The 57,671-nt window shown below is 65.3% G+C and carries 47 protein-coding genes (1 of these 47 running past the window's edge); 14 read left to right on the top strand and 33 right to left on the bottom strand.

Annotation, left to right across the window (positions count from 1 at the left end; all coding sequences use genetic code 11):
* Positions 1 to 426: the 5' portion of a methyl-accepting chemotaxis protein gene (locus Q1L50_RS19020; protein WP_300341813.1), read on the bottom strand. 1,239 nt of this gene lie to the left of the window's left edge; the window shows 426 of its 1,665 coding nt (coding positions 1–426); it begins with the start codon at positions 424 to 426; the stop codon falls past the left edge of the window.
* Positions 427 to 719: 293 nt separating this feature from the next.
* Entirely contained in the window at positions 720 to 1,148 is a 429-nt protein-coding gene (fliW, locus tag Q1L50_RS19015) for a flagellar assembly protein FliW (RefSeq protein ID WP_300341812.1), read from the bottom strand.
* A 245-nt stretch (positions 1,149 to 1,393) separates the two neighbouring features.
* On the opposite strand from fliW, the gene Q1L50_RS19010 reads away from it, so the two are divergent.
* From Q1L50_RS19010 to Q1L50_RS18985, 6 genes are all read left to right on the top strand, one after another.
* A complete protein-coding gene (locus Q1L50_RS19010) occupies positions 1,394 to 3,709 on the top strand; it encodes a Tex family protein (RefSeq protein ID WP_300341810.1) in 2,316 nt (771 codons plus the stop codon).
* 132 nt (positions 3,710 to 3,841) lie between these two features.
* Positions 3,842 to 4,477, top strand: coding sequence for an HAD hydrolase-like protein (locus Q1L50_RS19005; RefSeq protein WP_300341808.1), 636 nt, complete (start codon positions 3,842 to 3,844; stop codon positions 4,475 to 4,477).
* Between the two features lie 115 nt (positions 4,478 to 4,592).
* The gene (locus Q1L50_RS19000) at positions 4,593 to 7,136 is read left to right on the top strand and encodes a DEAD/DEAH box helicase (RefSeq protein WP_300341806.1); all 2,544 of its coding nucleotides are present in this window, start codon (positions 4,593 to 4,595) and stop codon (positions 7,134 to 7,136) included.
* Positions 7,137 to 7,285: 149 nt separating this feature from the next.
* The gene (locus Q1L50_RS18995) at positions 7,286 to 7,417 is read left to right on the top strand and encodes a hypothetical protein (RefSeq protein WP_300341805.1); all 132 of its coding nucleotides are present in this window, start codon (positions 7,286 to 7,288) and stop codon (positions 7,415 to 7,417) included.
* A 19-nt stretch (positions 7,418 to 7,436) separates the two neighbouring features.
* Positions 7,437 to 7,715, top strand: coding sequence for a DUF4351 domain-containing protein (locus Q1L50_RS18990; RefSeq protein ID WP_300341804.1), 279 nt, complete (start codon positions 7,437 to 7,439; stop codon positions 7,713 to 7,715).
* Positions 7,716 to 8,057: 342 nt separating this feature from the next.
* Positions 8,058 to 9,632, top strand: coding sequence for an NAD(P)/FAD-dependent oxidoreductase (locus tag Q1L50_RS18985; RefSeq protein WP_300341802.1), 1,575 nt, complete (start codon positions 8,058 to 8,060; stop codon positions 9,630 to 9,632).
* Between the two features lie 212 nt (positions 9,633 to 9,844).
* Here the strand turns inward: Q1L50_RS18985 and Q1L50_RS18980 are convergent, their stop codons facing one another.
* The 15 genes from Q1L50_RS18980 to Q1L50_RS18910 all read right to left on the bottom strand — a co-directional run bounded on the left by Q1L50_RS18980 (position 9,845) and on the right by Q1L50_RS18910 (position 26,436).
* Complete coding sequence (locus Q1L50_RS18980) at positions 9,845 to 10,765, bottom strand: phosphatase PAP2 family protein (RefSeq protein WP_300341800.1); 921 nt, start codon at positions 10,763 to 10,765, stop codon at positions 9,845 to 9,847.
* A gap of 5 nt (positions 10,766 to 10,770) precedes the next feature.
* Positions 10,771 to 11,172, bottom strand: coding sequence for a GtrA family protein (locus Q1L50_RS18975; protein ID WP_300341798.1), 402 nt, complete (start codon positions 11,170 to 11,172; stop codon positions 10,771 to 10,773).
* A 22-nt stretch (positions 11,173 to 11,194) separates the two neighbouring features.
* Positions 11,195 to 13,060 (bottom strand): hypothetical protein, encoded by a 1,866-nt coding sequence (locus Q1L50_RS18970; protein WP_300341796.1) that lies wholly within the window; start codon positions 13,058 to 13,060, stop codon positions 11,195 to 11,197.
* A gap of 309 nt (positions 13,061 to 13,369) precedes the next feature.
* Positions 13,370 to 14,281, bottom strand: a complete 912-nt coding sequence (locus tag Q1L50_RS18965) for an ABC transporter ATP-binding protein (protein WP_300341794.1) — start codon at positions 14,279 to 14,281, stop codon at positions 13,370 to 13,372.
* A complete protein-coding gene (locus tag Q1L50_RS18960) occupies positions 14,278 to 15,111 on the bottom strand; it encodes a tetratricopeptide repeat protein (RefSeq protein WP_300341792.1) in 834 nt (277 codons plus the stop codon). The genes Q1L50_RS18965 and Q1L50_RS18960 overlap by 4 nt, the downstream gene beginning before the upstream one ends.
* Before the next feature lie 8 nt (positions 15,112 to 15,119).
* Positions 15,120 to 15,869, bottom strand: coding sequence for an ABC transporter permease subunit (locus tag Q1L50_RS18955; RefSeq protein WP_300341790.1), 750 nt, complete (start codon positions 15,867 to 15,869; stop codon positions 15,120 to 15,122).
* A gap of 105 nt (positions 15,870 to 15,974) precedes the next feature.
* A complete protein-coding gene (locus Q1L50_RS18950; protein ID WP_300341789.1) occupies positions 15,975 to 16,349 on the bottom strand; it encodes a hypothetical protein in 375 nt (124 codons plus the stop codon).
* 27 nt (positions 16,350 to 16,376) lie between these two features.
* Entirely contained in the window at positions 16,377 to 16,559 is a 183-nt protein-coding gene (locus Q1L50_RS18945; protein ID WP_300341787.1) for a prepilin-type N-terminal cleavage/methylation domain-containing protein, read from the bottom strand.
* A gap of 210 nt (positions 16,560 to 16,769) precedes the next feature.
* Positions 16,770 to 20,789 carry a PAS domain S-box protein gene (locus tag Q1L50_RS18940; RefSeq protein WP_300341785.1) on the bottom strand — a complete coding sequence of 1,340 codons (4,020 nt, stop codon included), beginning with the start codon at positions 20,787 to 20,789 and terminating at the stop codon, positions 16,770 to 16,772.
* A 68-nt stretch (positions 20,790 to 20,857) separates the two neighbouring features.
* A complete protein-coding gene (gene ilvA / locus Q1L50_RS18935; protein ID WP_300341783.1) occupies positions 20,858 to 22,120 on the bottom strand; it encodes a threonine ammonia-lyase in 1,263 nt (420 codons plus the stop codon).
* The gene (locus Q1L50_RS18930) at positions 22,120 to 22,752 is read right to left on the bottom strand and encodes an NAAT family transporter (protein WP_300341782.1); all 633 of its coding nucleotides are present in this window, start codon (positions 22,750 to 22,752) and stop codon (positions 22,120 to 22,122) included. Before Q1L50_RS18930 ends, ilvA begins: the two co-directional genes overlap by 1 nt.
* 427 nt (positions 22,753 to 23,179) lie before the next feature.
* Positions 23,180 to 23,956 (bottom strand): amino acid ABC transporter ATP-binding protein, encoded by a 777-nt coding sequence (locus tag Q1L50_RS18925; RefSeq protein ID WP_300341780.1) that lies wholly within the window; start codon positions 23,954 to 23,956, stop codon positions 23,180 to 23,182.
* A complete protein-coding gene (locus Q1L50_RS18920) occupies positions 23,937 to 24,590 on the bottom strand; it encodes an amino acid ABC transporter permease (RefSeq protein WP_300341778.1) in 654 nt (217 codons plus the stop codon). The genes Q1L50_RS18925 and Q1L50_RS18920 overlap by 20 nt, the downstream gene beginning before the upstream one ends.
* 61 nt (positions 24,591 to 24,651) lie before the next feature.
* Positions 24,652 to 25,458, bottom strand: a complete 807-nt coding sequence (locus tag Q1L50_RS18915) for an amino acid ABC transporter substrate-binding protein (protein WP_300341776.1) — start codon at positions 25,456 to 25,458, stop codon at positions 24,652 to 24,654.
* 273 nt (positions 25,459 to 25,731) lie between these two features.
* Entirely contained in the window at positions 25,732 to 26,436 is a 705-nt protein-coding gene (locus tag Q1L50_RS18910) for a hypothetical protein (protein ID WP_300341774.1), read from the bottom strand.
* Positions 26,437 to 26,878: 442 nt separating this feature from the next.
* Between Q1L50_RS18910 and Q1L50_RS18905 the strand changes: the two genes are divergently transcribed.
* Positions 26,879 to 27,892: an NADP-dependent oxidoreductase gene (locus Q1L50_RS18905; RefSeq protein WP_300341773.1), complete on the top strand. Its 1,014-nt coding sequence runs from the start codon at positions 26,879 to 26,881 to the stop codon at positions 27,890 to 27,892.
* A 62-nt stretch (positions 27,893 to 27,954) separates the two neighbouring features.
* Here the strand turns inward: Q1L50_RS18905 and Q1L50_RS18900 are convergent, their stop codons facing one another.
* The 7 genes from Q1L50_RS18900 to Q1L50_RS18870 form a co-directional block, all read right to left on the bottom strand.
* Positions 27,955 to 31,899 (bottom strand): EAL domain-containing protein, encoded by a 3,945-nt coding sequence (locus Q1L50_RS18900; protein WP_300341772.1) that lies wholly within the window; start codon positions 31,897 to 31,899, stop codon positions 27,955 to 27,957.
* Complete coding sequence (locus tag Q1L50_RS18895) at positions 31,896 to 32,261, bottom strand: response regulator transcription factor (RefSeq protein ID WP_300341771.1); 366 nt, start codon at positions 32,259 to 32,261, stop codon at positions 31,896 to 31,898. The genes Q1L50_RS18900 and Q1L50_RS18895 overlap by 4 nt, the downstream gene beginning before the upstream one ends.
* Before the next feature lie 127 nt (positions 32,262 to 32,388).
* A complete protein-coding gene (locus tag Q1L50_RS18890) occupies positions 32,389 to 33,045 on the bottom strand; it encodes a response regulator transcription factor (protein WP_300341769.1) in 657 nt (218 codons plus the stop codon).
* Positions 33,042 to 35,081 carry a GAF domain-containing protein gene (locus Q1L50_RS18885; RefSeq protein ID WP_300341767.1) on the bottom strand — a complete coding sequence of 680 codons (2,040 nt, stop codon included), beginning with the start codon at positions 35,079 to 35,081 and terminating at the stop codon, positions 33,042 to 33,044. Before Q1L50_RS18885 ends, Q1L50_RS18890 begins: the two co-directional genes overlap by 4 nt.
* Entirely contained in the window at positions 35,078 to 36,760 is a 1,683-nt protein-coding gene (locus tag Q1L50_RS18880; protein ID WP_300341766.1) for a diguanylate cyclase, read from the bottom strand. The genes Q1L50_RS18885 and Q1L50_RS18880 overlap by 4 nt, the downstream gene beginning before the upstream one ends.
* Positions 36,753 to 37,145 (bottom strand): response regulator, encoded by a 393-nt coding sequence (locus Q1L50_RS18875; RefSeq protein WP_300341765.1) that lies wholly within the window; start codon positions 37,143 to 37,145, stop codon positions 36,753 to 36,755. The genes Q1L50_RS18880 and Q1L50_RS18875 overlap by 8 nt, the downstream gene beginning before the upstream one ends.
* The gene (locus Q1L50_RS18870) at positions 37,132 to 40,482 is read right to left on the bottom strand and encodes a CHASE domain-containing protein (RefSeq protein WP_300341763.1); all 3,351 of its coding nucleotides are present in this window, start codon (positions 40,480 to 40,482) and stop codon (positions 37,132 to 37,134) included. Before Q1L50_RS18870 ends, Q1L50_RS18875 begins: the two co-directional genes overlap by 14 nt.
* Before the next feature lie 264 nt (positions 40,483 to 40,746).
* On the opposite strand from Q1L50_RS18870, the gene Q1L50_RS18865 reads away from it, so the two are divergent.
* Positions 40,747 to 41,304 carry a YaeQ family protein gene (locus Q1L50_RS18865; protein ID WP_300341761.1) on the top strand — a complete coding sequence of 186 codons (558 nt, stop codon included), beginning with the start codon at positions 40,747 to 40,749 and terminating at the stop codon, positions 41,302 to 41,304.
* A 120-nt stretch (positions 41,305 to 41,424) separates the two neighbouring features.
* Here the strand turns inward: Q1L50_RS18865 and Q1L50_RS18860 are convergent, their stop codons facing one another.
* Both Q1L50_RS18860 and Q1L50_RS18855 read right to left on the bottom strand, forming a co-directional pair.
* A complete protein-coding gene (locus Q1L50_RS18860; RefSeq protein WP_300341759.1) occupies positions 41,425 to 42,462 on the bottom strand; it encodes a type IV toxin-antitoxin system AbiEi family antitoxin in 1,038 nt (345 codons plus the stop codon).
* A 165-nt stretch (positions 42,463 to 42,627) separates the two neighbouring features.
* Entirely contained in the window at positions 42,628 to 42,999 is a 372-nt protein-coding gene (locus Q1L50_RS18855; RefSeq protein WP_300341757.1) for a DUF2917 domain-containing protein, read from the bottom strand.
* 163 nt (positions 43,000 to 43,162) lie between these two features.
* On the opposite strand from Q1L50_RS18855, the gene Q1L50_RS18850 reads away from it, so the two are divergent.
* Complete coding sequence (locus Q1L50_RS18850) at positions 43,163 to 44,581, top strand: PLP-dependent aminotransferase family protein (RefSeq protein ID WP_300341755.1); 1,419 nt, start codon at positions 43,163 to 43,165, stop codon at positions 44,579 to 44,581.
* 33 nt (positions 44,582 to 44,614) lie between these two features.
* Here Q1L50_RS18850 and Q1L50_RS18845 read toward each other — a convergent pair whose 3' ends face one another.
* Positions 44,615 to 45,274, bottom strand: coding sequence for a glutathione S-transferase family protein (locus Q1L50_RS18845; RefSeq protein ID WP_300341754.1), 660 nt, complete (start codon positions 45,272 to 45,274; stop codon positions 44,615 to 44,617).
* Between the two features lie 55 nt (positions 45,275 to 45,329).
* Positions 45,330 to 45,656: a DUF2917 domain-containing protein gene (locus tag Q1L50_RS18840; RefSeq protein WP_300341752.1), complete on the bottom strand. Its 327-nt coding sequence runs from the start codon at positions 45,654 to 45,656 to the stop codon at positions 45,330 to 45,332.
* A 115-nt stretch (positions 45,657 to 45,771) separates the two neighbouring features.
* On the opposite strand from Q1L50_RS18840, the gene gcvA reads away from it, so the two are divergent.
* Positions 45,772 to 46,698, top strand: coding sequence for a transcriptional regulator GcvA (gene gcvA, locus Q1L50_RS18835; RefSeq protein WP_300341750.1), 927 nt, complete (start codon positions 45,772 to 45,774; stop codon positions 46,696 to 46,698).
* 84 nt (positions 46,699 to 46,782) lie between these two features.
* Here gcvA and Q1L50_RS18830 read toward each other — a convergent pair whose 3' ends face one another.
* A complete protein-coding gene (locus Q1L50_RS18830) occupies positions 46,783 to 47,691 on the bottom strand; it encodes a hypothetical protein (RefSeq protein ID WP_300341748.1) in 909 nt (302 codons plus the stop codon).
* Between the two features lie 325 nt (positions 47,692 to 48,016).
* On the opposite strand from Q1L50_RS18830, the gene Q1L50_RS18825 reads away from it, so the two are divergent.
* The gene (locus Q1L50_RS18825; protein ID WP_300341746.1) at positions 48,017 to 49,627 is read left to right on the top strand and encodes a Na+/H+ antiporter; all 1,611 of its coding nucleotides are present in this window, start codon (positions 48,017 to 48,019) and stop codon (positions 49,625 to 49,627) included.
* A 34-nt stretch (positions 49,628 to 49,661) separates the two neighbouring features.
* On the opposite strand, the gene Q1L50_RS18820 is transcribed toward Q1L50_RS18825, so the two are convergent.
* From Q1L50_RS18820 to Q1L50_RS18805, 4 genes are all read right to left on the bottom strand, one after another.
* Entirely contained in the window at positions 49,662 to 51,407 is a 1,746-nt protein-coding gene (locus Q1L50_RS18820; protein WP_300341745.1) for an ABC transporter transmembrane domain-containing protein, read from the bottom strand.
* 77 nt (positions 51,408 to 51,484) lie between these two features.
* Positions 51,485 to 51,880 (bottom strand): MAPEG family protein, encoded by a 396-nt coding sequence (locus Q1L50_RS18815; RefSeq protein WP_300341743.1) that lies wholly within the window; start codon positions 51,878 to 51,880, stop codon positions 51,485 to 51,487.
* Between the two features lie 85 nt (positions 51,881 to 51,965).
* Positions 51,966 to 52,733 (bottom strand): BPSS1780 family membrane protein, encoded by a 768-nt coding sequence (locus Q1L50_RS18810; protein ID WP_300341741.1) that lies wholly within the window; start codon positions 52,731 to 52,733, stop codon positions 51,966 to 51,968.
* A 2-nt stretch (positions 52,734 to 52,735) separates the two neighbouring features.
* Positions 52,736 to 53,104, bottom strand: coding sequence for a hypothetical protein (locus tag Q1L50_RS18805; RefSeq protein WP_300341739.1), 369 nt, complete (start codon positions 53,102 to 53,104; stop codon positions 52,736 to 52,738).
* Between the two features lie 427 nt (positions 53,105 to 53,531).
* Between Q1L50_RS18805 and Q1L50_RS18800 the strand changes: the two genes are divergently transcribed.
* The 3 genes from Q1L50_RS18800 to Q1L50_RS18790 all read left to right on the top strand — a co-directional run.
* Positions 53,532 to 53,990: a zinc-dependent metalloprotease family protein gene (locus Q1L50_RS18800; protein ID WP_300341737.1), complete on the top strand. Its 459-nt coding sequence runs from the start codon at positions 53,532 to 53,534 to the stop codon at positions 53,988 to 53,990.
* Between the two features lie 12 nt (positions 53,991 to 54,002).
* A complete protein-coding gene (locus Q1L50_RS18795) occupies positions 54,003 to 54,554 on the top strand; it encodes a hypothetical protein (RefSeq protein ID WP_300341736.1) in 552 nt (183 codons plus the stop codon).
* Between the two features lie 1,036 nt (positions 54,555 to 55,590).
* A partial coding sequence (locus tag Q1L50_RS18790; RefSeq protein ID WP_300341735.1) for a calcium-binding protein occupies positions 55,591 to 57,671 on the top strand: 2,081 nt, incomplete at its 3' end.

Raw genomic sequence — 57,671 nt, 5'->3', positions numbered from 1 at the left:
CTCGCCCATTGCGCTGGCAGTGGCCAGGGCAGCGTCGCGTTGCTGATTCGACCCGGACGACACCCGGTTGGCGTCGGCCATCAGCTGTTTGGAGGCATTCACCACCTCGACCGAGTTGAACAGAACTTTGCCAACGATCGTCGCGAAGCTGCCGATCAAGAGGTTGAAATCGGCGGCTACCGCCGCTATTTCGTCCTTGCCCTGCACCGGCGCTCGCCTGGTCAGGTCACCATCGCTGTACATTCCCGCCAGAACTTCGCGCAGCGCCCTCAACCGGCCGACGAGATTGCTCTCCAGGAGAAATCCGAGCGCCAGCGACAGCAGGACCAGGACACCCACCGCCACCAGCCAGGCGTTGATGCCGCCACCGAAAACGGCGGTCGCCAGCCAGGCCGCCAGGGCAGCCGCAGCGACCTGAAGCAACATTACGGCACGAATTTTCCAAGCGACTCCGCCCATCTTTGCTCCTCCCAGTTATCGCCGACCATCTCGCCATTACGGTGGTCTACGGCACAAGCCGCCCTTTCTTTAGTATGTACCACAAAATACTTCGGGGTTTGCCGTATAGATGGCGCACTTGGGCCGCCGCGGATCTCCCGCCAGGCGGCGCGCGCCGAGCCACCGCAGCGGGATCAAGTGGCGTCTGGCGTCAGAGGTGCCGCCGGCGCTTGCGCCTTCGGCGACGGACCCGGAGCCTCGTCGCCCTCCCGCAGGGCGCGTCAACGAGCGCGGTAGAGCAGCGTCGGATGCACTTCCTGCAACACCTTCTGCATCGCCCGCCGATTGCGCGGATTGAGGATGATCGGCGAGCGCGTGTTGGCGGCGATCTTGCCCCCCTCGGCCGGATCACGGTAAACGATCACCACCACCGCCGCGTCCTCGGCATGCTCCAACCCGAGCAGCTCGCAGTCGGCGTCGGAAAGTTCGATCTGGTATTCGAGGTCGAGTACCTCCGGCGGCACGATCGGGAACATCAAGCGCGGGTCGTCGAGCGACTGCAGCCAGAAGACCGTCGCCTTGCCTTCCTCGTGAAAGATCTTGAAGTTCCGGCATTCGGCAAAACCTGCGAGCCCCTCGGCGAAGGTAAAGATGGTGTCCGGATCGACCGGCACATCCGTGAGACCAAAACGTTCCAGATCGATTTTCATGGGGTCTCCCTGACCGATGCGGCACCCAGTTGCCAAGAGCAGCAATTTAACCCGATTCGCAGGGCAGCGGCAATTCGATCGGCGCGCCGCTCGCTCGCGGCCGATTCGGGACGGCCGCGACGACTGGCTGACCGCCAGTCAGTCTCCCGGAGAGTCGCGAAAGCTCGCCGGCCTTGAGTTTTGTCGCCTGATTCTGCATAGTTCGCGCTCTTTTCAGCCTGCCGCGCAGCGGCCCTCACGCATTGATGCCTTCTCAGACCGAACAACGTATCGCCCAGAAGATTGCCGAAGAAATTGGCTGCCGCCCGGCACAGGTTCAGGCCACCGCCGCACTGCTCGACGAAGGAGCGACCGTGCCGTTCATCGCCCGCTACCGCAAGGAGGTGACCGGCGGGCTCGACGACATCCAGTTGCGGCTGCTTGACGAACGCCTGGCCTACCTGCGCGAGCTCGAAGACCGCCGCAGCGCCGTCCTCGCGTCGATCGACGAACAGGGCAAGCTGACACCCGCACTGGCCGCCGCGATCGGCGCCGCCGAAACCAAGCAAGGCGTCGAAGACCTCTACCTGCCGTACAAGCCGAAGCGGCGCAGCAAGGCGCAGATCGCCCGCGAGGCAGGCCTGGCGCCACTTGCCGAAGCCTTGCTGGCCGACCCGACGCTCGACCCCGAAACCGAAGCGGCGCGCTACCTCAACGCCGAAGCCGGCTTTGCCGACCTCAAGAGCGTCCTTGACGGAGCCCGCCAGATCCTGATGGAGCAGTTCTCCGAAGACGCCGGACTGCTCGGCGAACTGCGCGGCCATCTCGAAGCGCACGGCAGCGTGCGCTCCGGCGTGGTCGCCGGCAAGGAGCACGAAGCGGCCAAGTTCCAAGACTATTTTGCCTACTCCGAAGCGATTCTGGCGATCCCTTCGCATCGCGCCCTGGCGCTGTTCCGTGGCCGCAACGAGGGGATGCTGCAACTGGCGCTGGTGCTCGACAGCGAGCTCGACGAAAGAGCCGGCGCGGCCAATCACTGCGAAACACGCATCGCGGTCCGCTTCGGAATCGTCGACCGCGGCCGACCGGCCGACAAGTGGCTCGCCGACACCGTGCGCTGGACCTGGCGGATCAAGGTCTCGCTGCACCTCGAACTGGATCTGATGAACGCTCTGCGCGAGCGCGCCGAAGCCGAAGCGATCCGCGTCTTCGGCGCCAATCTGCACGACCTGCTGCTCGCCGCACCCGCTGGCAAGCACGCCACCATGGGCCTCGACCCCGGTTTGCGAACCGGCGTCAAGGTCGCCGTCGTTGATGCCACCGGCAAGTTGCTGGCAACGGCCACGATCTACCCGCACGAGCCCCGCCGCGACTGGGACGGCGCGCTGCACCAGCTGGCCCTGCTGGCACGCAAACACCAGATCGGCCTGATCAGCATCGGCAACGGCACCGCTTCACGCGAAACCGACCGCCTGGTCGCCGAGCTGATCGAGCGGCAGCCCGATCTTCACCTGCGCAAGATCGTCGTTTCCGAGGCCGGCGCCTCGGTCTATTCGGCGTCGGAGTACGCGTCGCGCGAATTCCCGGACGTCGACGTCAGCCTGCGCGGCGCGGTGTCGATCGCCCGCCGCCTGCAGGATCCGCTGGCCGAACTGGTGAAGATCGATCCGAAGTCGATCGGCGTTGGCCAGTACCAGCATGACGTCAGCCAGACCCGTCTGGCCAAGGCGCTCAACGCCGTCGTCGAGGACTGCGTCAACGCCGTCGGCGTCGACGTCAATACCGCCTCGATCCCGCTGCTGACCCGGGTGTCCGGACTCAGCCCGACGCTGGCAGCGAACATCGTCGCCCACCGCGACGCGCACGGCGCCTTCGCCAACCGCAAGGCGCTGAAAGCGGTTCCCCGTCTCGGCGACAAGACCTTCGAGCTGGCAGCCGGCTTTCTGCGGGTCAACGACAGCGATAATCCGCTCGACAGTTCGGCGGTACACCCGGAAGCCTACCCGCTGGTCGAGCGCATTCTCGCCGACATCAGGAAAGGCATCGGCGAGTGCATCGGCGACACCCGGCTGCTCAGGGCGCTGGCCCCCGAGAAATACATCGACGACCGGTTCGGCCTGCCGACCGTGCGCGACATCCTCAGGGAACTCGAAAAGCCGGGCCGCGACCCGCGCCCGGAGTTCAAGACCGCCGCCTTCAGGGAAGGCGTCGAGGCGCTCAAGGATCTGCAGCCCGGAATGATCCTCGAAGGCGTCGTCACCAACGTCGCCAACTTCGGTGCCTTCGTGGACATCGGTGTCCATCAGGACGGGCTGGTACATATTTCCGCGATTGCCGACAGGTTCGTCAAGGACCCGCGCACGGTAGTCAAGGCCGGCGACGTGGTCAAGGTCAAGGTGATCGAGGTCGACCTGGCGCGCCAGCGCGTCGCGCTCAGCATGCGTCTGTCCGACGACCTCCCGAGCGTTCCGAAGATCGGCGGCGGCCCGGCCCCGGCGTCGGCAAGAGCCCGGCAACGCCAGCAGAACCAGCCGCAAGTGGGCGGCGCCATGGCCAGCGCCTTTGCCCGCCTGAAGCGCTGAATGAGGACCTGCCGCAGCGGCGCTGCAGCTGGCGTGAACCAAGCCAGCTTGGCGGCGTGCACGCCGCGACTGCGCAGCTCGAAGTGTTTGCCTACGCGGACCTGGCACCACGGACCCTGATCGGATCGCCCCATGTTTCAGTCAATCATTTTCGACCTCGACGGCACGCTGATCGACTCCCGCGCCGCCATCCTGGACGCCTTCGGCAAGGCACTGGCGGCACGAGCGATGCAGCCGCTGATCGCGCTGTCGGCGGTGCGCATCGGTCCGCCGCTTGCCGAGACACTGCGCGAACTGACCGGCAGCAGCGACCCGGCGCTGCTCGATTCGCTCGCCGAGCACTTCAAGGCCCACTACGACAGCACGGGCTACCAGGCCAGCGAAGTCTTCGCCGGCATCCCCGAACTGCTGGAAGCGCTGGCAGCCACTGGCGCGCGGTGTTTTCTGGCGACCAACAAGCGCTATCTGCCGACCTGCCTGATTCTGCAGCACCTGCGTTGGCAGAAGTACTTCGAGGCGGTGTACGCGCTGGATCGCGAAACGCCGCGATTGCCCGACAAGACGGCGATGCTCGCCCACCTCGTCGCCGAGCAGGCGCTGGACGCGCGAAACAGCATCTATGTCGGTGACACGCCCGAAGACGAGGCCGCCGCCGACGCCAACGGCCTGCCCTTCGCCGCCGTCGGCTGGGGTTACGGCAGCTTTCCGGCGACCGGCATGCGCTGCCTCGCGACGCCGCGCGAGCTGATCGCCTTCCTGACGCAATGACCGCGGCGGCCAGCGCCCTTGGCCGCCTGCAGCGCTGCGCGAAGGCTATATAATCGGCAGCGGCCGCGTACCAGCGGCGCGCTCCCGACCATCCCCCACCACTCCCGCCGATACCATGACCAAGACCTCCGGACCAGCCGCTGCCAAAGATCGCAAGACTGCTTCCCGCGCCGCTGCCGAACCTCGTCTGTCGCGCCAGCGCAAACCCGCGGACCTGCCGACGGATGACTGGCAACGAGCCTTGCGCCGGCAATTCGGCCGCGAGCAGCGCTTCGACTTCGAGAACCTCGACGACGATCCGGTGTTCTCCGATTTCGCCGTGCTCAACCCGGACAGCGGCCGCCGCTACCGGGTCGTCATCCGCGGCGCCAAGGCGGGCGACAACCGCTGCTCGTGCCCTGATTTCGCGACCAACGATCTCGGAACCTGCAAGCACATCGAATTCACCCTCGCGCAACTCACGGCGCAGCCGGCGGGCCAGGCGGCACTCGGACGCGGCTTTGCCGGATCGTTCAGCGAGCTGTTTCTCGACTACGCCGGGCAGCGGCGCGTCCGCCTGCGTCTCGGCAGCGACTTTCCCACCGAGCTGCGGCCGGCAGTAGACCGTCTGTTCGACCCCGCCAGCGGCTGGCAACTGTCGCCGGAACGCTTCGCCTATCTCCCGGAGTTCATCGAAAGCGTCCGCGCCGCCGCCCACGAACTGCGCTGCCAGGACGACGCGCTGGCCTTCGTCGCCGAAGTCCGCGACGGCGAGGCGCGCCGCAAGACGCTGGCCGCCCTCTATCCGATGGGTGCTGACAGCCCCGACCTGCAGACACTGCTCAAGGTGGCGCTGTATCCGTACCAGCGCGAGGGCGTGCTCTTTGCCGCGCGCGCGGGCCGGGCTTTGATCGGCGACGAAATGGGCCTCGGCAAGACCGTGCAGGCGATCGCCGCGATGGAAGTGTTCGCCCGGCATTTTGCCGCCGAGCGCGTGCTGATCGTCTGCCCGACCTCGCTCAAGCACCAATGGGAGCGCGAGATCGCGCGCTTCAGCGAGCGCCGCGCGACGGTGATCGGCGGCCTGCGCGCGGTCCGCCAGGCGCGCTATGCGCAGGACGACTTCTGCAAGATCACCAACTACGAAACGCTCGGCCGCGACCTCGACCTGATCCAGGCGTGGGCGCCGGACGTGGTGATCGTCGACGAAGCGCAGCGGATCAAGAACTGGAACACCATCGCCGCGCGCGCGCTGAAGCGCATCGACAGCACCTACGCGCTGGTGCTGACCGGCACGCCGCTGGAAAACCGGCTCGAGGAACTGATCTCGATCGTCCAGTTCGTCGACCAGCATCGCCTCGGGCCGACCTGGCGGCTGCTCGACGAACACCAGCAGCGCGACGAGCGCGGCCGCGTCATCGGCTACCACAATCTGCAACAGATCGGCCAGACGCTGGCGCCGATCATGCTGCGCCGGCGCAAGGCGGCGGTGCTCGAACAACTCCCCGAGCGCGTCGACAACACGCTGTTCGTACCGATGACGCCGCAGCAGGCGGATCACCACGAAGAAAACCGCCTGCAGGTGGCACGCATCGTCCAGCGCTGGCGCCACACCGGTTTTCTCTCCGAAAAGGACCAGCTGCGAATGCGCTGCGCGTTGCAGAACATGCGCATGTCGTGCAACAGCACCTTCCTGCTCGACCACCAGACCGACCATGGCTACAAGGCCGACGAACTGGCGGCGCTGCTCGACGACATCCTCGACGACCCGCAAGCGAAGGTCGTCGTCTTCAGCCAGTGGTTGCGCACCCACGAGCTGATCATCCGGCGCTTGAGCGAGCGCGGCTGGGAGCATGTGCTGTTCCACGGCGGCGTCGCTGGCGACAAGCGCGGCGCGCTGGTCGACCGCTTCAACCGGGACCCCGCCTGCCGGGTGTTCCTGAGCACCGATGCCGGCGGCGTCGGCCTCAACCTGCAGCACGCCGCGGCGGTCGTGGTGAATATGGACCTGCCGTGGAATCCGGCGGTACTCGAACAGCGCATCGGCCGCGTGCACCGGCTGGGCCAGACCCGCGGCGTGCAAGTGATCAACTTCGTCGCCCGCGGAACCATCGAAGAAGGGATGCTTTCGGTCCTGGCGTTCAAGCAGTCGCTATTCGCCGGCGTCCTCGACGGCGGCGAAAGCGAGGTCGCCCTGCAAGGCACCCGCCTGTCCAAGTTCATGGAGGCGGTCGAGCAGGCCACCGGTGGCGTCGAGGCCCCGGCTGCCAGCGAAGACGACAGGCAGGACACGCCGCCGCTGGCGGCCACCGGCGGCTCCGACCCGGACGAAGACGCAGCCGGCGATCCAGCGGGCCGCGCGGCGCCAGCGGCCGGAGGCGAAGCCGATGGACTGCCTGGCAACGAGCCCAGCCCTCCGTTGGAGCGGTCGGAGCAGACCGAGCAGCGCTCCAGCGAAGTGACTCCGCCGGGCGCCGCCAATCCGTGGGCACCGCTGCTCGCGGCCGGCGCACAGCTGCTCGGTGAACTGGCGGCCGCGTCGCAGGGCGAGCGTGAATCGACCCTGGTACAGACCGACCCAGCGACCGGCCAGCGCTATCTCAGGCTGCCGGTACCTGACGCGCAAACCGTTCAGAGCCTGGCCGAAGGGCTGTTGGGTCTATTCGGCCAGCGGAGATAGAGTCGCCGGCCAGCGCGGCCCGTGCAGCGTGAACGCGAAAACCCGGCAGGAGCACGCTTTGGGGGCGATCCTGCCGGCTCCCCGCGCGGTCCCGCCAGCACCCTTCCGTTGGCTTTGCTGGCCCTTGCCGAGGCGCTACAATCAAGGCCATGGTTCACCTTCACGACACGGGCTACAAGTACCTTTTCTCGCACGCCGATCTGGTGCGGGAGTTGCTGGAGGTCTTTGCCCCGCCCGGCGTGAGCGAACTGCTGGACTACGGCACGCTGCGCCCGGGATGACATGTTGAAGGGAACCGAAATGCTGGAAACGAATATTGATCAATGGACAGCCAAGGCGGTGGCCGAAGGCGTGCTGCTCGGCGAGCAAAGAGGCCTGCAAATGGGCAAGATCGAGGGCAAGATCGAAGGCGAGGCTCTCGCTCTGCAACGCCTGCTTTCCCAGCGGTTTGGTCCGATCCCTACGGCCATTGTCGAGCAGATAGCAGCGGCTAAGCTCGAACAGATCGAAGCCTGGTTCGACGCAGCAATCACCGCGCCGGATGTGGCCTCCGTATTTAGGCCGACACAGAATGGATAAGCCTTCGAGCGCCTCGTCCGCACGCAAACGCAGCGGCAGACCAATCGGCCAGAAGAGTTGCCAGCATGATTCTTGACCTTGACGACACGCGCCCGGATAGCCGGCGCCTCTGACGGCCCACGCCAAACCTCAACGCCAACCTACCGATGCCATGACCAAGCCCTCCAGACCAAGCACCACCAAAAATAAAGAGAAGTACGTTCGATGTGGTGTTGACAACACTATCGCTTGCCCGGCTTCGAGATTTCCCGGCAACCCGTGCCGCAACCACTGTCTGCCTAGACCTTTCCCCTCCAGTTGCTCACCCGAGCACCTTTCCCTTTTCGACAAGCGCATCAGTCAATGAAGCCTATCGTAGCAATCATCGGTGCCGGGCCCGCCGGCCTGACGGCCGCGCTGGAACTGATCCGAGACGGACGGATGACGCCGATCGTCTTCGAGGCAAGCGATCAGGTGGGCGGCATTTCGCGTACCGTCGAGTACAAGGGCAACCGCATGGATATCGGCGGTCATCGCTTCTTCTCCAAATCGGACTGGGTGATGAACTGGTGGCGAGAAATCCTGCCGATTGCCGCCGCAGACGACACCGTTGAAATTGCCTATCAGAGCCAGCGCAGAAAGATCGCGACCGACGGAGCGGCCGCCGGCGAGCGCGGTCTGAACATGCTCGTACGTCGGCGATTATCACGGATCTATTTCCTGCGCAAGTACTTCGATTATCCGATCAAACTCAACGGCACGACGCTGGCGAATCTCGGCCCGATACGCCTCCTCAGGATCGGCTTCAGCTATTCATGGGCCACGCTGTTCCCACGTCGCAACGTCCGCTCGCTGGAGGACTTCCTCGTCAATCGCTTCGGCGGCGAGTTGTATCGCACATTCTTCATGGACTACACCGAGAAGGTTTGGGGCGTGCCGTGCAGCCAGATCAGCGCCGAATGGGGCGCCCAGCGCATCAAGGGGCTATCGGTGATCGAGGCCATCAAGCACGCCTTGCGGAAGGGCAAGGCCGCCAACGACCGGACGACCAGTACCAGCCTGATCGAGAGCTTTCTTTACCCGCGCCTCGGACCGGGGCAGCTTTGGCAGGAGGTCGCACGCCGTGTAGTCGCCGGCGGTGGAGACATTCACTTCGCTCGCCAGGTCGTCGGCGTTCGCCACGTCGCCGGATCCGTGACCGCCGTACTGACCACCAATGCCCTTGGGCAAGAGCAAGAAATAGCTGCTGACTTCGTCATTTCCACGATGTCGGTGAAGGACCTCGTAGCCGGTCTGCTGCCGCCGGCGCCGCCGGCCATCGGCACGATTGCCGCCGCGCTACCGTATCGGGACTTCATCACCGTCGGCCTGCTGCTGTCGCGCATGCGTGCCAACCCGCAGGCGAAAAGCAGTCGTGCCAACCACATGCCGCCGGACAACTGGATCTACATCCAGGAACCCGATGTGCGCATCGGCCGTTTGCAGGTCTTCAACAACTGGAGCCCTGACCTGCTGGCGCGACCAGACCAGATCTGGCTCGGGCTGGAGTACTTCTGCCAGGAAGGCGACGACTTGTGGACCATGCCGGATGATCAGATGCTGCACTTCGCCGCCGAAGAACTCGAACGGATCGGCATGATCGACAGAGCCGACGTGCTCGACGGCACGGTGGTTCACGTTCCGAAGACATACCCGGCCTATTTTGGTGCCTACGTCGACTTCCCGGTGGTGCGCGACTGGCTGGATAGCCTTGGCAATCTCTACCTGGTGGGGCGCAACGGCATGCACCGCTACAACAATCAGGACCACTCGATGCTGACCGCCAAGCTGGCGGTCGAGGCGATTCTCGATGGGAGGGTGGACAAGGCGGCGATCTGGGCGGTCAACATCGACGACGATTACCACGAAGAGAGCCGCGAACGTTCGCCTGGCAAGTGACCCCGAATCGCTTCTGCGAGTACTATAGCCGCTTGGCGTTGATGCCGTGCCTGAACGAGGCACAAACGCTGCCAGTGTGGATTGCAAAATCTATCAGGCATTTGAAAACTCGGGGTTGCTGGCGAGATCATCGTGGCCGATAGTCGTCAAGATCGAGAATGTTTCCGAAAAATCATGTCCGTCGCGGCTTTTCCTAAGGGAGGAGTGAACAGTCACGGTGAATCTGCTTGTGGAAGAATGAGGCGGTTGGCCAGAAAAATCCCGACAAGAGCAATGATCAGCCCGGCAGGAAGATCAATTAAATAATGCCACCGCGCGGCAACAGCTTCAACAGCAATAAAGCTCACCGGCACCATGTAGATGACTCCAAGCCAACGTGCATGGCGCAACGCAAACCAAAGAAAAACCAATGCATGGGCCAAATGCAATGAAGGCATGGCCGCCAGTGCCGAAACGAAGTAGGTCGAATCGTAATCGGCACCACGGCTTTCTCGAAATCCCTGTTGAAATGACGCCATAACCGCCTGGATAGCTCCTGCCGCCGGACTGTCACCCGCTTCAAAGACGAACGGGCCGAAAGCCGGCGCGACAAAATAGGAGACACCCCCAAGGGCCAGGACTAGAGCGACAGCAAGCAATAGACGGTCAAATCCTAGCCGATCCGATTGCATACCGTGGACAAAAAATGAAAGCACGAACATGGAAATGAATATCTGGTGATACGCATGAGGAAAATAAATAAGACCGCTCCGATAGAAAACTGAAAGTGCAAATGCACAGTTCACAACCGATCGAAATTTCTCGTCAATTCCCATATACACGTCGTCAAAAAGCTTAGGGTTTATAAGTTGTGCCCACAGCTTGAAGTTGAAATGCAGATAGACAATCAAGGCAAACGCGCCAACCCCCCGTAACCGGAGCAGAAAGACAGCCTTAGCCCATGTGCGCGCGCGCACTTTAACAAACAGGACCGCCGGCAAGACAATGGCTGGGAGAAGCACCGGCCCAAGATAGTGGTGCAAGACAAACCATGCCGAATCAAGCGAAGGAAAATAGAATTGCAGCCGAAAAATAGAGGCCGTTCCAGCTGCGAAAAACAGACTCGCAAACGCCACCCTCTCAATCGTCAGCAAATGCCTCACAGTGAGTCCCACTGCGTTTTTTTTCTTTCGGAGAACAACAACAAGCGCCTGAGAAAAAAATTGAAAAACAGTATGAGCAGCGCAGCCCCCGCCTTCGACAACAGGTAATAAAAACCGAGAAACTCGGTAAAAGCGAAAATAAGCAGATTGTTGAGCAGCAGGCCCAGGATACCAATTAGAGAGAAAATTGCAAACTCCTGCACGCGGTTTTCCAGAGCACGATAATCAAATATCCAAGCGACACACAACAGGTAGTTGGTCGCCAGCCCCAGGAGAAAAGAGATTGACGCAGAAGCGAGGTAGTGGAGCCCGACTCTTTCGGTTAGCAAGAAAAGCGCCGTGATATCGACAACAAAAGCCAGGCCACCCACCACGACATATTGAGCAAACTGGCGCATAATTGGCTTTATCGGCATAACGTCAACTACCAGAGAAAGATGTATCAGGGAAGGCCCGCAGCGATTCGCAGGCATAAATATAGAACTCGCCGTATGAAGATGCCAGCCGCCCGGTCTTCATCGGGCTCACTCCCGCCACGGGCTTCGACAACACGACGAAGTCGAGGATTGGATCGTGACAGAGATGAACAATGCCATCAATGCTCGGCGCCACCTCCCGAGACTCACCGCCGGTCTTGCTCAGCCAATCCAAGCGGGAATCCGGCAAGCCTAGAACCCTCAACCGTGCCAGGCGGCGATCGGCCTCGAGTGCTGTCTGTCGCGAGAAAATGACGCCAGCGGCTTGCAGAGTAGAAGCGTAGCTTCCGCGGTGAAGAACAAACCAGAGGTTTTCAAGACCCGAGCCCCAATAGGTCAAATGGGGTGGCTGAATGATGTGAACCAGCTCCGCGTGTCCAATTTGTCGGAGCTCGTCTTCCGCCGCTTGGTAGCGACTGGTTCGCTGCCAATGAGTAGCAAAAAAGAGTAGAGACACACTGGCGACCAGCAGCAACACCACCCGGCCACCGCTTGAGCAACGACGCTGGAGCAACCACCAGCTGCCAAATAACGCCAGCGGGAAGACGAACCACCCGGTCTCTTGGCAAACGAGGAAAACACGGTAAACAAGTGCCCGGTTCGACAAGCTTGGGAAGTTGAAATCAATGGGAAACCAAGAGAGCCAGATCGCCCAGAAGATTTTCTCGCCCGCCACCAGAAGAATGGCAGCCCAGGCCAACCGTGACAGCCATGAAGGCAGTCTCGGCTCAATGCTGAAGCGATGGCGAGCAATAATGAGCGCAGACAAGAGAACAGCGCAGACCAGCCTTGTCGGATCAAGTGTGAATGCACAGACGGCCAACGCGCCAAGGAGGAAGCGATTGTAAGGCGAAACCGTCCACATATCCTTCAACAAGCTCATTCCAGCGGCTATGGCGAGTATCTTTGTCAGCCACAGAACGCGCCAAGGCTGCATTTGAATCAAGAGCGTACCGGGCCAATAGACCACCATGAGCGCCAGTCCCATGCCGACAATGAACACTCCAAGAGCAGACCACCACAGGCGGCGATTTCCCCGCACCGAGACAACAGCAGCAGTGGCAAGCAACAGGGCAAGAAAGCTGGGTTCGAGGTATTCGTCAACTGTCCAGTGGTCGAGAAACACAAAGGGGCTACGGCCTGTCGACAGCCGTAACCATAGCGGATCCATTGCTTTTGTCAAATAGGCAAAGGGGGGAATCTCCAGCGCATTGAGTATCGCCAGCCCTGCAAAGCCAAACGCGATAGCGACCAGCTGGTGACGACCCTGAAATCCGAAAAAGAAAACAAAGAGTACAGCGGGAAACGCGATGACAGGGTGCATGGCAGCCGCGAAGACGAGACTCAATATGGCCATGATTCGGTAGCCACGCAAAATGCAGGCAATGGCCAGAAGAGCGGGAGGTTCGGCCCAGATACGCGCGGTAAGAAAGGTTTCGCTGTACGAGAAAATCCCCATGGATCCATAGCTTGCCGGAAGCACGGCGAGAAGTATCAGCGCCTGCCAGAAAGCCAGCCCGCTTAGAATTTCCCGCAATAAGAAAGCGGCCGCTGCAACCCAGGCCACATGCGCCATTCCGAGCAGCAACATCGAAGCGAGCGGCAGCCCAAGGTTATCAATCGCCAACGCATAAATCGCGGGAAACGCAGTGAAGCGATCCTGCGATCCGTAGGCAAAAAACAAGTCCTTGGCAAACGGAACGGAATCCAGTCGAAAAATAGCCTGTCCTGCGTACAGAACCCCGTCATGCCATATTCCCTGATAGCGATGCATGGCAATCCAGCTTACCGCGACCAGCAGCGCAAGCACCAAGGAATCAAGGTAGCGACTTGCCGCGGATCGACCGAGGGAGAGGGGGATGTTCTCCGCGCTGTGAGAGAAGGATTGAGAGCTCAAAGGACTAGGCACTCGCAGTCGCTGGATCGGACTTTTCTGGCAGGGTTGGCGTGACCGAGGGTCGGACCTCGGATCGCGGAAAAGCAATGGACAGCCCTAGCAAATCGAACGCCTTCTTGAGTGTAATGAGAGCGCCGCCGAGATTGGCTCGCGAAGTGAGGTGCACATCGTGGGCGGCAAGTCCAAGGCTTGCTTTGCCCTGCCCACAAAGAAACGGCTAGCCTAGCGGCTTTCTTCATCTACAGACGCGATCGTTCGGAAGAAGGCCGTCTCGAGCGAAACGCTTGCTTCGACGTCCTGCAAGACGCCGCCGCAGGCGATCACCTCGGCAATCAAAGCAGGCAACCCGGCCGCGTCGGCGTCGCGCGCGTAAAGACCAGGCCGCACCTCGATACAGCCCCCTATTGGCGCGCCACCCCGATAGCGCAACACGTATCGGTCAGCCTGGTCGGCGACCATCTCCTGTGGCGAACGTATGGTGAGCAGCTGCCCACGGTGGATCAACCCGAAGCGGTCGGCGAGCCGCTCGACATCGTGCAACACGTGTGAGGTCAGAAAGATCGTTCCGCCGGAGATCCGATAGTCGCCAAGAACATTCACAACTTCTTTGCGCCCCACCGGGTCCAGCCCCGAGAGTGGCTCGTCGAGAATCAGCAGTCGCGGCTGTATCGCCATCGCGTGCGCTAAGGCGACACGCTGCGTCATGCCCTTCGAGAAGCTGCGGACGCGCTTGTCAGCGACCTGCGCCAGGGCAAATCTATCGAGCCACTGCATGCAGTGCTGGCGCACATTCGGCAGCTTGACGCCATGAATCGTCACGCCCATCGTCAAGATTTCGAGCGGCGTTAGGTAGTCGTACAAGCTCGGGTTCTCCGGCACGTAACCCAGACCGCGGCGCGCCTCGGGCAACGACACGTCGTTGCCGAATAATTGCGCACACCCCTTGCTGGGTTGCAGTACGCCAGTCAGGACCTTTATCGTCGTACTCTTACCGGCCCCATTGGGGCCAATGAAGCCGAAAACTTCACCTTGGCCGATAGTCAAAGAAAGACCGCTGACTGCCTCCAATGCCCTTGTCTTCCAAGACCGCGGATAGGTCTTGCACAAACCATCAATGAAGATCGCTGGGCTCATTTCTTTAGGCCACTCATGAAGATTGGCAGGCCATCGGAATCAATCGCAAAACCCGCGCCGAACGGGTCGACCGGCACCTTGCCAATGAGACCTGCGTTCACCAAGTCGTGCAGCGATCCGGGCGGACGGCCATGTTGCTCCGAGTAGGTTTTCGCCGCACGCCGCAAAGCGGCGAGATCACGCAAGCGCTGACCGCGCTGACGCAGGTAATCGGCAAAGTCCTTGCGCTTGGCTTGGGCGGCCATCGCGTCGACTATGCGTGCCGCCATATCGAGATCCTGGCTCCGATCCAACCAGCCCGCGGCAAGATTTTCCATGGTCAGCTGCTCGTCCGGATCCGGAAGTTCTTTCGCTGCGCGCCGCAACCACTCCGAAGCGCCAAACGCATCACCCATGAAATACAACAGGTTGAAGGCGTAATAGAACGGCGGCTGATAGTCAAAGAACCTCACAACAGTGGCTCGACCCAAGATGACCTGAGTGGGCTCTACTTGACCCTCCCAGGGCAGTATCGCCGTGGCAATGTAATAGTTGTCTTCGTGCGCAGGATTGAGCCAGGACGCATCTTTCTGAACTTGGCCAAGAACCTGGTATTCCTCTGGAGCCATCCGAGCGGTCTCGGTCACCAGTGCGCGGATCACCGACCAGTTGGCAGCCAAGTAGCGATCGCCACCGGCCAGCGCGACCTGGACGAAGATCGGGAGAGCGACCTCGATTTCCGCTTTGGGCCGTGATCGCTTGACGCCTTTCAGGGCGCTCTGCCCCATCAAGAAAACAAACCCGCCAACGATCATCACGAGCAGCGGCAGTATCGGCAAACGACGACCCATGCTCGCCTTCAAAAGAACTCGCGCCGACCAAACGTGATCACCGCCATGGCCAGCAGGAGGAGCACATAGCCGGCGCCCATTAGCAGTCCGTAGAAGACAGCTGCGTCACTCACGGGGACGCCATACATCGGCCACGTACGCCAATCGAGACGAGACAGGTCGGGAAGCAGGTACTGGATAGTCTCCAGCAAGGAGCCGTAGCGACCGATCAACTCCTGATCGCCATCGGCACCACGCTCCAGGTAATCGAGCACCGCGCCGAGACTCTTGCCTGCGACCGCGAATAGCGCTCCTAGTGCAACCGGAAGCATCTGCACCGTTGAAAGACTGGCAATCCAAAGCGTAAACGCAGCAACCACCGCAGCGTCAGCCCACAGGCCAGCGATAGTCAGCCAGTAGGGCCAGCCAGTCTGCACCGGAAAACCCTGGGTGTACTCCCCCGCGGAGAAGATCACCGACAGCCACAACAGGCCACCCAGCGCAACCGCGGCGACGACCAGCAAGCCGAGCACGCCAAGAAAACGGCCGAGCAAATAGGCACCGCGCGAGACCGGATAGGCCAGCGCATAGAGCACTGTCCGCCGCTCGACCTCGCGCCCGACAAGCTCCTGCACCCAAAAGACCGCAAACAGCACCAAGCTGAAACGGATTCCGGAAAAGCCGACATCCATGGTCACCGTCTGCGGTTGCCGCGGCGAAAAAGAGCCCGCCAAGACGGCGACACCGACCAGCAGCGTGCCCAGCAGGAGGATCAGCACTACCGCCCGGCTTCGAAAACCGGAGCGGAGCGCGCTAATACAAAATGGCCACATCGCAGAGAAAAGCGCGCCGAAGCGCGCCATCTTGTTGACCAGGATTCCCTGTCAGGTACCCGAGGACTGCCCCATTGCCGCGGTGGACGCCGAGTCACTAACCTCAGCCGTCGTACATCCGGTCGCCGGACAGTCACCGGCCGTACCCGCTACTCTCTTAACACCACCACCTTCCGTACCTCCGGCAAATAGGCTCTTACCTTTCTTGGATCCGGCCACCACACCAAATGCAGTGTTGTTCTCGGAATAATTGCTCAGGACGTTCGCCGAACATTTGGCACTGAAGGTCTTCTTCACGTACTTACCAGCGGCGGTTACGTCGACAGCAACACCAGCGGGGTCTCCAGCGCAGACCGCCGTCGCGTGTGCTCCAGAACTGACCACAGAAGCAAGCACGAAAGCAAGAATCATTGTCTTCTTCATCATCATATCTCCTGAGTATTGATACCGAAATCAGTCGTTACTGTTGGCAACGGCAGCGGTGAGCAGGTTCTTGGCGTCCGACTGCGCAGCCTTGTCCTCACCCTTCTTGGTGTACTCGGAGAACTGGGGAATCGCGATGGCGGCCAGAATACCGATGATCGCGACGACGATCATCAGCTCGATCAAGGTAAAGCCTTTTTGCAGCTTCTTCATGGTTTCAACTCCTTCCGGTGAGAGCAACGGACAATCCGTTGCTTTAACTGGTATCAATTTCCATGCCAGGAGCTGAAAGCACGCAATAGCGTGATTTTTCGCACGCCGGACGAGTCGAAGAAGCCCATTAGCGTCACCTGCCTGACAAGAATTGTCAGTACCGGCGCCTTCAGCCGGCCGGCCAATCAGCGTTCTTGGCTGCACCCCGCATCACCCCGCGGCGCTGCGGTCCGGCGCGCTGCGCGGCAGAATCAGGGTGAAGACCGTACCCTGGCCGGGGCTGCTCTCGACCTGGATGGTGCCGCCCAGAACCGCGTTCACCAGGTTGTAGACGATGTACAGCCCCAGGCCGCTGCCGCCCTGGCCCAGGCGGGTGGTGAAGAAGGGTTCGAAGATGCGGTTGAGCGTCGCCTCGGGGATGCCGGCGCCGTTGTCGGCGTAGCGCAGGGCCACATGATCGGAGCCGACGGCGTGCGCCTCGATGTCGATCCGTCCGGCGTCGATGCCGGCAAAGCCATGCGCCAGCGAGTTGCCGACCAGGTTGGCGATGATTTGCTCCAGCGGCCCCGGGTAGCTGTCGAGCTCCAGTCCGGCGGGAATCGCCAGTTCGATCCGGTGCCCGGTGTGTTTGAAACCGGGACGCAGGGTGACCAGCATTTCGTCGACGGTCTGCAACAGGTCGAACGAGCGGCGCCGGGCGCTGCTCTGGTCCACCGCGACCTGCTTGAAGTGACCGATCAGTTCGGCGGCGCGGGCGGTATTGCGTTCGAGCAGGTCGACCGCTTCGCGCCCGCGGCCGAGCAGGGCGTCGACCTGCGACCGGCGCAGGCTGCCCGATTCGACGGCGTCGGCAAACTCGCGAAACTGCTCGCCGAGCAGACTGGCGACCACCCGCGCGTTGCCCAGCGGGGTGTTCAGTTCGTGCGCCACGCCAGCGACCAGGTTGCCCAGCGCGGCGAGCTTTTCGGCCTGCAGCAGTTGCGCCATCGCCTGGCGCAATTCGTCGGTGCGTTCGGCGACCAGCTCTTCGAGGTGTTCGCGGTAGCGCTGCAGTTCCTCCTCGGCGCGCTTGCGTTCGGTGATGTCCGAGCCGACGCTGAACACTTCCACCACCTCGCCGCGCTCGTCGACGATCGCCCGGTTGGTCCACGAGACCCACACCCGTTCGCCGCCGCGGCGCATGTTCTCGTTGATCGAGTGCTCGAAGCGCCCGGGGCTTCTGCAGATATCGGTCATCAGAATCCGCAGGTCGCGGCCGCTGCTCTCGTAGGGCGGGACGATGGTGCCGACCACGTGCCGGCCCAGCAATTCGCCTTCGCCGTAGCCGAAGAACTGCAGGCCGAATTCGTTGACGAAGGTCACCCGGCCCTGGGGAGTCCAGCGCAGGATGATGCTGTTGGCGTTCTCGACGAGTTCACGGTACTTGAGTTCGCTCTCCAGCAGCGCCTGCTCCGAGCGCCGGCGTTCGGTGATGTCGTCGGCCAGAACGAGTTCTGCGCGGCGCCCCTGGTAGGAGATGGCGTGCGCGACGATCTCGACGTCGATGATCGTTCGGTCCTTTCTGAGGTGTTGCCAGACGCCGGCGCTGTCGATCGCTTCATCGACGTCTTCCACGGCGACGATATCTTCGATGGGAATCGGCGTATCGTCACCGACCCGCAGATCGACGACCGTCATCTGCAGGAACTCCTCGCGGGCGTAACCGTACTTGCTGACGGCCGCGTCATTGACGGTGAGAAAGGCCAGCGTCTCCAGGTCGTACACCCACATCGGATGCGGGTTGCTGTCGAAGAGCAGCCGGTAGCGGGCCTCGCTCTCACGCAGGGCCCGGTCTGCCTGTTCGCGATCGATCCGGGTCCGCAGCACGGTGATGCCGAAGCCGAGGTCGTCCACCAGCTCGCTCAACAAGGCAACTTCGTCGGTGTCGAAAGCGTCGAGTGCCGACGAGTAGATGCTCAGGGCTCCCAGGATCCCGTCGCCATGGCGCAGCGGCAGCGCGCACAGCGCGGCGTAGCCGCGCTCGGCAGCGTCCGCACGCCAGGGCGCGAAGCGCGGGTCGCTGGCGATGTCCTGGATCACGCAGGGCAGGCCGCTGCGGATGGCGATGCCATTGGCGCCATGCCCGCGCTCGCTGTCGGCCCAGGTGGTGTTCAGATGATCGAGGTAGCCCGCTTCATGGCCAGCGTGCGCCACTGGCCGCACGCTCCTGGATTGATCGTGTTCTGCGTAACCGACCCAGGCCATGCGGTAAGCGCCGACCTCGACGACGATGCCGCAAACGGTGGTCAGCAGGTCGATCTCGTCGCTGGCACGAATCAGCGCCTGGTTGCACTCGCTGATCATCCGCAGCTGCCGGTTGGCGAGACGCAGCGCGTGCTCGGCGTGTTTGCGCTCGCTGATGTCGATGACGATGCCCAGGTAGTGGGTCACCTCGCCGTCCGCATTCCGCTCGACCGCGGTCCGGTCGTCTACCCAGCGGATGCTCCCGTCCCGGCTGACGATGCGATATTCCTGCTGAAAATGGTCGTCGCCGCTTTCGGTGTACCCGCGTACCTCGGCGCTGACGCGCTGCAGGTCATCGGGATGGATCAGCGCTGCGAAGTGAACCGACCCATTGAGCAGCTCGGCGGCGGAGTAGCCCAGCTGGCTGACGTTGTGCGAGGCGAATACCGCCGGCCAGCCCTCCACCGCGCGCCAGCGAAAGAGCATCGCGGGGCTGTTCTCGACTACCAGGTTCGCCTGCTGCAGCTGCTCTTCAACGCGAACACGCTCGGTGACGTCCAGCGCCACGCCCATCACCTGCACCGACCCCAGGCTGTCGTCGCCCCCGCCGTCGCCCCCCTGCACCGGATTGAAATAGGTCTCGAAGACGGCGTCCCGGATGCGCACGGTGAAATGCTGCGGCGCGCCGGCGATCGCCCGCCGCGCCGCCTCACAGACCTCGGGGTAGTGGCGGTAGAGGTCGAAAATCGACTGGCCAAGGGCTGAGCGGGGGAACGGACCGACGCCCGTCAGGCCCTTGCCCTCGCTAAGCGAGAAGACCCCGCGCGCGTCAAACTGGAAAATCACCACCGGCGCGCTGCTGATCACCGAGCGGTAGCGCGCCTCGCTGCTCAGCTGCGCCCGCTCGCGTTGGCGGATGGCCAGCGACATGCGATCGAGGCCTTCAGCCAGGCTGTCGAATTCCCGGATGCTTGACGTGGGCCAGCGCTGGTCGTAATCGCCGTCGGCGAGCGCGCGGGCCCGTGCGGTGTAGCGATCGAGGCGTCTGGCGAAGGCACGCGCCAGGATCAGCGTGCTGCTGGTCGCCAACAGCAAGGCGACCAGGACGCCGATCGTCAGCGCCCACAAGGTAGCCAGCAAGGGTTTGAGCACGTTGCCGCGCGGCTGCGCGACCAGCACCATCCAGCCCAGCTGCGGGACGCTGACCAGGGTTCCGATGAATTCCTTCCCATCCCAAGCGAAGGCCTGGGTGGTGAACCGCCCCTGCAAACCCTCGCCGACGATCGACAACGGGCTGAGGTTGAGTTCGGGAAGACCTGAACTGCCTCGGGAATGCGCGATCACCTGCCCGCGGCGGTCCAGGATCATGGTCGACAGGCCGGCTTCGCCCGGCAGGCGCGCGAGGAACTCCGAAAGCTGGTCGATCGAGACTTCGCCGAGCAAGGCCTCGCCGTCAAGCGGAATCGCCAGGCTGACGGCAATTCGAGCGCTGACCGAAGACAGGAAGACCTCGGACCACACCGGCTCCTGGCGCGCGCGCGCTTCGCGCAGGACAGCCGAACCGGAAAGATCGATCTTCCGCAGTTCGTCGCGCAGACCGCGCCGCCCATCGGGCAGCCCGACGGCGACCACCGCGTCGCGGGAATCGACGACGTAGATCGCCGCGAACACGTCGCCCGCGCCGGCGTGCGAATCCAGCGCTCGCGCCCAGAATGACCACGGTTGCTGATCTCGCTGGTGCAGGTGCTCGGCAATGGCCAACAGCTCGCGGCCGGCCCCGAGCAGGTGCACCTCGACCTGACCGGAAATGGCGTGCGCCAGCGCCTGATGACGGCTTTCGATGTCGGCCAGCGCCTGCGGCAGGCGCGCCCACAGCACCAGCGCGGCAACCAGCAGCAGGGGCAGCACGCCCGCCAGGACAAATCGCACCGCCAGCCACAACCACAGCGGTCGAGCGGCAGCCCTGGCGGGCGCCGGCGATGGCCCGGGGCGGGCGTCAGTGGTCACGCCGCACGCGTCATTTTCCACGCTCCATCTTGCACGCATCTCTCGTACACCGGCGTCCGCCTGCCGGCCTACAACGCCGCTGCGATGAGATTGCGGGCGTCCAGGCCCTGCGCCGCAAAATGATCGAGCAGCTCGCCCTGGTGCGCAAAATCGCGGGTCTCGATCTGCATGATGATTTCGGTCATCCCCACCGGCACATGCAACTCGCCGCGCCGGTGCTCGACGTGGCGAACGTTCATCCCGTGTTCGGCGACGACCCCGAGCAGCGCTGCCAGCCGGCCCGGCGAATCCGCGACGCGCACCGCCAGGCTCATCAGGCGGCCACTCGAGGCCAGCCCGTAGTCGATCGAGCGACCGACCAGCGTCATGTCGGCGTTGCCGCCGCTGACCAGGACGACGACGCGATCGTTCGCTCGCGGCACCACCTTGCCCTTGAGCAGCGCGGCCAGCGCCACCACGCCGGCGCCCTCGCCGATGGTCCGGGTGCGTTCGAGCAGGCAGACCATCGCCTCGGCGATGGCATTGTCGTCTACGGTCACGATGGCGTCGACGTAACGCGCGATGACCTGCCGGGTGAGCACCCCGGGCGCCTTGACCTTGATTCCGTCGGCGATGGTGTGCGCCGACGGCGAGACGACTTCGAGGCTGCCGTCTTCGAGAAAGCGACGGTAGGGCGCGACGGTTTCGGTCTGCACGCCGACGATACGCACCTCGGGACGTTGCAGCTTGATCGCCAGCGCGACGCCGGAGATCAGCCCGCCGCCACCGAGCGGAACGACCACCAGCGTCGCGCCCGGCAAGGCCTCGATGATCTCCAGCCCGGCGCTCGCCTGGCCGGCGATGACCTCCCAGTCGTCGTAGGGATGGACGAAGGCGAGCCCGCGTTCGCCAGCCAGGCGCTCGGCGAGGACCTTCGCCTCCTCGAGGTTGGCACCGGCGAGAATGACCTCGGCAGCAAGCCCGCGACACGCTTCGATCTTGGTCAGCGGTGCGGCGACCGGCATCACCACCGTCGCCGGCAGCCCCTTCACCAGCGCCGCCCGCGCCACGCCCTGCGCGTGGTTGCCGGCCGAGGCCGCGATCACCCCGCGCAGCGCCCGGCCGCTGGCGAGCAGGCGGTCGATCTTGTGCGTCGCACCGCGCAGCTTGAACGAACCGGTCGGCTGCAGATTCTCGAGCTTGAAGTGGATCGGCACCGCCAACTCGCGCGATAAGGGATCGTTGAGCCACAGCGGCGTCGCCAGGACCGCGGCAGCGATGCGCGCCCGCGCCGCTTCGAGATCGGCGAGGGTCAGCGGGATGGCGCCCACCGCCGGCTGGCCAGTGCTCATCAGCGGGCGAGCGCCGGGAACAGCTTGATCAGCCCGTCGGCCATCACCTCGATGGCGATCGCCGCGAGGATCAGGCCCATCAGCCGGGTCATCACATTGATCCCGGTCTGACCCATGAACTTGCCGATCCGCCCGGCCGCGGAGAGCGCCAGCCAGGTGGCGACACCGATCACCAGGCCATAGACCACCAGTACCCCGAGTTCCCAGAAGTGGCGCGCCTTTTCGGCGTAGATCACCACCGTCGAAATCGACGCCGGACCGGTGAGCAGCGGGATGGTCAACGGCACCACCGCGATGCTCGAACCCGCATCGGCGCGGCTGGCGCCTTCGTCGAGGTCCTGCGCCCGCGACTCGGCGGGCTCGGCGTTGAGCATGTGCATGGCGCTGCTCAGCAACAGGAACCCGCCACCGACCTGGAACGAGGCCAGCGAGATGCCGAAGAACTGCAGCACCTTGAGGCCCGCCAGCGCACTGGTGGCGATCACCACAAACGCCGTGAAGGCGGCGACGCGGATCGTCTTGCGGCGCTGGGTGATCGTGAAATTGCGCGTGAAATGGATGAAGAACGGGATCACGCCGATCGGATTGACGATCGCCAGCAGGGTGATCAGTGGCTTGATCGGGAAGTCCATGGCGGGCACAGCGCCCGGACGGTGGCGCCGGGCAAGAGGGTTGACAGGAGGCACAGTCTAACGCGATCGGCGACCGCCTGGCGGGCCTGTCTGTCGACGACGGCATCGCGAGCGGCGATCGCCATTCTCGGGAGTGGCGAGCAAGCGCCTGACACGGCCCCGGCGGTGAAGTACCCGCGCGCCGGTCTACGGGGTGAACCGCAGCGGCATCGCCTTGCGCGCCACCGCCCAAAGTCCACAGAAACGCCAGGCATGATGCTGCCGCTTACGCCGAGTACCACCCACTGCCAGTAGCCAGAAGACGCTGGGTTGGCCACCAGGCCACCAGATACTTCGCTGGCAACCTTCGGGTCGCTGGTCGCTGAATGAGGCGACCACGGCTTGCCGATCGGGCAGCGATCCGGCAGCGGCGTGCCGGCGGTCGCGACTACAGCATGTTCTCCAGGAAAGCACGGGTGCGCGGATGTTCCGGCGCGGCAAACAAGTCCCTCGCCGGGCGCGCCTCGACGATCTCGCCGCCGTCCATGAACACCACGCGGCTGGCCACCTCGCGCGCAAAGGCCATCTCGTGGGTCACCACCAGCATCGTCATCCGTTCTTCCGCCAGCTCGCGGATGGTCCGCAACACCTCGCCGGTGAGTTCGGGGTCGAGCGCCGAGGTCGGCTCGTCGAACAACATGATGTCCGGCGCCATCGCCAGCGCCCGGGCGATCGCCACGCGCTGCTGCTGGCCGCCCGAAAGCCGCGACGGATAACTGTCGCGCTGCTCCAGCAAGCCGACCTTGCGCAACAAGGCCTCGGCCTGCGGGATGACCTCCTGGCGGCGCAGCCGCTTGACGGTGAGCGGCGCTTCGATGATGTTCTGCAGGACGGTCAGATGTGGAAACAGGTTGAAGTGCTGGAAGACCATTCCCATCCTTCGGCAGATCCGCCGGCTGTCGGCATCCGGCGCGTAGCGGCTGCGCGCGTCGACCTCGTCGGATGCCAGCGTTTCGCCTGCGATCTCGATACGCCCGCGGTCGATCGTTTCGAGATGGTTGAGGCAGCGCAGGAAGGTGCTCTTGCCAGAGCCCGACGGGCCGATGATCGCCAGCACCTCGCCCTTGCCGACGTCCAGCGAAACCCCCCTGAGTACCTCGACCACGCCGAAACGCTTATGGATACCCCGTGCGCGGATCATGGCGTCAACCATCGTAGACCGCATGTTTCCGTTCCAGACGCTGGAAACCGAGCGTCAGGAGCAGCGTCATCAGCAGATAGAAGGCCGCGGCGACGATGAAGGGAGTGGTCGTGAAGTCGCGCTGAACGATGCCGCGCGCCGCGCGCAGCAGGTCGTTCATGGCCAGCACGTAAATCAGCGAAGTGTCCTTGACCAGGGTGATGGTCTCGTTGCTCAGCGGCGGCAGAATGCGCTTGAATACCTGCGGCAGGACGACCCTGCGCATGGTTTGCGAATAGCTGAGCCCGAGCACCCGCGCCCCTTCGTACTGCCCGCGGTCAATCGACTGGATGCCGGCGCGAAAGATCTCGGCGAAATACGCCGCATAGTTCAGGACGAAGGCGACGATGGCCGCCGGAAAGTCGGGCAGCCGGATGCCGATCACCGGCACGAAAGGCAGGGCGAAGTAGATGAACAGCATCTGCAGCATCAGCGGCGTGCCGCGCATCAGCCAGATGTAGCCATTGACCAGTGCGCCGAGGACGCCGGAACGCGAGATTCTGAGCAGCGCCAGACCCAGACCAAGCGGCACGGCGAGCACGAAGGTGATCAGAAAGACCTGCAGGGTGACCGCCGTCCCTTCGAGCAGCGGGCCCATTATGGCAATGACGTAATCCATACCCGCGACCTCGATCCTCGGCATTGCGTCCGGCCACCGCCCTGCTGCGGCCCCGACCAGGCTATTTCTTGACGATGTCCTTGCCGAACCACTTGCTCGAAATCGCTGCGGCGGAACCATCGCTCTTCATCCCGTCGATCGCCTTCTGCAGCTTGGCCATCAGATCGGTGTCGTCCTTGCGGGTGCCGACGCCGTAGTCCTCGGTACCGAAGTTCTCCTCGAGCACGCGGTATTCGCCGGGCTTCTTGGCGGTGTAGTAGCGCCCGACCACTTCATCAACCACCAGCGCGTCGAGGCGGCCGACGCTCAGGTCGATCAGCGCCGTCACGTTGTCGCCGAACTTCTTGATCTCTTTCAGCGAGTTGGCGGTTGCAGCATCCTTCTCGATGGCCTCGATGGCGCTGCTGCCGTCCTGAACGCCGACCACCTTGCCGGCAAGCTCGGCCTTGGTCCTGATCGGCGAGCTGTCGGTGACGATGATCACCTGATGGTTCTCAAGATACGGCGTGGTGAACAGGATCTTTTCCTTGCGTGCGTCGGTGATCGTCAGACCGTTCCACAGCACGTCCACGCGTTTGCTGGTCAATTCGGCTTCCTTGGCATTCCAGTCGATCGGCTTGAAGAGCACTTCGGCACCCAGCCGCTTGCCGGCTTCCTTGGCCAGGTCGATGTCGAAACCGACCAGCGCGTTGGTCTCGTCACGGAAACCCATCGGTGGAAAGTTGTCGTCCAGGCCGACGACGATGGTCACCAGCGCTGCCGGCTCGGCCACCGCGGTGGTTTGCGGAGCGCTTTCCTTCTTGCCGCAAGCGACCAGCAGGGTCGCGGCCAACACCGCGATGATCAGTAAAGAGATCTGTTTTTTCATGATTTTATTCAGTAACAAGGACAAGCGGTTGAAAGGAAGAGTGGTGTCAGCTCGGCCTGGCGCTGCGGCACGCGCTGCCATAACGGCGCGAGCGCCCGGCGGCGGCAGATCCCGGCGAGGAGAACGAAGGCCGGCATGATAGCAGGGTCTGCCGGCGGCTTCGCTCCGGGTTTGCGCGGACGCAGGCTCGAAACCGCCGCCGCAGGGTGCTGCGGGCTTCACCGATGTCCCGCGATCGGCGATCGCGCTCGCTATCGTCGCTTCCGCAAACCCTCACTTGAGCAGGCCGACCGGCAGGAAGATGCCGCTGACCACCGTTTGGCTCAACCGCGAAAACCCGCGACCGTTGCGATCGGCGACCACCTGGGCCATCAAGTCGAGCAGGCCCATCGCGCGGCCGAACTCGCGCTCGAAGGACAGATTTCGGCCACCGGGGTCGATGGCGTTGGCGAGCAGATAGGGTTCGCCCGCCGGATTGCGGTCGTTGGCCAGTTTCCAGACCGCGACCTCCATGTTGCGCGCGCAGTTGAAGAGCTTCATCTCGTTCAGGCCGTCGAGAATGTAGAACTCCTCCTTGTGCTCGAAGGCACTATCGACCATCGTCAGCAGGCCGAACATCAGTGCCGCGACGCGGTCCCCGGTGTAGGTTTCGCTGAAGGCCAGGGCGGCCGCCGGAGCGTCGCGCAGCGCCCCGAGTTCCGGCGGACTGCGGGTGTGGCGCATCCGCAGCTGCTCCAGCGCTGCCTCACGACTGGCCAGTCCAACCTTCTTCCACTCCCTCGGGTTGCGCTTGTAGAGCTTTTCGGCAATCAGCATCAGGCCGCCGACGACCTCGGCTCGATCGATTTCGGCGATCCGGTCAACCTCGGTCTTGGCCAGGTACTTGAGGTCGATCGTCGAGTGGCTGCGGCCATCCTTGCCCAGGCGAGTGGAGCACGCGACGACTGTCAGCGCCAGCAGGACAGCCAGCCAGCGCATCGCGCGGCACCGGCCTGCGCCTAGCAATGGTTGCCGAAGCCGCTGGCGAACGGCCCGAAAGCGCGAGACAACGACCGGAGGCGGACCATGGCCGGCCCGCTGGTCAGCCCTCTTGCGCCCCTGCTGTCCTCTCGCCGGTTGGGGCGACACGGGTCATCAAACCACGAATTCGCCTGCTGACGACTACAGCTCCTCGACCTCGGCAGCTGGCAATCAGCGGCCGTCGTCACGCGCGTTCGTCCTGCCACCATCGGCCTCCTGACAGACTTTCGGAAGCCCAGTATAGCGACGGGCGAGATGCGCGCGCGATCGCCTTCGGCTCGCGCTCCTTGCCACGCCGACGCGCAGCGAGCAAGCACGCGCCCGACGCCAGTCGGCCAGCCCTTGCGCCGGCGATGCCGCCTGAGGCATGCTCGTGCTTTGACGACCACCTGGAGAAGTGATGAGCCCCAAGATCAACGCCGCCTGGCACCTGGCGTCCCGTCCGGCAGGCCTGCCAACCGCCGGGAACTTCGAGTGGCGTGAGACGAACCTGCCGGAGCTGGCCGAGGGCCAGGCCCAGGTGCAGACGATCTGGCTGTCGATCGACCCGACCAACCGCATCTGGATGAACGACGCCGACAGCTACCTGCCGAAGCTGCAACTCGGTGAGGTGATGCGCGGCATCGGCATTGGCCGCGTGCTGGCATCGCGTGACGCCGGCCTGCAAGCGGGCGACCTCGTCCAGGGCATGCTCGGCTGGCAACGCTGTTGCGTCAGCCCGGCCAGGGCACTGAGCAAGCTGCCACCGCTGCCGTTGCCGCTGAGTGCGCATTTCGGCCTGCTGGGCCACATCGGCCTGACCGCGTACTTTGGACTGACCGATGTCGCGCAGGCCAGGGCGGGCGAGACGCTGGTGGTCTCGGCGGCGGCCGGCGCGGTCGGCTCGCTGGCGGTGCAGATCGGCAGGAATCTCGGCATGCGCGTGGTGGCGATCGCCGGCGGCGCCGAGAAATGCCGCTGGCTGAGCGACGAGCTCGGTGCCGACGCGGTCATCGACTACCAGGCGGAGGACGTCGCCGACGGGCTGGCGCGGGCCTGCCCGGAAGGGATCGACGTCGATTTCGAGAACGTCGGCGGGCGCACGCTGGACGCGGTGCTGGCGCGAATCAACCTGGGCGCCCGCATCGCCTTGTGCGGTTTGATCTCGCAGTACAACGCCAGCGCCCCCGAGCCGGGGCCGTCCAACCTCGCCCACCTGCTGATGCAACGCGGCCGGATGCAGGGCTTCATCGTCCTCGACTACCTGGACCGTGCGCACGAGGCGGCGGAGAAGCTGATCGCCTGGCACCTGGCCGGGCGGCTGAAGTACCGGCTCGACGTCTCCGATGGCCTGGAGTCGGCGCCATCGGCTCTGCGCAAGCTGTTCACCGGCGCCAATACCGGCAAGGTGCTGGTGAAGGTCAGCGACGAATGAACACCGGTGGCAGCAACAGAGCAACACTTCGGCTTGCCGCGGCAGCGCTTGACGCGAGCCGATCAGGCGTCGCCCGGCGTGCATCCCGGCACGCCGCCACCGTTCGCGCGGCCGCGATCCCGACGGTAGCGGACGAAGGCATCGCGCACCGCGGCGCGAAGTTCGCCGTCGTCCCACGGTTTGGCCATGAAGCGGTAAATCCCTCCCTGGTTTACGGCGTCGGTCAGTGACTGCAGGTCGGTATATCCGGACAGGATGATCCGTACCGAATCCGGGAACAGCGCGCTGGCGCGAGCGAGGAATTCGGTGCCCGACATCCCCGGCATGCGCTGGTCGGAAACGATCACCCCGACGCGGTGCACGGCGAGGATGTCGAGCCCTTCGCTGCCGCTGGTCGCGGTAAAGATGCGGTAGCGGTCGGCGCGCAACAGCCGGCGCAGGGCACTGGTGATGTTCGGTTCATCGTCGACCAGCAGCAGCGTTCGCGAGTGGTCTTCGTCGGTCTCGCCGCCCAAGCTCAGCCGGCGTCCCTCGCGCAGCAAGGCCTCGAAATCCCCGGCCGGCAGCGGCCGACTGAAGTAGAAACCCTGCATTTCATCGCAACCGCGTTCGCTCAGGAACTTGAGCTGCGCCTCGGTCTCGACGCCCTCGGCGATGACCTTGATGCCCAGGCTCTTGGCCATCGCGATCACCGCCAGCGACACCGCGGCGGCGGCGCGGTCGGCAAGAATGTCGCGAACGAAGCAGCGGTCGATCTTGATCCGGTCGACACGAATTCGCATCAGGCGAGCGAGTGACGAGAAACCGGTACCGAAATCGTCGATCGCCGTACTCACCCCGGCGGCCCGGATTCCCTTCAGGATTCCCGCCACCCGGCCGCTATCCTGCAGCGCGACACTTTCGGTCAATTCGACTTCCAGGCCGCTGCCGTCGAGCCCGTAACGGGTGATCGCCGCGGCAATCCGCTCGGCCAGATCGTCGCTCTGAAACTGCCGCGCCGAGAGGTTGACCGCCAACCGTGGCGTCGGCAAGCCGGCATCGCGCCAGGCGCGGGCCTGCCGGCAGGCGGCGTCGATCACCCATTGGCCGATCGGAACGATCAGTCCGCCATCCTCGGCGATGGCGATGAAGTCGTCCGGCTTGATCCTGCCACGCAGCGGATGATTCCAGCGCAGCAGCGCTTCCGCACCGACGATTTCACCGCTGACCAGATCGACCTGCGGCTGGTAGTGAAGTTCGAGCTCGCCGCGCTCGGCAGCGTTCTCCAGATCGCTTTCCAGCGCCAGTTGATCGCTGACGCGGGCGTTCATCTCCGCCTGGTAGAACTGGAACTGGCCGCGGCCCGCCGTCTTGGCGCGACGCATCGCGGCGTCGGCGTTCCTCATCAGGGTCTCGGCGTCTTCGCCGTCGCGCGGATAGAGACTGGCGCCGATGCTGCAACTGATGGTCAGCTCGCGTCCACCGAGTTCGATCGGCAGGGCGAACTGGTCGAGAATGCGCGCAATCACGCGCGCCACTTCGTCCTCGGCTACCGGGTCGGCCAGAATCATCACGAACTCGTCGCCGCCCAGGCGGGCCACGGTATCGCCGTCGCGCACGCTGGCCAGCAGGCGCGCGGCGACAAGCCGCAGCAACTCGTCACCCTGACCGTGACCGAGGCTGTTGTTGACCCGCTTGAACTGATCGATGTCGACCACCAGCAGCGCCAGACCCGAATTGTGCCGTTCGGCATAGGCGATCGCCTGATGCTGGCGGTCGTGCAGCAGGTTGCGGTTGGCCAGGCCGGTCAACGCATCGTGGTTGGCCTGGTGTTCAAGCTCTTCCTGATAGCGCCGACGTTCGCTGATGTCGTTGAAGACGCTGACAAAATGGCTCAAGGTGCCGTCCGCGGCGAACACTGGCGACAACGTCAGTTCGCTCCACAGCGGCGATCCGTCCTTGCGCAGGCTGTGCAAGGTAACCCGCGTGCCGCGTCGCTCGCGCAAGGCCTGCCGCAATTCGTTCAGCTCGATCTGTTCGAGCTGCCCCTCGATCAGGCAGCGTCCATTACGTCCGAGCACCTCCGCGGCGAGATAGCCGGTGATCCTTTCCAGCGCCGGATTGACATAGGTGATCGGGTGATCCGGCGCCAGCGCATCGGTGATCATCACCCCGTTGGACGAGGCGTCGACGGCCCGCTGCAGGAGCAACAAACCGGCTTCGGCGCGCTGCGCGAAAACGCCGTAGGCGAGATCCTCGGCGAGTTCCTCGAGCAGCTCGCAGGCGTCGGCATCGAAACCGTGGGGGTCGCTGCTGAGCAGGCCGAGCACGCCGATCGTCGCGCCGCGGACGATCAGTGGCAGCGCGAGCGCGGCGCGCTGACCACGGTCGGCGAGATCGCCAACCCAGTCGGCCAGGCAATTGGCGGAACCGAACACGCAGGTCAGGGCGTGCCCTTGCGCCACTGCCGGCAAGGACAAGTCGCCACGAAAACCGTCGTACCAGCAAAGCCCGTCGAGCGCCGCCGCAGCGGCCGCGGCAGCCGGCACGGCCGCCAGTTGGCCATCGGCGCCGACCAGATCCACCCACACCGCCGCATAGCCGCCCTGCCGGTGCAGCAGCTCGACGACATGGGCAATGATCTCGCTGTCGCTGCCGGCGCGCACCAGCGCGGCGTTGCACGCATGGATCAGGCGCAGCGACGCGTTCAGCCGCCGCAAGGCCAGCGCCTGCCGGTTGCGTTCGCTGACATCGCGTACCGCGCAGGTGACCAGCAGGCCGGCGGCCTGCCGCGTGTAGCTCAGGCTGACCTCCGCCGGGAAGACGCTGCCGTCGCGGCGCTGGCCTTCGATCTGCGAACCGCGCATGCTGCCGTGGCGCGGCAGCCGGTCGAATTCGGCGCGCTGGGCGCGGTGTCCTGCACGCCGGGAAACGGGGACCAGCAAGTCGATGGACAGCCCGTCGAGCGCGCCAGGCGGATACCCGAACATCAGTTCGGCGCTGGTATTGGCCAAGGAGATCGTGCCGGCCGAATCGACCAGCAGAATGGCGTCGGCCGCCGTCTCCAGAACGCCACGGTAGCGCGCCTCTCCGGAGGCCAGCGCGGCGACCGCGCGCTGGCGTTCGAGCTCGGCGCCGGCGCGCGAAGCGAAGATCTCGAGTACCCGGCAGGGGTGCCCATCAACGGACCAGGGCGGCGCGCCGATGATCGCCAGGACACCGCTGACAGTGCCGTCGACCGAGAACAATGGCGTTCCGAGGTAGCTCTGCCTGGCCGCATCGGAAAGCCTCGGGTCGCTCGCCAGGCGTTCGCCAGCGTCGTTCACCCGGACCGTGCGCGCGCTCGCCGCAACCTCGGCGCAGAGCGTTCCGGCGAGCGGATAGCTGCCGCCGGCGAGCAGCCGACCGTCGACCCAGGCAGCGAGCATCCTGGCCTCGCCGGCATCGCTGCCGACGAGCTCGTCGATGCAGACGGCACTGGACGGCCAAGCGGCGGCGAGCTCGCGAACCAGAACGTTGAAGAACTCCTGCCCGGTCTTGCGGGCAGTGCCGACCAGCAGGCGGTGCAGCAGCGCTTCCTGCTGCCGGCGCTGGCGCTCGGCGCGGTGTTTTTCGAGCGCCAGCTCGACGGTCACCCGCAGCGCGTGTTCGTGCCACGGCTTGCGGATGTAGCCGTAGGGCGCGGCGGCAACAACGCGCGCCAGAATCTGCTCGGGGTTGACCGCCGACAGCATCACCACCGGAACGTCGAAATGCTGCAGGATCATCTCGGCGGCGACGATGCCGTCAAGGTCTCCGGGCAGCAGGATATCCATCAGCACCAGGTCGGCGGCGGCACTGCGTACCATCGAGATCGCGGTCTGACCGTCAAAGGCCTGTGTCGTCTCGTAGCCTGCCGCAGCAAGCTGCAGCGCCAGCAAGGCCGCGAGCTGGCGATCATCCTCGACGATCAGGATGCGCTTCGCTCCGGCAGCGTCCGTCCCAATGGCCGGTGGCCCCTGCGGGCGGGTCAGGGCGTCGTCCTTCATGCGCACAGTTCGGCCAGCGCCACCGGCAGTTCCGGCACCAGATTGGCCTTGCAGACGTAGGCGTGCACGCCGACCGCCGCCGCCGCCGCGCGGTATTCGGGAGTCGAATGCAGCGACAGAATGACGATCTTGATCCCGGCGTGTTCCCGACGGATTCTCTTCGCCGTCTCCAGGCCGCCGAGGCCAGCCATCGCCAGATCGAGGATCACCACGTCGGGGGCGCTGCCGGCGAGCGCCGCCAGCGCCTCTTCGCCGGAAGCGACGCTGCCGACGATCTGGTAGCCCGGCCGGCGCAGCAAGCGCGCCAGCAGCCTCCGGAACTCAAGACAATCATCGACCAACAGCAATCTGAGCGTGCGCATGGCGACCCTCCAGCCAGTAAGACTCGGGGCCACATTAAACGTTGCCGCTGCCGCGCACCATCGGGCGATCCCCTAGACGCGACCAGACAAATCCTGGTCAACGGGCGGACGTTCGGACCGGCAAGGACTACTTCTGGGCCGACACCAGGCCGCTGCGGATCGCGTAGCGGGTCAGCCCCGCCACGTCGTGAATGCCGAGCCGCTCCATGATCTGGGCGCGATGCGACTCGACCGTCTTGGCGCTGATTCCCAGATCGAAGGCGATTTCCTTGGCCCCATTGCCGGCCGCGATGCAGCACAGGATCTCGCGCTGGCGCGGCGTCAGGGCGGGGTCGGCAGGGCGGTCGCCTTGCAGCCGGGCAAGGTAGCCGTCAACCACTTGCCGCGAGACGCCGGGCGACAGCCAGCTTTCGCCGCGCATCACGGCGCGCAGCGCAAGTTCGAGCTCGATCGGCGCGGCGTCCTTGATCAGGTAACCGGCGGCGCCGGCTTGCAGCGCCTGCAGCACGTACTCGGCGTCGGCGTGCATCGACAGCACCACCACCCGCACCACCGGATGCTGGCGGCGGATTTCGGCCGCCGCCGCCAACCCGTCCATGCCCTTCATCGCGATGTCGATGAGCAGCACATCGGGCAGGCACTCGCCAACCCGGCTGATCGCCTCGTTGCCGTCGGCGGCCTCGCCGACCACTTCGACGCCGACGAAGGCGCCGAGCAGCGAGCGGATGCCGGCGCGCACCAGGACATGGTCGTCGGCGAGGACGACGCGAATGGCGTCGCTCACGAAGTCGCCTCGGCGAGCGGCAAACTGGCGCGCACCTCGCTACCGGCGGCGCCGGAGGACACCGTCAGCTGCCCGCCGACCAGTTCGGCGCGTTCCTGCATCGAGAGCAGGCCGAGACTCTGTCCGCGCGTCGCGCTGGTGAGCGCCGCCGGCACGTCGAAGCCGTGGCCGTCGTCACGCAGCGACAAGCGCAGCGCGCCGTCGGCCAGCCGCAGCTCGAGCGCCACGGCGGTCGCGCCGGCGTGGCGGACGACGTTGTTCAGCGCCTCCTGTGCGATGCGAAAGCAGGCGATGCCGATCTCCTCGGGGAAGTGCGCCGGACACCCTTCGGCCACCAGCGTCGCCTTGATCCCGGCGTGACGGCACGTGCTGTCGAGGTGCGCGCGCAGCGCCGGCACCAGGCCCAGATCGTCGAGTTGCGGCGGGCGCAGCGCGACCGACAGCGCGCGCACCCGCTGCAGTGTCCGGTCGGCGATCTCGCCGGCCTCGCGGACGGCCTCGGCGTCGCCTCCCGCACCCCATCGTGCCAGGCCATGCAGGACGATCTTGATCATCGTCAGGTTCTGCCCGATGTCGTCGTGCAGATCCCGGGCAAGACGACGCCGCTCGGCTTCCTGCACGCCGATCAGACGTGCCGACAGCTCGTGCAGGCGGTCGCGCGCGCTGCGCAGGTCCGCTTCGGCGCGCTGCCTTCGGGAGTCGGCGTCAAAGTTGTCGAGAGCAAACGAGATGTCGCTGGCCAGCTCGCCGAGCAGCTCGATCAGCGCCTGGTCGAAAAAACCGGCCTGCCCGGCGTACAGACAGAAGGCGCCGACCACCTCGCCGCCACGGCGGACCGGCAACGCGGCCGAGGCGCTGATTCCCGCCATGCGGGCGCGTTCCTGCCAGGGACGCGTCCGTGGGTCGGCCAGGTAATCGTTGCACACGGCGATGCTGCCGGCGCGCATCGCGGTTCCGACCGGACCGTGCCCCTCCTCTTGCTGGCCGTCGATCGAAATGCGCAGGCCGCCAAGATAGGTCTTGGCCATGCCGTGCTCGGCGGCAACCCGCAGCCAGCCGGCGGCGTCGAGCAGGCCGATCCAGGCGCCGCTGACACCGCCGTGATCAACGACGATCTGGCAAGCGCGCGCCAGCAGCTCGTCGGCCGATTCGGCGTGCATGATCGCGTGATTGGTCTGGGCGAGCGCGTTGTAGAAGCCACTCAGCCGGCGCAGGCGCAGCTCGGCATTCTTGCGTGCGCTGATGTCGCGGGCGATGGCAAAGACGCCTCGCAACTCACCGGCAATCTTCAGACACCCCTTGGTGGTCAGAAAAGTGCGCGAGCCGTCAACGCCGCCGAATTCCTCCTCGATCGTCTCGGTCGCATCCGCCGCGGCGACGCGCTGGTCGTCGGCGCGAAAGCGCGCCGCCACTTCGGCGGCAAAGAGCGCGTCGTCGCGGCGGCCGAGAATCTCCTCGCGCGAGCGGCCGAGCAATTGTTCGAAGGCGTGGTTGCAGAGCACGTAGCGGCCATCGGCATCCTTGGCAAAAATGCAGTCGGTCGAGCCCTCGACCAGCGCCGAAAGCGTTGTCGCAAGTTCCTCGATGCGCCGCTCCTGACGCTCGGCTTCGAGCTGCAACAGGCGGTCGCGGTGGTGCCGCTGCAGCGCCAGTTCGATCGCCAGCTGCAACTCGCGGTCGTTGTACGGCTTGATCAGGTAGGCGTACGGCGCGGTGATCCGCGCGCGCGCGAAGCGCTCCTCATCCGAATAGGCGGTCAGGTAGAGCAGCGGCACGCGTTGCGCTTCGAGAATCTCTCGTGCGGCCTCGATGCCGTCGACGTCGCCCGCCAGGACGATGTCCATCAACACCAGGTCGGGGCGTTCGGACGCGGCCAATGCCACCGCGGCACTGGCGCTGGCCACCGGTCCGGCGATCGCATAGCCCATCGCGGCAAGCCGGAGGGCCAGCGCGCGGGCGACCAGTGGATCGTCTTCGACGACCAGGATCGTTTGGCCAGTGGCGGCGTTGCCGGTCGTCTTGCCGGTCTGAGTCATGTGGCGGGTCCTGCGCATGGGGTTGCGACCTCGACGCGGTTGCGGCCGCGGCGCTTGGCGTCATAGAGCGCGCGATCGGCCGCCTCGATCAGCTGCCGCGGCTGGCAAGCCTGGTCGACAGACGCGATTCCGGCGCTGAAGCTGACGGCGAAGTCGCCGTCGGGCCGGCGGAAGCGCAGACTGACGAAAACGCGTCCGATTTCCTCGATCACCGCCCGCGCGGCGTCGCTCGAGGTCTCGGGAAAAAGCACCGCGAACTCCTCGCCACCGTAGCGGCCAATCACGTCGACCTGCCGCAAGCGCTGCTGCAGCAAGCGCGCCAAACCCTTGATGACGATATCGCCAGCGGCGTGCCCGTAGCTGTCGTTGACGCTCTTGAAATGGTCGATGTCGATCATCGCCGCCGACAGCGGCTTGCCCGCGCGCCGCGCGCGCAGCGCCTCGATGTCGAGCTGTTCCATGAAGCGCGCGTGATTGAGCAGCCCGGTGAGACTGTCGCGGGTCATCAGCGCGCGCAGTCGCCGCGCCCTTTCGATACGCGCTGAAACGACGCGCAGCAGATGCCCGGGGGCGATCGGCTTCTGCAGGAAATCGTCGCCTCCCTGCTCGAGTGCCAGCAGTTGCCGGTCACGGTCCACCTCGACCGACAGGTAGACGATCGGCACCCCCTGCCAGACATCGACCTGGCGAATGACCCCCACCAGTTCGTCGCCCCGACACCCCGGCAGAGATATGTCCATGACGATGAGATCGGGCAGCGTCTCGCGCAGCCGTTCCAGTACCTGCCCGGGATCGCCGACCAGCTCGGCCAGGATCCCGGCACTGGCCAGCACGGCAAGCAGCGCTTGACCGGTGATCGGGTCGTCCTCGACGACCAGCACGCGCGCCGGCCGGAGGTCGCTCTTGTCGAGCAGATCGTCGAGCCGATCGACCAGCGCCCCGATGTCGAGCGGTTTGGTCAGGTAGGCATCGCCACCGGCACGCAGGGCGTGCAGCCGCGCCGCGAGGTCGCCTCGCGCCGAGACGATCAGCACCGGTGCCGGGGCGATCGCCCGGGCCTCGGCCAGCAGCACCTTGTCGAGCATCCCGCCGGGAGAGCCCAGATCGAACACCAGCGCTTCCGGAGGCGCCTCGCGCATGGCCTCGATGGCTGCCCGCGGCGTCGGGAAAAAGCGCGCCTGATAGCCGTAGTGGCCGAGCTTTTCGGCGATCTCGGCGCCCAGCCGAGAATCTTCATCGACCAGAAAAACCGGCCGCGGCAGCGCTGCGGCAGGCAAGCCAGGCGCCGTGTCGACAGTTGTCGCGGCAGTGCCTGTGACCGCCGCCGCCGCGGTAACCACCGCCGCCGCTGCCTGCAGGTCCGCCAGGAGTCCCTGCAGCGCCGCCCGGTCCTGCCCGCCGCACCCCGCCGGGTTGGTGTCCAGGTGGCGCACTCGTTCCTCCAGGCGGTGCGCCGCATCGCCCAGCGCCGCGTGGCCGAAGGTTCCGGCAGCGCCGGCCAGCCGATGCGCGGCGCCGCTCAGCTGGAGCAACGCGGCGGCGTCCCGGCGCCCGCCCAGGGCAGCGAAAGCGTCTTCGACGTCGCGCATCCGGCCGGGTACCGAGCGGCGGAACTCCTCGCCCAGATCGGCCAGCTGAACGGCCAGTTGCGCCGCGGCATCGGGCAGCAGTTCAGCCATCGCGCGCGTCCCAGATGACGCGCAGTTGATCGGCGAGGGTCATCGGATCGAACGGCTTGGTGATCACCGCGATAGCGCCGAGCGCGCGCAGCGCCGCCACCTCGTTCGCTTGCGCCCGCGCGGTCAGAAAGACCGCCGGCACCTCGGCGGTCTGCCACATCGCGCGCAAGGCGCGCAGCGTCGCCGGCCCGTCCATGCCCGGCATCATCACGTCGAGCAGCAGCAGGTCGGGCTTGAAGTCGCCCGCCCAGCGCAATGCCTCCTCGCCGGAAACGGCGAGCTCGACCGTAAAGCCGCCGACCGCTTCAAGCGCCAGCCTGGCGACGGTGCGGATATCGGCTTCGTCATCGACAAAAAGGATCCTCTGCAAGCTACCGTTCATCATCGATCTCCCGTCCTGTCTTCGCTGACGCAGGCTGTGTTTCATCCTCGAACGCGTGCTGCGTCAGTTCGCGCACGAGCTGCACCAGGCGCTCGTTGGAGGTCCTCGACTTGACCAGACTGGCGACGACCGCCTGCCGTCTTTCCAGGCTCGCCTCAGGGTCGCTGGCGGAAAATACCACCACCTGCGGTGGATGGACCAGACCCTGGATCACCGGCAGCAAATTCAGCCCGGGGCCGTCCGGCAAGCCGAGGTCGAGAATCACCACATCGAAAATCCCTTGGCTCAACGCATCCTTGGCCGTAGACAGCGTAGGCGCTTCGACGATTTCCGCCAAGCCCCCGAACTGCGCGGCAACGATCCGGGCAAGATCGGCATCGTCCTCGCCGTGCAGGATTCGCGGCCGCTGGGCGGCGCGGCGATGCACCGCCCGCGTGACGGCGGCGACCAGCCGCGGGGCGTCGATCGGCTTGCCCAGCCAGTCGGCGATCGCCAGCGCCCCGCCGAGCGCCGGCGTCGCCGGATCGGCAGACCCCGAGACGATCACCACCGGCAGATCAAAACCGGCTTCGCTGGCGCGCAGGCCACCCAGGAAGTCCATGCCGTTCTCATCGGGGAGGCCGATGTCGAGGGTCATCGCCGCGTACGCATGCGCTGCCAGCATACGTCTGGCGGCAGCGGCGCTGGGCGCACGATCGACGCGGTAGCCCGCCTGCATCAGCAGCGTCGCCAGCAACTGCGCGATGTCGGGGTCGTCCTCACAGACCAGCACTCGCGGCGCCTCTCCCGGCACCACCGCGGCCATCGCCGCACGCGGCACCGTCGCCAATTCCAACACCACCTCGGGCAATTCGAACCAGAAGCAACTGCCTTCACCGGCAACGCTCGAAAAGCCGATTTCCCCGCCCATCCGTTCGACCAGAGCCCGCGAGATCGACAGCCCGAGACCCGAACCGCCCTTGGCGCGCGTGGTCGAGCCATCGGCCTGCGAAAACTTCTCGAAGATGCGCGCGCGGAACTCATCCGGAATTCCCGGACCGTGATCGACGACTTCGATGCGCAGGCGGGGGCCGCTGCGCAGCAGGGAGACGCCGACCGTCTCGCCGGGTGGCGAAAACTTGGCCGCGTTCGAGAGCAGGTTGGCCAGAACCTGCAGGAACCGATCCGGGTCGACGCGCGCAGTCGCGTCCGCCAGCGGCGAAACGATCTCGAGGCGCACCTGGTGCTGCACCGCGAAGCCCCGATTGGCTTCGACGGCCTGCTCGACCAGCGGCAGCAGCGGCCGCGTCTCGAGAGCGAAGCTCATCCGGCCCGACGCGATCTTCTCCATGTCGAGAATGTCGTTGATCAGAGCGACCAGCCGCTCGCAGTTATTGGCGGCAATGTTGATCAGCGATTTCGCCGCCGCCGGCAGCTCGCCGGCGACGCCGCCCTCCAGCAAGCCCAGCGACCCCCGGATCGACGTCAGCGGCGTCCGCAACTCATGGCTGACGGTCGACACGAACTCGGTCTTCAGTTGCTCGATCTTCTTGCGCTCGGAAATGTCGTAGTTGATGCCGATCATTCGTTGCGCCTGCCCCTGAGCATCGCGCAGCACCAGACCGTTGCCCTTGATGTGACGTACCTCGTCGCCGTAGCGCGTGCTGACGCGAACGCGGAACTCGATGTCGAACGGGGTTTCCCCGCGCACGGCCGCCTGCAGCGCGGCGACGGCGCCTCCGCGGTCTTCCGGATGCACGGCACTTTCCCAAACGGCGTAGGCGCCGCTGAAGTCCTCGCGGCGAACGCCATAGAGCGCATACATGCGGTCGTCCCAGACCAGGGTGTTGGCGACGATATCCCAGTCCCAGACGCCGAAGCCCGCCGATTCGGCAGCCAGGTCGAAACGCTGGTTGGCTTCGAGCAAACGTTCTTCGGCGAGCTTGCGCTCGGTGATGTCGCGCACCAGTCCGATGAACCGGCGGCGGTCGTTGACGGCCACCTCGGTGACCGCCAGATCCATCGGAAAGCAGCTGCCGCCGGCACGCTTGCCGACCACTTCGCGGCCGATACCGATGATCTTGCGCACGGCCGTCTGCCGATAGGCGGCGAGGTAGCCGTCGTGCTCGGCGGCGTAGGGCTCGGGCATCAGCATCTTGACGTTGCGGCCGAGCACTTCGCCAGCGCCATAACCGAACAGGCGCTCGGCGGCGAGGTTGAAGCTTTCGATCAGCCCCTGTTCGTCGATGGTGATGATCGCATCGAGCGTATGGTCGAGCACGGCCCGGGTGCGTGCCTCCGATTCGCGCAACTCGCGCGTCATGCCGTCGGCCAGCGTCAGAGCGCGCGCGCGCGATCCGGCAAAAGACTGCAACAGCGCGAAGACCAGGAAGCTGATCAGCGCACCGCCGGCCAGCACGGTCACCGCGGTTCGCTTGACCGCCGTCGGAGTTTCCAGCGCCTCGGTCCGCAGCCGCCACTGCCGGCCGCCGAACGCGAGCTGCTTTTCTCTGGCGTAGGCCGACAGCGAAGGAGAAGTACCCGGCGGCTCGAGATGCAGCAGGGGCCGCGCATCGGCACCCGCACTGCCAGTCTGGCCGAGGTCGACCACGGTCAGGTCAAAACTGTCCGCATCCTGCCCGAAAACGCCGCGAGCCAAATCTTCCATCCGGAACGCCGCGAAGACCACGCCGACGAACGAATCCCGCCGCTGCTCGATGGTCGTCAGCGCCGCGCCGTTGCGATAGATCGGCAAGATCAGCAGGAAGCTCGCCTGGTGAGCGGTTTCCTGGACCAGCGTCACCGGCGCGGTTGCCGCCGGCGCGCCGGTCGCCCGCGCGCGCTCGGCGGCGCTCCGGCGCGCGCCTTCGCTGAACAGGTCGAAGCCGAAAGCGGCTTCGTTGCCGACAGCCGGTTCGGTATATTCGATGACCAGGTACTCGGGCCGCTCACCTGGCGGCCTGATCGAAAACTCCGGATATCCATCGGCAACGAGTCGACGATCCGAACGAACCGCATCGACATAGGAGTCGCGCCCGGCGAGCGACACCGCACGCGCGAAACCGATGACCTGCACCCCGGGCAGCCGCGTCTCCAGGTCCAGTCGGTGGACGTAGGCACGGAACTCGTCGCGGTCCACCTCGGTGGACCCGGCGAAGAATCCCTGCAGCCCGCGCAGGACGCCTTCGTAGGCATCCAGTCGCTCCTTGAGCTGGAGAAACCGTCCCGTGGCGGCCTTGTCGAACGCCAGGCGGGCCTCGCTTTCGGCAATACCGGCGGCCCATTGGCCCGCCCAGACGGTCAACACCAAACCGCCAAGCAGGGAAAGCAGCGCGCTCCGTTTTATGCCGAACAATGCCATGTCCGACCTCCGCTGCTTCACTTGCCGACCGCCGCGCGATCGCCATACAATCGTCTGCTGCGATGCCCTGATCACCCTGCGGGCGAAGGGTGAAGGGCCATCGGCAATTACTCCATTGGCCCTCCTTCCAGTATAGGTTCGCGGGTCGACTACGGTCAATCGAACTCTGGCCGAAGCCTGGACGGCGCCGGCATGCCGCGGGCGCCTTGTTCGCCTGCGGCGTTTGCCGCACACTGGCCGCCCAAACCGTACGAAAGCCCATCGATGGCGCTGAAAGCCACCATCTTCAAAGCTCAACTCACCGTCTCCGATACCGATCGCGGCTACTACGTCACGCATGCCCTGACCATCGCCCGCCACCCCTCGGAGACCGACGAACGGATGATGGTGCGGCTCCTGGCGTTTGCGCTGCACGCCAGCGACAGCCTGCAATTCACCGCCGGCCTGTCGACCGATGACGAACCCGACCTCTGGGAGAAATCGCCGACGAACGAGATCGATCTCTGGATCGATGTCGGCCTGCCCGATGAAAAGCGTCTCCGCAAAGCCTGCGGTCGAGCGCGGCAAGTAGTGGTGTATGCCTACGGGGGCAACAAGGCCGACATCTGGTGGAGCCGGGTCGGTCCAGCGCTCGACCGCTTCGACAACCTCAGTGTCTTCCAGCTGCCACGCGCGGCCACCAGCGACCTGGCCACGCTGAGCGAACGCGGAATGAGCATTGCCTGCATGATCAGCGATGGCAGCATCTGGCTGAACGATCGCACCAGCAACATCTGTGTCGAACCGGCGGCCTGGATGAATGCTCGCCCGGGCAAGCAATGATCGTCGTCGCGTCGGTGGCGCGATCGCAAGCCACCGCGTGATCCCCGGAACCACTGCAGCAGGCAGGCACCCGATCACAGGCCAAACGCCCGCCGCGCCAATCAGTGCCTGCGGACGTCCTCAGTTGGGCGGAAAGCGACGGGCAAGGTGGGCGTCATAGACCATTTCCGCCGCGTCAATGCAGCGTGCGCTGCCGGTGGCCAGCAGGTCGGCATAAACCAGCGCCGCCGGCACGGTATCTGTCCGTGCGCCTGTCTGCAGCGACTCCCCCCAGAAAGGCTTGCGCAGTTCGACCAGATGCTCGTAGGCCGCGGGACTTGCCGTTTCGAGGTGCTCCTCGGCAATCAGCCGCGCCGGCAACTTGTCACCGTAGATGGTCAAGGTACTCGGACTCGGTTCGCCAGTGAGCAGCACCGCCGCCGCTTCGCCGCCCCAGCGGGCGTGCGCCGGGTTGAGCTGCCAGTCGTGCCAGGAGTCGAAGTGCTGCGCCTGATAGCGGGCGATCAACGTCTTCCCGCGCAGGCCGATCGCATAGGCCTGCGCCCACTCGTCGAGCAGTCGCTTGCTGGCAGCGAGCGAGCGGCGCCGGTCGACAACGACCAGCGAACCGCGTTGCCGCAGGTCGCCGACGACCGCCGGCATGGCGCCCAGGGCGACGTCGGCAGCGGCGGCGATCGCCCGGTACGGCGCGCCAGCCAGATCGGGATCGCAAATCAGGGCAAACAGGACCTTGAGCCTGGTCGCGGTGAAACCGCTGCTGGCGCGCAGTGCGACTTGCTTGGGATGCAGCTTGCGGCCGCTCACGTAGACGAGAAGGCCGCGGCCGTCGAGGTAGGCATTGCCCGCCGCGTCGGCGAACTGCTGCTGGTGTTCGCGCAGTTGGTCGGCCAACGGCGGCGTCACGTGGTCGCAGACCAGTAGCGGCGGCAGCTGGCCAACGTCGACCGGGTCACGCAGCTGACTGAGCACGGCGCCGATCGACCCCGACGACAGCCGGCGCTTGACCACCGCGGCATAGTCGAAGTCAGCCCCGTCCCTGCTGACACGCAGCGACGGGGCAGCCCCCTCGGCTTCATCCTGCACGTTGACCAGCAACCCGTGTCCTCGCAGCGCCTGCGCGACCCTCTCCAGGAGGGTGCTTTGCTCTTCCTCGCCCATCGCCGCAGCCCATCACCGTGGTGAACAAGCGCCAATTATGAACGCAGATCGGCGGCGCTTCCAGATCTTGCTGCGTTCATGACTCGGTCCGTCGCGGCACCGTCTGCACGTGGCAGCGCGCGGCGGTGGACACAACGCGTCGCACGCGGCGCTGGCTCGCGCGACCTACGCAACGACCTGCGGCAAGCACGCGGGCAGCGAGCGTGCCGGACGCCGGTCGAGCAGCGGCAAGTCGCGGCCCCGCTGCCACAGCCGTTGCAATGGCTCCAGCAGGCGAGGCAAAAGCAGGCTGCGCGAGGGACTGGCGGCTTTCTGGAAGCGGACTCGCCCACTCCCGATGGCTTCCAGCAAGGCCAGCCCGCGGCCGCGAACATGGTGGCTGTCACCCGGCGCCAGAAAGATGTCGCCGGCTTCACCTTCGACGGTCAACCAGACCAGCCCGGCCGTACAGATGATGCGCACGCCGCTGGCCGACGTCAGGCGCACCGGCGCATTGTGGGCGAGGCAGAACTCGCTGTTGAACAGGTCGAAGTCCATGGCCGTCTCTCCTTTCGTTGTCTTCCTTGTTTCGATGTAGAGCAGTGTAGGACGGCCGGGCTTGATAATACAGCCACAAACTGACAGAATTGTGACCAGCACAGTTTTAAACACGAACAACTGTGCTTGTCTTAATCAGCGGCAACTGTATTGGTGGACGTCAATGGAAAACGAACTCTTGCGTTACGAGAGGCTGGCCGAGGACTTGAGCGGCATCATCGTTACCGGCAATCTGCGACCGGGCGAGCGACTGCCATCGGTGCGCCGCCTTTCGCGCGAGCGGCGGCTGTCGGTGTCCACCGTGCTGCAGGCGCTTCGCCAGCTCGAGGACCGGGGTCTGGTCGAAGCACGGCCGCAATCCGGGTATTTCGTCCGCCATGCGCCAGCGCGACTGGCGCAACCAAACGTCCGCTCGACACCGGAGGAAGCGGTACCGGTCGATGTCAGCCAACGCCTGATGCGGGTCCTGCAGACCGGCATCAAGCCGGGCGTCGCGCCGCTCGGCGCCGCCCTGCCCTCGTCGACGCTGTTGCCGCTGGCCGCGCTGCAACGGCTCTATGGCGGCGTGGTGCGGCGTCACCCGCAGCTGCTCGAAGGCGGCAGCCACATCAACATCGACGAAGCGGCGCTGGTCCGCCAACTGGTCCTGCGCTCGGTCGGCTGGGCCGGTCCTCTGGCGGCGCGCGAGTTCGTGATCACCAACTCGTGCACCGAAGCTCTCGCGGTCTGTCTGCGCGCGGTCACCAGTCCGGGCGACACGGTGGCGGTCGAGTCGCCGGCGTACTACCTGATGCTCCAGTTGCTCGAGATCCTGGGTCTGAAAGCGCTCGAAATCCCGACCGATCCGCGCACCGGCGTGTCGATCGAGGCGCTCGATCTGGCCACCCGCGAAGGCCAGGTGGCGGCGTGTCTGCTGGTACCCAACGCCAGCAACCCGCTCGGCAGCATCATGCCCGACGAGCACAAGCAGCGACTCGCCAGGCTGACCGCCGAACGCGGCGTGGCGGTAATCGAGGACGACATCTACGGCGACCTCTACTTCGGCGACACCCCGCCGCGAACCATCAAGGCTTTCGACAAGGCTGGCAACGTGATGCTCTGTTCGTCCTTTTCGAAGTGCCTGTCACCGGCTCTGCGCATCGGTTTCGTGGCCGCCGGACGCTACCGCCGGCAGGTCGCCCTGCAGAAGACGGTGACCAGCGGCGGCACCAATCCGGTCACCCAGCAGGTGCTCGCCGAATACCTCGAATCGGGGTCCTACGACCGGCACATGCGCGGCCTGCGGCGGGCCTACGCGCACCAGGTCGAGGCCATGCGGGCAGCGGTGGCGCGACACTTCCCGCCGGCGACGCGGATCACCCAGCCGCAGGGAGGCTTTGTCCTGTGGGTCGAACTGCCGGAGAAGGTCGATACCACCGCGCTCTACGACCGGGCGATCGCCGCCGGCGTCGCCTACGTGCCGGGCGAGCTGTTTTCGGCCAGCGGCATGTATCGAAACTGCCTGCGGCTCAACTGCGGCAACCCGCATACGCCGGAGATCGAAGACGCCGTGCGCCGCCTCGGCGCGCTGATGGCGTCCTGAGCCGCGGTGCGCGGTGCGGTCCACCGGTGGCCGTCACTGGTCGATCGGCACCGCCTGAAAAGCCGCGCTGGCTTCGAGTCTGGCCGCCAGCGCTTCCAGCGCCGGGTATTCGCCGGCCGGCCACTCGTCCGGCTGAACGTAGCGCACGAAACCGATCCCGACAGCGGTGCTGATGTCGGCTTGCGTCAGCCGGTCGCCGACCAGGAAACTGCCGCCGCTGCGGGCGATTCCTGCCAGCCGCTGTTCGAGCATCGAAAAAGCCTGCCGCAGCTGGCCGCGCAGACGGCTGCTCCACTCCGGCCACTGCAGTTCGGGCGGACGCTTGCGTTCGTATTCGATGGCCACCGATTTCTCGGTGGCGACGATCGCCAGCGCCGTCGCCTGCAGCACCTGCCGCCGCTGCGGCCCGGAGCGCGGGGTCAGCGGCGCCAGACCGCGGTCGGCGGCGAGTTCGTCGAGGTAGTCGAGCAGATACGCGCTCTCGTAGAGCTTCTCGCCATCGGGCAGCGTCAGCATCGGCACCTTGAACAAGGGATTGATCGGGCGCATCGCATCCATTTGCCGGAACACCGACAGCGACAGATGCTCGAAAGGGACTCCGTACAGCGTCATGGTGATCGCCACGCGCCGGACAAAGGGTGAATCGTACAGGCCGAGAAGCTGGTGTGGTGTGTTGCTGGTCGCTTCGCTCATCGTTTTCTCCGGTCGTTGAAGGTTTGCGTCGGGCCGGGCATGACGCCCGTGATTTTCAGTTGCAGCCGATCAGCGACTGGCGTGGCCATAGTCTAGGCAACTTCCAGCGGCGACGGCAGCGTGCCGTCGGCGGCGCCAGCCGTACCCGTGCCGGCAGATCGGCGGCGGCGTTGGCCGCCGGCCACGATTCGACGACGACCTTGCCGGCGCCGACAACGACATGGCGATCGCCGGGACGCAGCCAGATGTCGCGCCCGCCGCTCTCTTCGGTGAGCCAGAGGCGCGCGCCGACCGCGGTCAGCGTCCAGCCGGCGATCCGCTGCAGCGAAACGGCCTCCGAGGCACTTGTTTCAAACTCGATGCAGGGTAACAGGATGGCCATGACGTTCTCCTTTCCGTGCTTTGATGACTGTTCCGCCGGGAACAGATGTGGGCTATTCTCGACCCCGGACGAATTCCGGACAATCGAATTGTTTGCCCGTGACATGTGAAGAAAATTGACAGGTAATCGAACCACGCCGCCACTCGGCAGCCTGCGCGCCTTTGTTGCGGTGGCCCGAAGCGGGAGCGTTACCGCCGCCGCCGAGCAACTGCATCTGACGCACGGCGCGATCAGCCACCAGTTGCGACAGCTGCAGGACTACCTGGGACTGGCGCTATTCGAGCGCAGTGGCCGTGGCCTGAAGTTGACCGTGCAGGGCGCCACTTACGCGGAACAGCTTGCGCGCGCCCTCGACGAGATCGCCAAGGCCACCGAAAGTCTGCTGGCTGCCCGCGACTACTGCCGGCTGCGCGTCAGCTGCATGCCCTCGTTCGCCGCCCGCTGGCTGCTGCCGCGGCTGGGCCGCTTCATCACCGATCAGCCCAACCTCGACGTCGAGGTGCAATCCAGCACCCGGCTGGCCGACCTCAAGGGCGGTGAAGCCGACGTCGGCGTTCGCTTCGGCCCCGGTCGATACCCGGGCCTGAGCAGCCGGCTGCTGATGAAGGACTGGTATTACCCGGTTTGCTCGTCCGAGTTCATCGCCCGGCATCAACTGGCTTCGCCGGCACAATTGATCTCGCTGCCGCTGTTGCGATCCAGCGCCGAACTCTGGCAACCGTGGTTCAAGGCCGCCGGAGTGGTCATCGAGGAACCGCAGCGCGGCACGGTATTCGACGACTCCAGCCTGATGCTGCTGGCCGCCGCGTCCGGCCAGGGCGTGGCGCTGGCGCGCCATACGCTGGCCGCGGACGACGTGGCGAGCGGCCGCCTGGTGCGCCCTTTTGCGACCGCGGTCGAATCGCCGTTCTCGTACTTCGTCGTCTGCCGCCTCGCCGACGAACACCAGAACGAGGTTGCCGCGTTTCGGGAATGGCTGCTCCAGGAAGCACTTTCGTACTGCCAGCCGGCGGGCGTGCTGCGGCCAGCAGCGAGCGACTAGACCGTACCGCCGCCGGCGCAGCGCACGCCAGCCGACGCGGCTTTTCTCGACGGCCCGCGCCAGGCTGCCGCGGGCCTGGCAAATTCACTCCCGGCGCCTCGGCGAACGTTCCACTTCCAGAACCCGCCCGCGCCCCTGCTCGGCGATCAACAGACGCCCCGGTGCCAGCGAGAGAACCGTTTGCGCCGAGCGCAGATGGCGCAGGATGACCTGCAAGGATCCGCCATGGTGGTCGAGCAACAGGAGCCGTGCGCGATGAGTGGCGTCTTCGGTCACCCACAGCCCCTCGTCATCGCACATCAGGAAGCCCGGCGCGTTGAGACCGCCAAGCACCAGCTCGTCGCCACCCTCCGACCGCCAGCGCTTCACCCATCCCTTGCCTTTTTCGGTATAGAACAGCTGCCCATCCGGGCAGAGCGCGACCCCCTCGCCTTCGCTCAGATCGTCGCGCAAAACCGTCAGTACCTTGGCCGAGGTGTCGAAACGCAGCAAGCGGCCATCGCCGGCGCGGTCCTCGATCGCGTAGAGATAGCGGCCATCGACGGCGACGCCTTCGACATTCCTGCCGGGGAACAGCGCCTCGGCCTTGCCGCCATGCAGCCACAGGACAGGATGATCGCCCTCCTCCTGAGCGACGACGATGCCGTCACCCAGAGCCGCCAGTCCGTCGGGTTTCGAAAGGCCTGGCAGCACCAGCGAGCGTGCTCCATCGGCTGCCAGCGTAAACACGCTGCCGCGCTGGTTTTTCAGCTCCTGGCTGACGTAGAGAAGGCCCTGCCGGTCTCTTGCCAGAGCGCTGACGTATGGCACGCCATCGAGCACGACCCGATACGACCAGCCGTCAGCGGCGGTCACCGGATAGAAACGCTGCCAAGCCAGGAACCCCAGCCCGCCCATCAGGGTGCCGAGGGCGGCCACTGCGACGAACAGCCGCGTGGCGGCTTTCTGCCGGCGCCAGGCGGCGAGAAACGGCGAAGTAAGGAGCGTGGGCATCGGACCGGTGGTCTGTCTGCAGCGCCCTGGCGAAGTCGCTCGAACAGGGGCAGCTGCAAGGGGTGGGAGAAGGTGCTTGAGCAACATCCGTCAGCACGCTGAAACGGAACCAGCTGCCCGAATGATCGACTCCGTCAGCAACCGGAGATCGCCAGGCGACAGCCAGCGACGCGACAGCAGGGGTCAAATGATAGCGTCGATCCGCTGGCAGCGCAGCTCGATTCCTTGGCGTGGTTGCGCTCTTGCCGGTCCGGCGCGCCTGCTCAGCGTACTACGATGTAATGTGGCGTAACATTTTCGTCACCGGCTCGCGGTAAAATCTGGCATGCCTGTTATCGAACTGACCCTGCTCCTCCTGCTGGCAATCGCCGTCGGCGGCGCACTGGTCCGCTGGACGCCGCTGCCCTTGCCGATCCTGCTGGTGGTGGTCGGCGTCGTGGCTTCCTTGCTGCCCGGGCTCGACGCCATCGTGGTCGATCCGGAACTGTTCCTGCTGTTGTTCATCCCGCCGATCCTCTTTGCCGACGCCTGGGTATTGCCGCGCCGCGACTTCGTCAGCACGCTGAAGCCGGTACTGCTGCTGGCGCTCGGACTGGTCGTCCTGACCGTCGTCGCGGTCGGCTACGCGATGCACTGGCTGATTCCCGCGATGCCGCTGGCGGTCGCTTTCACGCTCGGAGCGATCGTCTCGCCGACCGATGCCGTGGCCACAGTGGCGACCACCCAGCTGCTGCCCCTGCCGGCGCGCATCGTGCTCATCGTCAACGCCGAAAGCCTGCTCAACGACGCCTCCGGACTGGTGGCCTTCAAGCTCGCCGTCGCGGCGGCGGCGACCGGGCTGTTCTCGTCGACGGTGGTCGCCGGCGACTTCCTGCATCTGGCCGGCGGCGGCATCATTATCGGCATCTCTGTCGAGTGGTTGGGTCGAGAGCTGCGCCAGCGCCTGATTCGTTTGCGCGCCGACGACCCCGTATTGCAGACCCTGCTGACGATACTGATGCCCTACGGTGCCTACCTCGCGGCCGAGGCATTGCACGTTTCCGGGATCCTGGCGGTGGTGGCCGCCGGGCTATGGGCCAGCGGCCAGGAGGTCAAAGGACTGACCGCCGATGCGCGCCAGCACGCCCGCGAAGTGTGGAGGATGCTTTCCTATGTCCTCAACGGTCTGGTCTTCGTCCTGCTCGGCCTGCAGCTACGGCGCATGCTGACCAGCGTCGACCAGTACGCCGCGCTCGATCTGGCCTTGTACGCGCTCGTCCTGTGGGCCTTGTTGATGGTCTTGCGGATTGCCTGGGTGTGGATTTCCGCGCACCTTCGGTTTCGCCTGGGCTGGGGCTGGAGCGGCAGCGACTCGGGTCCCGATCCCAAGCGACTGCTGCTGGTCAGCTGGGCGGCGGTACGCGGCTCGATCACGCTGGCGACGGCGCTTTCGGTGCCGACGATAATTGCTGGCGGAACGCCTTTTCCCGAACGCGACCTGGTGGTCTTTCTGGCTGCGGCGACGATCATCCTGACTCTTGCCTTCAACGGCGTGCCGCTGCCCTGGCTGATCCGCAAGCTGGCAATCGACAGCGGCCAGGAGAACCTGGACGAAGAGCACGCGGCCCGCGCCGAAATCGCCCGCGCTGCACTTGCCGCCGTGGCCAACGTCGCCAGTGACCTCAGCGACCCGGAAGACCTCGCTTTCGCCGAACAACTGGCCCGCCGCTATCAGGGCAAGATCGAGTTGCTCGAGGGCGATCCGGGCCACGCGACGCTGCGAGCGACGCATATCGCCGTGCGCCGGCGCCTGCGGCTGGCCGCGATCGGCGCCGAACGGCAGCGCCTGCGCGAGTTGCGCGCCAGCGACGTGATCAACGACGAGAGCCTGCGGCTCATCGAAGCCGAGCTCGACGAGCGCGAACTGGTTTCGTCGATCAGCGTGGACCGCGGCTAGCGCCAGGCTGGGGCACGCTTCTCCGCACCGAGGGTCACACGGCGAACTGCAGCGCGGCCAGACGCGCATACAAGCCGCCGCGAGCGACCAGTTGCAGGTGCGTACCGGCGTCGATCAGCCGCCCATGCTCGAAGACGACGATGCGGTCGGCACGCTGCACGGTGGCCAGGCGGTGAGCGATGACGATCGTCGTCCGGCCGCTGATCGCCGCTTCCAGCGCCGCCTGCACCACCCGCTCGCTCGCTGCGTCGAGGCTGCTGGTCGCCTCGTCAAGCAGCAGCAGCGGCGCGTTCTTCAGGATCGCGCGGGCGATGGCGATCCGCTGACGCTGACCACCGGACAGACGAACGCCACGCTCGCCGACGAAAGTGGCGTAGCCCTCGGGCAGCCGCTGGACGAACTCGTCGACGAAAGCGGCGGCGGCAGCGGCCCTGGTTTCCTGGTCACTGGCTCCGGGCCGGCCGTAGCGGATGTTGTCGGCGATGGTGCCCGAAAAGATCACCGCTTCCTGCGGCACCACCGCGATCCGTCCACGCAGCTCGGCCAGGCGCAGGCGGCGCAGGTCGATGCCATCGATCGTGATGACGCCTTCGCTGACGTCGTAGAAACGCTGCAGCAACTGCAGAACGGTCGTCTTGCCGGCGCCCGACGGCCCGACCAGCGCCACCGTCTGACCCGCCTCGATGCTCAGATCGAGTCCCTGCAGGACCGGCTGCGCCGGTCGCGCGGGGTAGGCAAAACGGACCCCTTCGAAGGCCACGCGCAAGCCACCAGCCGGCACTGGCAGGGCGGCCGGCTGCTGCGGCTCGTCGATCGGCGAACGCGAGCGCAGCAGTTCCATCAGCCGCTCGGCCGCCCCCGAAGCGCGCAGCAGGTCGCCCCAGACCTCGGCCAGCACCGCCACGCTGCCGGCGACGACCATCACGTAAAGAGCCGTCTGGCTCAGCTGGCCGGCGCTCATCTCGCCAACCATGACCGCCTGCACGCCGCCATACAGACCGTAGAGCAGCGAACCGAAGACACCAATGATCACGAAGGCGGTGAACGCCGAACGCGTGCCGGTGCGGCGGATCGAAGTCGCGAAGGCCCTTTCGTTGGCCAGCGAGAAGCGTGCCGCTTCGGCGGTCTCCTGGGTATAGCTCTGGACGATCGGGATGGCATTGAGGATCTCGCCGGCGATCCCGCTGGTATCGGCAAGGCGGTCCTGGCTGGCGCGCGAGAGCTTGCGCACCCGCCGACCGATCAGTCCCGCCGGCAGGACGAAGAGCACGATGATCCCGGCGACGGTCAGCATCAGACGCGGCGTGGTGGTCACCAGCATGGTCAGGCCGCCGGCGAACAGGACGATGTTGCGCAAGCCCATGCTGACGCTCGAACCGACCGCGCTGTGGATCACCGTGGTGTCGGTCGTCAGGCGCGACAGCACCTCGCCGGTCTTCAAGGTCTCGAAGAACTGCGGGCTCTGCCGCAGGACGTGCGCGTAGACCGCCTGCCGGAGGTCGGTGGTCACCCGCTCGCCGATCCAGCTGACCATGTAGAAGCGCGCGGCGGTCGCCAGGCCAAGGACCACCGCCACCGAGAAGAGCAGCAGAAAGTGTTCGCGTACCGCCTGCATCCGTTCGCCGAGTTCCGTGCCGGGCGGCAAGCCGAGGCCGCCGTCGACCAGCAGCTTCACCGCGTAGGGGAGCGTCAGCGTCGCCGAGGCGGCGAGCAGCAGGAGCAGCAAGGCCAGCGCAATCTGCCTGCCGTACGGCGCCAGGTACGGCAGCAGGGCCCGCAACGGGCGCAACTTGCCGGCGGCAGAGCGCCGCGACTCGGCGCCAGCCGTCGCGGTCTGCTCGCCGGATGCCTGCGAGTTCAGCCGAGCAGCCCGCGCAGGACGCCCCAAACACCACCCAGCCCGAGCGCCGCGAAGCAGAGCATCGACAAGCCGAAGCCAGCACCGCGCGACTTCGGGTCACGGGCGTAGGCCAGCGCGTACCAGACCCGTGCCAACAGCCAGCCACTACCGAAAACGGTGGCCCACAGGCTCGACAGGTTGAGGGCGAAAACCCACAGCACCGGCAGGAAGGCGACGGTGTTTTCGAGGGTGTTCATCTGGATCCGGTAGGCGATCTCGAACTGCGGGTGGCCGGTGGTTGCTGGCGCCCTGATGCCGTGCTTGATGCGGCAGCGACCGACGTAAGCGGCGCAGGCGAAAAGCAGCAGCGAGCTGGCCAAAGTCAGCAGCGTGGGTCCTGGGTAATCGGTCATGATGGCCATCCCTGGCTGGTTTTGGTTTCGGAAGGCGAGGCCGATGCGGCCGGTGCCCGGCGGACGCCACGGACTTTCGCGGTTTTCATCGCTCGAAGAAGACGTCCCGATAGAAGGCGTAAAGCGACGCGTAGAGGACCGGCAGCAGGACCAGCCAGCCGAGCAACAGCGGCAAGCTGGCGATCACCGCGGCGAGCAGGACCAGCAGGCCGTACAGGCAGAATGGAGCAAAGTTCCTCCAGGCGGCGAAGAAACTGGTCTTGATCGCCTGGACGGCCGAAAGACGCTGAAAGACCACCAGCGGCGGCGCCAGCCAGATGGCCATCGCCATCGGCACGAAGAGCAGCAAGGTCGTCAGAAAACCCAGCGAGAGCAGTGGCAAGGAAGCGGCGTCGTAGCGCGAGCCCACCAACATCGTCGCCAGCGCCACCACCACCCCGACCACGGCGGACAACACCAGCATCGCTGCCAGATACAGCAGGCCGATCAGCAGCAGGCCACCCGGATTGCTCGTAAAGCCTGCGAACAGGTGCATGAAACGGACCTCGCCGCCGTCGTCGATCTCCTTGCAGCCGATACTGACACCACCGATGAGCACCGGAATCAGCAGGTTCACCGCCACGTCCAGGAACGGGACGGAACTGACCGCCAGCATCAACAACATGAAAGCGACCGCGATTCCCATCCAGGTTCCCGGTGCGGTGCGGAATATCGCCCAGCCACGGGCCAACCACTGGAAGCCATGGCCGACCGGCAGGCAGCGCCCTTCGGGGACAAAACTCCCGATCACTGCATCGCGGTGCTGGTCGACGCCCACTGCGGCCGCCTCGAAGGGGTTGGATTCACTGTTCATCGCTACCTCATGCGATCCGAAATACCGGAAATTGGTTGCGCCACGGCGTCGTTCGATCGGCCGGCGCCGGCGCGGCGAACACTATAACGCGCCGCAGCGCTGCCCGGCCCAGTGTTGCCCGATATAGCAGCGATTGGCGACAGCGCCCGACCGCGCCACCACCAGGCGAACGGAAGTCGGGCGCCGCCGATCGAAGCGGGCAACGCTCCTTCGCGGACGGCCAGCAGCGCCTCGTTGGCAACCGGCCACCAGGCGAAGGCCTGGGTCGAGTCGACCACACCAGCCTCCGAACGGCCCTGAAGGGCCGCGACATTTTGTAACATCCATGAATCAGCCAGATGGAAGTTATGGCATGGTACTTTGCTTTCCAAAACGTAATGCAGATGGCGGGTCCGTGTGCAGCCGTGCCAGCAATCCCTTGACGATCGCCAATTGAACCAAACAGAAACGGGAAACCCCTTGAAAACACATCAAGTAAAGTCCCTTGCTGCCGCAACGCTGCTCAGCGTCCTGGGGGCAATTTCCTCGGCTGGAGCCACCCCGATCACCAAGTAGGTCGCCATCCGGGCAGTCCAGGCCTGTGACGATGACGGTTCGAATGGCGCCTCGGCGACGATCTATGAAACCTATGCCGACAAGATCTGGGCGCAGGCGGGAGTCGATTTCCTGTTCCTGCCGACGGTTCAATGGTGGAGCGGCTCGATCAGCCCCTATGACTTCGATGTCGACGACGGCGCCGGACTGCTCAATGCCGGCACAGCGGTATTGGGCGACTAGATCGCCAATGGCATCCTGAACATGTACTTCGTCTCCGACCTGCAGGTCGTCGGCGGGACCCTGTACGGCTTCGGTTGCGCCGCCCCGACGTTCGCCGCGGCTTGCAATAACGAATCACGGGGCGCGATCAACTCGACCGATGTCGACAGCTTCAACGGAGGCGGCGAGCGAATCAATACCGTCTTGCACGAAGTCGGCCATGTGCTCGGCTTGACGCACAACGGTTATGGCGCTGGCGGCGGCGAAAACCTGATCACCAGCGGCAGTAACCGGACGTTGCCCGGCAGCCTGGCCGAGATCAGCGATGACGGCATCACCGGCATGAGCCTGTTGACCGCGCCGCAAATCACCGAGGCGCGATCGAGCCCGCTTGCCAGGGATCTAGCGACGGCCGAGACCGCGCCGCTGGTGCTCGCCGGACTGGCCAAGCTTGGACTGGGCGCCACTCGCCGCCGGCGCGCCGCGGCCATTGCCGCCTGACCCGAACGGCGAATGAGCCCACACCGGCATCTGGCCAGCGGGCTTCTCGCCGCCTTGCTGTGGCCCACGGGGTCGATTGCGGTGGACTTCGTCGCGGCGCTGGTACAACGGGAAACCGTAGTATCGGCTAGTGGCGCTTACACCTTCGACATCGAGTTGGCCAGGCGCTGGCGCGTCGACCCCGCCACCGGAACGCTGCGCGCCATAGCCGGTGGGCAAGCGCACACGCTGTGGCAACGAAGCCTGCCGCAGCGCGTGCGGCCCCGTTTTGCATCGGCGGCCGACGATGGCACGGTCGTCTTGTTCGACCAGTTTGACAACATCAAGGGACCGACTGCTGTCTTGCTGGTCAATCCCCAAGGGCACGATGTCGTCAGGCTGACGTTTGACGAAATTGCCCGCGCAATTGGCGCGACCGAATCCCGGGTGCTGCACCAGGCCAAGCACGGTGCCTGGATTCAAACTCTCCCCCGGCTGACCAGCACCGAAGCGCTGGTGGGAGTCGCCGGGCGAACGCTGTCGATCAACCTGGCCACCGGTCAAACGCAGGTGGCGCCGCGCTGAAATCCGCAGGGCTGCGCTCGCAGGCGGCTTGCGATCTTCTCCCCCGCAGCAGTCGCACCCGCCACCAGCTGCTGCTGCAGGTCTCCGGCCGCCAGACGCAATGCCCAGCGTCGCCTGGCTCGCAGGACCGACTCTGTCATCAGCAGAGCACGATCTGCTGACCGTTCAGCCTCTTCACCGGCTCCTCGTTAACGGAGCCCTTCCCTGCCGGCGCATCAGGCACGCCACGCTATCGCCTGATGTTCGGTTGCGCGGTCCACTACTCCCGTTCCTGGCCAATCGCACGATCTTCCAATTAACCCTCCCCTTTCACACCTCCACACCGCGCAATGCCGCAAACCCGATGCGGACTTACGACCTTCCCGGGGAAGTCACGGGCATCACCCCAGATTGACGCCTTTCGGTTCCACGTCGTGGCCTTCCTGAAAGGATGCGGCCCTGAGCCGAGCGGCCGCCCGATCCGCGACGCCGCCTGACCTGCCGCCGGGTCGCCACGCCGGCCATTGTCGGCGTAGTTCAGACTCCGCGCGGTCGCCAGTGCTCCGCCCTGAAGAGAACGCCCCGCCCTGGCGGGGCGCTCTCTTCGAAACGACCGCGATCTCATCATGCGTGCTGGCGACTTGCTCCCGAGCCCTAGTTATGCGACACGTCGCGAAGGCGCCGACGGGAACTCGTTGGTGCCTAATGCAAGCGACACGGTCCAGCATGGTCCATCCACTGCCCACCTTCTGGAAACCTGACCCACCTCGTCACCAACCAAATCGCAGAGCGGAAAGCCGGTCGTTGTGCGGCCACGCAGGACTGCCCACACCGGGCGCAGAGCGATGGCCAGAAAAACGACAAGAACAGACAAGCCAATGGCCTGCTTTTCGCCGAATCTACTTGCCGACAGATTTGTTTCCGATGCTTGCTGGTGCCATTGACTTCGCCGTCGTTCTTGTGTGTAGATCCGGCCACGAGGATGCAGAATGAAGACGGGAGGAGTCCGGTCAAACTCGCTCGCACCAGCGATCGACATACAATGGGGGAAATCATCATGGCAACAATATTTGGCAGCACCGGTGACGACAGCAACGTCGGCGGCACGCCCAACCTGGCCAACGGCACGACCGGCAACGATACCTTCCTGACCTCTCTGGGCAACGACTTCGTAGGCGCCAGCGCCGGCAACGACAGTTACAACCTCGGTTACAAGAGCAGTACCAGTTACTGGCGTTACGGCTTCAACGATTTCGACACGCTCGACTACCGCAACGCCTGGAGCAGCTTCGCGCTGCCGGACGCCAGCAGCCTGCGCATCAATGCCGACCTCGAACTCGGAACGATCAAGAAGCTCAACGCCGCCGGCACCGTCGTTCTCGCGACCGACTCGGTGGTCGGAGTCGACCGCATTGTCGGCACAGCCGGCGACGACACGCTGCTGGGCCGCAACTTCTGGACCTACGAAGAGTTCCGCGGCCACGGCGGCAACGACCTGATCAACGGCCGAGGCAACGAGGACGCCGTCAGCTACGTCAACGAAGCGACTACTGCCGGCATCACGGTGAACCTGGCCGCCGGAACGGTGACCAGCACCGACGTGAAGGTTGGTACCGACACGCTGCGCGAAATCGAGGACGTCATCGGCTCGAACCTCGCCGACACCTATAACGCCGCCGGCTACGGCGGCTCCAGCGTCAATCGCAACTCCTGGGGCCATAGCTGGAACATATTCACTCCCAACGGTGGCGACGATGACATTACCGGCAACGGCGACACCCGGGTCAGTTACACCGGCGTCGGTGGTGCGATCACGGTCGATCTGAGCGGCCTGACGGCACCGGGCGTCAAGGTCAAGATTGTCACGGCATTCACCGACGATCCGCTCAGGAGCGCCTATGCTCCTGGGACGAACGTCCAGGGTTCGGGAATCGACGGCGCGCAGGGCGGGTCGTACGACGACACGCTGATCGGTGGTGGCCAGGTCAACACCCTGGGCGCCCGATCGCTGGCGAACACGCTGTCCGGCGACCTCAGTTTCGAAACCTTTCGCGGCAACGCCGGCAATGATTTCATCAACGGCAAGACCGGCTCCGATCGTGCCGACTACCGGGGCGGCAACCAGATCGAAGGGATCGTCGCCAATCTCGCTGCCGGCATAGTCAGCGGCGATCCGTTCATGGTCGGCATCGATACGCTGCGGGGCATCGAAGGGATTCGCGGCACCTATCTCGACGACGTCTACAACGCCACCGGCTTCACGCTGTCGAATGCCGCCAGTCCCTCGGTCAACAGCGGTGACATCGTCGTCGTCCCGCCCACCGGCGAAGCGTTGGCGTCTACCGCCTTCAACCAATTCCAGGCCATCGGGGGCAATGACACGGTCACCGGCAACGGCGCGACGCGCATCAGCTTCAGCAGTATCTTTGTCGAGAAGCTGGTGGCCAGCGTGCCGTCGGTGCGCGCGACTTTCAGCACCGCCAGCGATGGTTTTGCCGAATTGGGACTGACCGACGGCGGCTATGGAACGGTGACCTTCACCGGTGTCTTCTCGCTCCGTGGCAGTGAAGGCAACGATCAACTTGCCGGCAGCACGGGCTACCAGCACCTGCTCGGTGATTACGGCGACGACGTTCTGCTCGGCGGCGACGGTGCCGATATCCTGGAGGGCTACGACGGGATATCGGGTGCAGAACTAAACCTGACCACTCTATACACCGATAACGACTTGCTGGACGGTGGCGCAGGCGACGACCTGCTGCGTGGCGACTTCGGCAACGACACCCTGATTGGTGGCAGCGGTAACGACACCATGGAAGGTGGCACGGGCAACGACACCTACGACGTCGACAGTCTCGGCGACGTGGTGAGCGAGACGGTCGCGGGAACCAACGGTGGCGTCGACACGGTGTTGAGTTCGCTCACCGCTTATACGCTCGGCAGCAACGTCGAGAACGGGCGCATCATGCTGCCGGGAACCGCCAACCTCACCGGCAACACCCTCGCCAATGTTCTCTACGCCGGCGCCGGCAACAACGTCCTCGACGGCAGCACCGGCACCGACACCGCCTCGTACGCCTACGCCACTGCCGCCGTGACGGTCAGCCTCGCGGTCGCCGGCGCGCAGGCGACCGGCGG

This window comes from Accumulibacter sp., from assembly GCF_029255145.1.
Lineage (GTDB): Bacteria > Pseudomonadota > Gammaproteobacteria > Burkholderiales > Rhodocyclaceae > Accumulibacter.
This window is presented reverse-complemented; position numbering and strand designations above follow the sequence as displayed.

Coding starts and splice junctions, on each gene's coding strand:
- Q1L50_RS19010 (WP_300341810.1), top strand. CDS start 1,394: ATGCCTTCTCAGACCGAACAACGTATCGCCCAGAAGATTGCCGAAGAA.
- Q1L50_RS18800 (WP_300341737.1), top strand. CDS start 53,532: ATGTACTTCGTCTCCGACCTGCAGGTCGTCGGCGGGACCCTGTACGGC.
- Q1L50_RS18975 (WP_300341798.1), bottom strand. CDS start 11,172: ATGCGCCAGTTTGCTCAATATGTCGTGGTGGGTGGCCTGGCTTTTGTT.
- Q1L50_RS18855 (WP_300341757.1), bottom strand. CDS start 42,999: ATGGACTTCGACCTGTTCAACAGCGAGTTCTGCCTCGCCCACAATGCG.
- Q1L50_RS18845 (WP_300341754.1), bottom strand. CDS start 45,274: ATGAGCGAAGCGACCAGCAACACACCACACCAGCTTCTCGGCCTGTAC.
- Q1L50_RS18930 (WP_300341782.1), bottom strand. CDS start 22,752: ATGGACTTCCCGATCAAGCCACTGATCACCCTGCTGGCGATCGTCAAT.
- Q1L50_RS18870 (WP_300341763.1), bottom strand. CDS start 40,482: ATGGCATTGTTCGGCATAAAACGGAGCGCGCTGCTTTCCCTGCTTGGC.
- Q1L50_RS18815 (WP_300341743.1), bottom strand. CDS start 51,880: ATGACCGATTACCCAGGACCCACGCTGCTGACTTTGGCCAGCTCGCTG.
- Q1L50_RS18880 (WP_300341766.1), bottom strand. CDS start 36,760: ATGGCTGAACTGCTGCCCGATGCCGCGGCGCAACTGGCCGTTCAGCTG.
- Q1L50_RS18875 (WP_300341765.1), bottom strand. CDS start 37,145: ATGATGAACGGTAGCTTGCAGAGGATCCTTTTTGTCGATGACGAAGCC.
- Q1L50_RS18840 (WP_300341752.1), bottom strand. CDS start 45,656: ATGGCCATCCTGTTACCCTGCATCGAGTTTGAAACAAGTGCCTCGGAG.
- Q1L50_RS18925 (WP_300341780.1), bottom strand. CDS start 23,956: ATGCGGTCTACGATGGTTGACGCCATGATCCGCGCACGGGGTATCCAT.
- Q1L50_RS18830 (WP_300341748.1), bottom strand. CDS start 47,691: ATGCCCACGCTCCTTACTTCGCCGTTTCTCGCCGCCTGGCGCCGGCAG.
- Q1L50_RS18825 (WP_300341746.1), top strand. CDS start 48,017: ATGCCTGTTATCGAACTGACCCTGCTCCTCCTGCTGGCAATCGCCGTC.
- Q1L50_RS18915 (WP_300341776.1), bottom strand. CDS start 25,458: ATGAAAAAACAGATCTCTTTACTGATCATCGCGGTGTTGGCCGCGACC.
- Q1L50_RS18945 (WP_300341787.1), bottom strand. CDS start 16,559: ATGAAGAAGCTGCAAAAAGGCTTTACCTTGATCGAGCTGATGATCGTC.
- Q1L50_RS19005 (WP_300341808.1), top strand. CDS start 3,842: ATGTTTCAGTCAATCATTTTCGACCTCGACGGCACGCTGATCGACTCC.
- Q1L50_RS18985 (WP_300341802.1), top strand. CDS start 8,058: ATGAAGCCTATCGTAGCAATCATCGGTGCCGGGCCCGCCGGCCTGACG.
- Q1L50_RS18950 (WP_300341789.1), bottom strand. CDS start 16,349: ATGATGAAGAAGACAATGATTCTTGCTTTCGTGCTTGCTTCTGTGGTC.
- Q1L50_RS18865 (WP_300341761.1), top strand. CDS start 40,747: ATGGCGCTGAAAGCCACCATCTTCAAAGCTCAACTCACCGTCTCCGAT.
- Q1L50_RS18810 (WP_300341741.1), bottom strand. CDS start 52,733: ATGAACAGTGAATCCAACCCCTTCGAGGCGGCCGCAGTGGGCGTCGAC.
- Q1L50_RS19000 (WP_300341806.1), top strand. CDS start 4,593: ATGACCAAGACCTCCGGACCAGCCGCTGCCAAAGATCGCAAGACTGCT.
- fliW (WP_300341812.1), bottom strand. CDS start 1,148: ATGAAAATCGATCTGGAACGTTTTGGTCTCACGGATGTGCCGGTCGAT.
- Q1L50_RS18920 (WP_300341778.1), bottom strand. CDS start 24,590: ATGGATTACGTCATTGCCATAATGGGCCCGCTGCTCGAAGGGACGGCG.
- Q1L50_RS18965 (WP_300341794.1), bottom strand. CDS start 14,281: ATGAGCCCAGCGATCTTCATTGATGGTTTGTGCAAGACCTATCCGCGG.
- Q1L50_RS18900 (WP_300341772.1), bottom strand. CDS start 31,899: ATGAAGGACGACGCCCTGACCCGCCCGCAGGGGCCACCGGCCATTGGG.
- ilvA (WP_300341783.1), bottom strand. CDS start 22,120: ATGAGCACTGGCCAGCCGGCGGTGGGCGCCATCCCGCTGACCCTCGCC.
- Q1L50_RS18995 (WP_300341805.1), top strand. CDS start 7,286: ATGGTTCACCTTCACGACACGGGCTACAAGTACCTTTTCTCGCACGCC.
- Q1L50_RS18885 (WP_300341767.1), bottom strand. CDS start 35,081: ATGACTCAGACCGGCAAGACGACCGGCAACGCCGCCACTGGCCAAACG.
- Q1L50_RS18795 (WP_300341736.1), top strand. CDS start 54,003: ATGAGCCCACACCGGCATCTGGCCAGCGGGCTTCTCGCCGCCTTGCTG.
- Q1L50_RS18860 (WP_300341759.1), bottom strand. CDS start 42,462: ATGGGCGAGGAAGAGCAAAGCACCCTCCTGGAGAGGGTCGCGCAGGCG.
- Q1L50_RS18910 (WP_300341774.1), bottom strand. CDS start 26,436: ATGCGCTGGCTGGCTGTCCTGCTGGCGCTGACAGTCGTCGCGTGCTCC.
- Q1L50_RS18895 (WP_300341771.1), bottom strand. CDS start 32,261: ATGCGCACGCTCAGATTGCTGTTGGTCGATGATTGTCTTGAGTTCCGG.
- Q1L50_RS18960 (WP_300341792.1), bottom strand. CDS start 15,111: ATGGGTCGTCGTTTGCCGATACTGCCGCTGCTCGTGATGATCGTTGGC.
- Q1L50_RS18850 (WP_300341755.1), top strand. CDS start 43,163: ATGGAAAACGAACTCTTGCGTTACGAGAGGCTGGCCGAGGACTTGAGC.
- Q1L50_RS18990 (WP_300341804.1), top strand. CDS start 7,437: ATGCTGGAAACGAATATTGATCAATGGACAGCCAAGGCGGTGGCCGAA.
- Q1L50_RS18905 (WP_300341773.1), top strand. CDS start 26,879: ATGAGCCCCAAGATCAACGCCGCCTGGCACCTGGCGTCCCGTCCGGCA.